Here is a 43650-nt window from a genome sequence, read left to right on the forward strand (position 1 = left end):
TTTTAGATACGACTTCCAAGGATATAGAAAGGGTGGAAACTTTACTAAATAACAGACCTAGAAAGGCTCTCAACTTCGAAACTCCACTAGAAGTGTTTACGAGATTATCTACAAACATGCTATGCTCGGGTGCACAATAGATGTTTTTTCAAGTATTTATATGTTCTTTTTTGTGCACTTCAAGGTTGAAAGGGCCAATAATAAAAAACACTTTTTTTTTATAAAATCCTATCTTTAAAAATCAACATAAGATCCTTCATAAGCAATTTGTTATGCTGGTTCTTGCTTTTATTGCTCTACTTTTGAAAAGATTTTAAACAGGCTCTTAGACAAGAATTCTATTAGTAAGCCCTTAAAGTTCAAATATACTTATTATATAAAATAATTATTAAAAACTTATCTTTTATAGGCATTCTTTTAAGAAGTATTCAACATTTATTGGATACTTCTTTTAAATTTTCAAAGATTTACCTATTTCCATAAATTATTATAGATATAATTTTTTTGAATCCATCATACTATCCAAGTATCCTCCTCAAATAAAAATAAAAAAGTTAAGTAGCTCTTCCAAAGAGGCGGCTAGTGGTTACGGATAAAAGTAGTATCTACTCGTAGGAAGATGAATTGTTTACAAATAAAATATTAGAAACACAGACTTTTTTGTTAAATCAAGAATTTATCTCAAAACATTAATCGAAAATTAGATGTGTAAACGCATTTAAAATTACATAAAAAAACATATAACAAAAGTAAGCTCATGCCAACAAATAATGCCATAAATTTAAGTCAGTTAGGAATTGTTGCCTATAATGGAACAGGAACCTTTTTTGGTCGCACACTTACCTCCACAGGAAACACTGTTACCATTACCAATCCCAATGGCGTTTCAGCTGCACCTAACTTTGAAGTTAACACGGCAAATATCAATATAAATAATTTAGGTGGCGTTCCCTTAGCCGTAGAAAATGGAGGCACGGGCAACACTACTTTAACTGAAAACGGACTTCTTCTTGGGAATGGTACCAATCCAACTACATCTGTACCTGCTGGGACAAATGGCCAGTTGCTAATTGGAGCAACAGGTGAAGCACCTGCTTTTACAACACTTACCTTATTAGGGGGATTGACACAAACCCCAGGAGCCAACTCACTTACCTTAACAGCACCCCCTATTACAATTACAGGAAACGGCGTTACTGTAACCGGCAGCCCTGTTTCTTTGGGGGGAACGGTCACTTTAACAGTTTCTGCAGGGGCAGGGCTTACCTGGGTAAACGTCTCAGAAACAAAAAAGACGATTGCTCCCAATATAGGCTATATTGCAAATAACGTAGCACAGGTTGTCTTTACCTTACCTGATACAGCAAACATAGGGGATATGTTTTACATAACAGGAAATGGACACGCAGGTACAGCAGGTTGGCAGATTAAACAAAATGATTCTCAGCAGATATATTTTGGATCTAAAAGTACAACAGCAGGATTAGTAGGGTCTCTTACTGCAACAAGCCAGCTAGATTCCATTTGTGCGGTTTGTGTAGTAGCCGGAACCAGCACCATATGGAATATCATAACTAGTGTTGGAAACATTATGGTTGTATAACTTGTAATAGACAAGACTTAATTTGACAATTTAGGCAACTGCGGCGTGATGCCGTAGTTGCATAAGCAACTACCAAAGTGGTAATTTATGAATATAGCAATAGAGAGAAAAGTGATAAAAAATAAACTAGGTCTTTTAAAATTAGCAAAAACGCTAGGAAATGTATCTCAAGCATGTAAGCACATGGGATATTCAAGAGAAAGCTTTTATACATACAAAGAGCTTTATGAAAAAGGCGGAGAAGCCGCATTACAAGAAATCTCTAGAAGGAAACCCTGCCCTAAAAATAGAGTGGAAGAAAAAATAGAAACTAGCGTAGTTGCATTTGCTATAGAAAAACCTGCATATGGACAGCTCCGAGTTTCCAATGAGATGAAAAAGAAGGGAATTCTTGTTTCTCCTGGAGGGGTCAGATCGATATGGCTAAGGCATGATCTAGAAACATGTAAGAAGAGACTAAAGGCGTTAGAAGCAAAAGCAGCTCAAGATCACTTGATCTTTGGGTAATCATTAGAAAGTAATCTGCATTCTATTGCAAGCAAGAAAAATTTTTAAAGAGCCTCTTGCGAGCAGAGGGGTTTTCCAAGAAAAATTTATAATAAGTAACATAAACACTCAAATGGGAAAAATAGCAAACGCATTAAATCTACCAGCCTCTTCTAATATACAATCCCTAACCCTTGGAAACAGCAACAATTTCCTAGGCACTAATACCCTAGATTGTAATGGATCAGCCGCTTTTGGAATCTTTGCAGGAATAGCGGCCCCTACAAACGGTGTAACAATTGGCGGCTTTTTAGGATTGGGAACTGCAAATCAAACCTTAAGCAATTCTACTGCTGAATTTGTGATGCCAACTGCAAATACCGAGTGCAATATATACTTCACATCTTACGTAGGATCAGTAGGAAGCAATGGTACCTCACTGATCTTGCGCTCAGCCAGAGGAACAGCTTCAACTCCTACGGCTAACCTAACTAGAAGCACTTTGGGCTTCATTGGAGGAAATGGATACACGGGTAAAGGATTTACAACAACATCTAAAGCTGCAGTCCTTTTTGTCACCACTGAAGACTGGTCAGATACGGACAATGGCGCATCCATATCTTTTCAAGCCACAAGAAGTGGAACCACGAAAACCAGCACGATTGCTCAGGTAATAAATACAGCTGCATCAACTTCAGGCGTCGCTATTTCTAATGAGGGTTCGGGGTTATTGATTAAAGAAGGAACGAACGCTCGGATGGGAAGAGCTACATTAGTTTCTATTTTATTATCCCCATCTGTTGTAACGGTATTCAATAATACCGTTACTGCAAATACCGAGATTTTTCTTTGCAGTAATATACCCAGTGGAGGACCTGGTATTTTGTCTGTAATCGCAAGAACAGCTGGTGTGAGTTTCACTATTTCTTCTTCAGCAATCGGGGATACTTCCGTTGTGTCTTGGTTATTAATCGAACCATCTCCTTAGAGCTTGTTTAAAATCTTTTCAAAAAAACCTAATTATGCAATTCTTAATTTTAAATCAAACTAGTATACCGTATTGACCATTGACGCAACTTATGCAAGCTTATTCATAATGTCTCGTTACCTGTATTGAGAGAAATCTCTTTTTTTTGAAACGTGTTTCGCAAGAAATATCATCAAACCTCTCCAAAAATTTACGAGGAATTGCAATAGCTACTAAGATGTAGGAAGAAGACTCTTCGGTCTTTACCGGAGAGCTTGCATGCAGGGATTGTTGCTAAAAATGATGAATTTGAAGTGCCTGTACTAGAAGTAGATAAATTATCGAGTTTTGAATGATCAATAGACATGCCATAATTGCACACAAAGAAGGGGTTACTCCTTAAACGGAAAAAGAGCAAAAAAAATTAGGAGCAACCCATGAATTGTTATATTGGAACGAGATGTATCAATGAAAAGAACTTTTATCTGTGTGTTAAATGAACAAGGGAAAATGATCCATGAAGGTTTAGAAAAAACAGATCCTGATTTACTAGCAGATGATTTTTCAAAAAGAGATTTTTAAGAAATCATAGTTGGTTTTAAAAGTGGATTCTTGTCTCATTATCTGGTTAAAAGATTTTCGATTGCTGCTCTAAATCAATAGATTAATTTCTTAAAACAATAAAACACACTTTATTGCTTTGTTGTTTTAAATTTTCTATCCCACAGCAGTCATTTGAGAATTTCTCTGAATGAATCCATTTAATTCTTCAATTAAGATGCGATATCTTCCTTTAGGGCTGATTTGCACAGCTTTAATCTTCCCACTTTTAATAGCGCGTCTAATTGTTAAAGGACTCATGCCTAGCATAATAGCAGCTTCAGGTAAAGTAACAACTTTTCTAGATATGTCTAAGTGGTGACTATTCATAAGTATCTATATACTAGTTTCCTATTCGCTCCTTTGTCAAATAAAATATTTATTATTATAAATAGCTCAAAAAAAGAACCGGCATTTAAGGGCCTACATTCCCACCCCCCTAGGGCACTTTTTTGGAATTAGCCCATAGAAATGACTTTTTTCTGCAATATTATCGAGAGCACAGCCTAGCGCATGATCGGTACTGTCTTTGGCCTTAAGGTCAACTCCTGGGAGCCTTATCTATTGGCTTGGATGCAAAAAATTGATGAGCTAAATACAATGTTCTATTCGTAAAGCCCAGACCATTGATGATCATAGCCACCGCTGCTATTCCTGGACTAACTTTCCTTTGAGGGCCTGATGGCAGACGATTGTCAATTTTATACAAAAGACAACATCTTCTTTAAATCTTATTTACTGTAAAAAAAATTTAAGCCCATCAAGTTTTATTGCTATATTGTTTTCTAATAAGAAAAGATCTCTTCTGTTGATATCAACTGGAATTAAGAGAAGTTGGTTTTATTGCCAACCAGCTTGCAATAAAACTTGCCTATTTGTTTTTTCAGGTCAAATTCAGCTAAAGCCATTTCTATGGCTTTTTCGACAATGAGAGTTTTAGAAATTTGTTTGCTTCCAGAAAGGCGTCTAATTTCCATCCATTTATCTTCTAAATCCCGAAGTGTTCTAACCGACAGGTTAAAAGTAGCCTTTTCTTTAGGTTCTTCTAAAATAGCTGTGTCTTTATCTATTCCAGCAAATAACATTTGTTTTAAAACAGCTTTATTGCTAGATGTTTTTATTGCTTTATTTTTTGATGGTTTTTCTTGTTTTATTATTTTATTGCTTTCTTGCTTATTAGGTTCAGACATGAGAGAGCTCATGATATCGGGAGTTTCTAGTCTATCGCCCATAGTTGAGTATCCTTTCTACTGTTTTTTGATAGTCCTTTGCTCCTGAAGAGGAAGGGGCGTATTCGTAAATTGTTTTACCAAAACCAGCTGCCTCTGATATCCGCACTGAATATTTAACCGGCTCGCAGATTTGTTCGGAATAGTATTTTTTCAGTTGCTCTAAAACCTCGGAAGACTTCTTCACACGACGATCCCAGAAAGTAGGCAGTAAGTAAGTATGTTGCAGTTTTTTGTTGAACTTTTGAACGCTTTTTAATCTTTCTGCGAATTCGACCAAACTGTTAAGAGTAAGCACCTCTAAGCTAACAGGGGTAAGGACTTCCAAGCAGTAGAACAAAGCATTGATTGTAAGCGTATCCCAACTTGGAGAGGTGTCAACGATCACAAAGTCAAACCTTCCTTCGATAGAATAAAGGGATTCGGAAAGCGCTTGTTCAGAGCTAAAATCTTTCCGGCCTATCGCACGCTTTACACCGGATAACCCTCTGCCGCCAGATAAAACCCAAAGTCCCTCTCTTGCTTGGAACAGGGCTTGTTCGACACTAACTCGTTCATTAAGTACATCTGCTAAACCGTACTTTGGTTTTACTCCTAGCAAAAATGCATCTTGCCCTTGATCATCTGTGTCAATTAAAAGCACTTTTTTCCCAGATAAAGCAATCCCATGAGAGACAGAAACAGCTGTTGAGCTTTTAGCAACTCCTCCCTTAGAAAGGGCTATGCAGATTTTTCTCATTATTGCCTTATTGCTTTATTTTTCCTAAAAGTAACAATAAGGCAATATAATATGCAAGATGTTATGGGTTTTTCCCAAGTTGTTAGAGAAAAAAACGATCTAGCCGAATAAATTCCTACCTGAGTCTGAATTCCATATTGATGCCCAGAGACTCTCTGTAGATGGTTTTTTTTTCCAGCGGACGCGGAGGAGGAGAGCAAGTTGATTATGGCTACAAAGGTAAAGGCGTGACATCGCATTTACTGGTAGAAAAATCAGGAAAGCCTCTTGCAATCACTTTTACATCAGCATCCGGGGATGAGAAAAAACAAGTGATCCCTCTGCTTAGGAAAGTCATTCCCTTCATTAAAAAAGCATGGAATCAGGGAAAAGTACCCATACTTGAAGCAGATAAAGGTTATGACTCAGAGCAAACACGTATCGATGTTCTTTCCCATGAGGTTTTTCCTCTGATAGCTCGGAAAAGAAACACTAAGGGATATAAGATAAAAGGCATTTGCTACCTTGAAAAGCAACGTTGGGTCGTTGAGAGAACGATTTCTTGGTTAAAGACATGCTTCCGTCGTCTTACAGTGCGCTGGGAAAGAAAGGCAATATATTGGAACGGACTATTAATGTTTGGACTACTGGGATATTGGATGAATTTCTTAAGTCGGCAAGTATCTTTAAAACAGTAAATTTAATTCAAGATAGGTTCATTTAAAGAGGCCTTTTCAAACTCTTGCATAATTAACCTTTGTTTTTAAGTATTACTATTACTTATTAAGTGAGGTGTTTTTATATTATTTATTTTAACATAATTGTGTTTAAATAATAAACTAATTGATATTCTATTGAATTTATATTAATTTTTTTATAATTTAAATTATTTTATAGAGCAAAAGAAAGATATGCAGAATTTGAAAACTGCAAATTGTATAATTACCTGAAATAGGCTACATGTTTAGTCCCAAAGTATAATGGTGTATACTATAAACATTTAGCATCAAAGGAAACATTATGGGACAAATATGATCTTGCTACAATAAATTGGACATGAAGAACCCGAATAAATTAAAACAAATTTATTGCTGCAGTTCTTCCCGATATTTAGGAATATTTTCAAAAAAGGCATAAATTGCCGTCTTGAAATCTAAGAATTTTTCATAATATCGATTATTGCGAACTTTTTTATTCATGAATCGCCAAAGGCGTTCAATTAGATTGAGATCGGGAGAATAAGGAGGCAAGAATTTGATTTCTACTCTGGATGTGTTTAGGTAATTTGCGACGATTTTTGACCTATATTAGGCAGCATTATCGCATATAACCACGACTCTTTGTGCAAAAGGATACTTTAGATCCTTTTTCATACCATCCATAAGAGGGTTTCGAATTGTGTTGAGGATGAACCCCATCTAGATAAAGCAGTTGATCTATTTGAGCGAGTTCTTTTTCTAGTTTTTGTAATTCTTGCGAAAAAAGCTTTTTTGCTTCCTCATTCACTTTTCCAGGAATCAGCAAAACAAAGGTTTACAAAAAAAACCGAAGACATAATCATTTCTGAAAATGTCTCTGGTGATGTGGAGCGTAGCGGAATCGAACCGCTGACCTCAACAATGCCATTGTTGCGCTCTACCAATTGAGCTAACGCCCCTTAAAAGTCCTTTAAGATACTACGATTTCTGACTATTTTCAAGCTAAATTAAATCTCTAAAGTTTTAGCTGCTTCTTTCCAACATTGCATAAATAGATTAGATCTCTTGTGATCCTGCTAAAATAAATGGGACATGAAGAACCCGAATAAATTAAAACAAATTTATTAAAGAGGTTCTTATGAGAAAGCAAAAAAAATATGATCGAGAATTTTAAGTTAAATATAGTAAAGCAATATAAAGAAAGCGGGAAATCCATGACATCGATATTCCGTGATTTTGAAGTTCCTATGGAAACTTTAGCCGGGTGAATTCAAGAATTTAAAGAACAAGGAGAAAAGAGTTTTCCTGGATCAGGCGAGATCAAACCCTGCAATGAAGAGATGTATCGCCTTCGCAAAGAATTAGCAGATAGGAAACAGGAAAGAGATATCTTAAAAAAGGCTATGGCTATCTTCTCACGACCAAGAAAAGCAAATTAGAGTTCATGAAAAAGCAGCATTACAAGTGTAGAGTGAAGAAGATGGCAAAACTTTTAGAGGTGTCTAGAAGCAATTTTTATTGCTTTGTTCGTAGAAAGCCCAGTAAAAAAGCATGCATGAGCGTAGTCGATCTATCTCAAGAATTCACGCCGAACTAAAAAAAGAGGGTGTGATTTATTCTCGTAGAAGAATAGCAAAAATCATGAGAGCATAGGGGATACAAGCTAAAACATATAAGGTATGGAAAAAGACAGCTGTAGCTAAAATGCATAAAGAAATAGTTCCTAACTTATGTAAATCAAAACTTTACAGTAGGTGCTCCGAATCAACCTTGGGTGTCAGATATCAGTTACATAGCGACTCGTGAAGGATGGCTATATTTAGCAGTTGTGCTAGATCTGTTTTCAAGAAAAATTGTTGGATTCTCTATGGTAGCAGGATCCGAACGGATCTTGTTAAACGTGCATTACAGCAAGCTATTCTGATCGTGGTTCTCAATATGCAAGTGAAGATTTCAAGAGAAAAACCGATCAACATGAAATTATTTTAAGTATGAGTAGCAAAGGAAACTGTTACGATTGTAGAGAGCTTTTTTCACAGCTTAAAAACAGCGCATGCTAACTTTTGTAAATTTAAAACAAAAGAAGAAGCTATGGATAGTTTATTTGAATATATAGAAGTGTTTTACAACAAAAAGAGGCCTCATTCTACTTTAGGGTATGTCTTTTCAAGAATTTGAAACAAGATGGATGAATCAGCAAAGTATTTGTGTTCTTGCTGTCTAAAAAAAGGTGACAAGATCGGACTTTTATAGAAAGAAATAAAAGTTTTATTTTAATAGTTAATTTTGATCAAATTAAAATAGGAATGTTTTAGATAAGAACTTTGTTTTTTATTGTATTTTCAAAAAAGCCCCTGTGCATACAATGCAAAAAAAGGAGCAGAATTATGGGGGTATTTGACCAAGTAACACTATTACTACCCGACTCTATTTTTCAGTTAAATACTAGCTATCAAGCAGATATACGTAAAAATAAAGTAGACTTAGGAGTAGGGGTTTATAAAAATGAAAATTTGCTTGCAGAGATTTTGCCAAGTGTTGAAAAAGCACAAAAATATTTATTGAAGAATGAAAAAACAAAGACCTATCTTCCGATTGAAGGAGATCCTCTTTTTCTTAAGGCAGTTGGACAATTGGTATTTGGCGCTAATTTTTTTTCTGCTCATCAAGAGAGATTAGTTGCTGTGCAAGCAATTGGAGGAACAGGAGCTCTAAAGTTAGCAGGTATTTTCTTAAAACAAGAACTCTCTTCTAAGGTTTATGTTTCTAATCCTACTTGGCCCAATCATCAAGGGATCTTTAGGAATTGTGGTTTACAGGTCTATTCATATCCTTATTATGACAAATCTAACCGTTGCATAGAGTTTGAAAAACTCATGCAATTTCTCTCTCTTATTGAAGAAAAAAGTATCTTGGTGCTACACGCGTGCTGTCATAATCCAACAGGGATGGATCTAACCCCCGCCCAATCCAAGATCTTGCTTAAGGTATGTCAAGATAAGAAAATCATCCCTTTGTTCGACTGTGCCTATCTAGGATTAGGAGAATCTATACAAAAAGATCGTGCAATGATTAGACTGTTTGCAGAAGAAGGAATGGAAATGCTTGTTGCTTTTTCCTGTTCTAAAAATTTTGGTCTCTATGCAGAAAGAGTAGGAGCTCTATGGATTCTTGTTGAAAGTTGTTCTGTAAAAGAAAACGTCATCAGTCAGTTAAAAAAGATTATACGCACAAACTACTCTAATCCTCCTAAGTATGGAGCGCAAATTGTAACACATATCTTAAGTAGCAATTTAAAAAAAGAGTGGGAATTAGAGCTTTTTTCTATGCGTAAAAGAATGAATCAAATGCGCCATTCTCTATGTGCTTATTTAAAAAAACATCTATTTTTAAAACAAGGGTTAGGAATGTTTGGATTAAGCGGACTGAATCACTCCCAAGTTAAACAATTACAAGAAGAATATGCGATCTATATGACAGCAAATGGTAGAATGAATTTCTGTGGTTTAAATGCAGGTAATGTAAAATATGTAGCACAATCTTTATTAGATGTTATATGCGAAGAATAAATTATCGTTCTTATATATTTCTCACTGGAATTTTTTTTGTACTGTTTTCTTTCTCTCCAGGTAGATCTCTTGTGTTGCGTCAGATGACAATCTGTGCTTTCTCCTGTTTGTGGGAGCGCATCTATTTATTAACCCACCCTCTTCATCTTTCCATGTCATCTGTTGCGAAACAAGAATTAGAAACGCTCAGACAAGAGAATTACTTACTTCATTTGCAAGTTGATCATATTCGGGAATGGCTTTTATCAGAAGATCGCATAAACGAACAAATAGATTTGCTCAAATCTATGAACAGCGCAAGTTCTGAAGAAAAGGAAAAATTGTTTTTGCGTCGTCGCCGCGAAGAAATTATGAAGATTTTACAGCTAAAATCTAAAGCAATTCCTGCTAAGGTCATCTTTCGTGAACCTGGAAGTTGGAGCAACTATGTTTGGATAAATGTAGGAGAAGCCGATAATAAAAATTTACAGGAGGGGGTGATTGCTAAAAACAGCCCTGTTATAATCGGTAATTCTGTGGTAGGAGTGGTTGATCTCATCCATAAAACACAAAGCCGCGTACGCTTAATTACCGATAATCGTCTTACCATTGCAGTAAGAGCTGTTAGAGGAAAACAACAGGACCATTTTTTACTCGAACAACTCAATGCATTGCTATTTTCCTTGGAAAAAAATCAAAATAGCTCTTGCTCTCAAGAGGTACAGGAAGCAATTTCAGCTCTTGCTCGGCTCAAAGCTCAATTCATTCCTGTGAATCAAAATATCTATTTGGCCAAAGGTGAATTACAGGGAACAGGGCGCCCTTTGTGGCGCTCCTGTGGATCTTTCCTAAAAGGAACAGGTTTTAACTATGACTTTTCAGATCAAGAAGGATTTGCTCGAGATTTACGCTCTGGTCTTACCTATGAAAAAGGTTCTAGGCTGCCCTCTATTGCTTTATTAAATGTGGGAGATCTTTTAATCACAACAGGATTAGACGGTGTTTTTCCTGCAGGACTGTATGCTGGAATTGTTTCCAGAGTAGATATTCTACAAGAGGGTCAATGTTTTTATCATTTAGAAGCTATAGCAACCGCTGGAAGTTTTGATGAGCTCAATTTTGTATGCGTTCTTCCTGCCTTGAAATAGCTACAACCGTTCTTTATTTCAATAAAAAACATTGCAAAAAAAGTAAAAATTATTAAAAATCTAGACAATGAGAATTAAGGCATTATGTCTTGCATTGCTTGAAAAAAACTTAAAACATAAGGAGCTTATATTATGAGAAAGAGCATTTGGTTTTTACTAGCGGCTGTGGTTTCTTTATATGGCGTAGCATTTGCAGAAGAGGATAGTAATGAGCCGTCTGGCACAGAGATTGTTTCACAAGAAGATAAACAAGAGCAAGCTCCTGTCTCAGAATGTAGATAGCTAAAGTAGAAGACCATCGGTTACATCTGATGGTCTTTAATCCCATCTAATGCATAGAAAATGGTTTTTTTTAGCTGTTTAAGGCATGAGCAAGAGGCAAAAGCATATTGATACACTTCTTCTCTAATGGGTGTAAGCTCTTGCTGCTCATGATCTATCAAAGAATAAATGTTAGGGTAGTGCTGAGGCAAAATGGTTTGACCACAGCGAAAAAGATATGTGCTTAGAGGTTCTTTTAGATCGTTCTGATTTAAAAAAAACATAGGTCTGTTCACATATAAAAAATCATACCCAATAGAAGAGCGATCGCCAATGTATAAATCGCAATGCTTTAATAAAGGATAAATGGGTATTGGATCTGAAATAAAATACACACCGGTGATGGTTTTGCATTTTTCCTCTAGCTCTTCTACAAGAAAAAGATGTTGTAATTTTAAATTGGGATGAGGTTTAATGAGTAGTGTGTATTTGTCTGGTTTTTGTTCAATTAAAAGATCAATCGCTGAAAAAAACGAGCTAGATTTTTCATAGTCTTGCCAAGTAGGGGCATATAGAATGGTTTTTTTCTGTTCCAGGAGAATTTTTTTTGTCACATAGGTATCATACCAGTCTTTATGTTGCATATAGAATTGATAACGGAAATTACCTGTGGTCACATAGGGTTTAATTAGGTTGTAACGGTTAAAAAAATCAATCATTTGCTGCCCGTATACTAAAAGCAAGTTTTCTTGGCACAGCGCTTCTACATAAGGCTTTATATTTCCTTTATCAGAGTTTCCATGAGGGCACCAAATGGTATGGATCTTTTTTTTAGAAAGCAGTTCTGCAAGGAAGAGAAGTTCCTTGAGCATAATACGCGAAAAGCAAGAAAACACAAATCGATAATTTTTTGTTAGAAAAAAAGGAAGTTCTAAACAATCAAGGTAGAGCGTATCCGTAAATGGGTAGATCTCTTGCGCTTGTTTTAAGATTAGCTTTTCTGTAACAATTAAAGGAATTCCTAAAATAGCGCATAGAGGAGCTAAATGATCCAGATGATGGGTCTCTGGCCCATAAATGAGGCCGGCGGAAGAAGGATGCATGTTTTTGTCCTTAAGATAGCACATTATTGACAGAGATCCATAGGTTCATTTTATTTCTTTATCCGGCTCTATGATCTGAAAAATCTCTTCCCAAATAGGACAGCAAGAATCATATATAGTAGTGCCAATTCAAACAGCTAGCTTAATGGGATTCAAGTCAACGACTTGAAACTTGTCGTTAATCCTATATTTTTCTATGCGATTGAATCGGAACCACTATATTATCACCCGGTTTGGACGCTTTGATTTTTTCCACTACATAAATAAGTTCTTCAGTTGTTAACTCGCCGTATTTTGCTTCATCGAGTAAATCACCTAAATTCTGCATAGGTCTTTGCTTTGTTGGGGGAGTCTTTATTTTGTCTTTTTTCTTCTTCTTTTTCATTTGTTTCCTTTCGTTTCCCAATAATGCTTTCTAGTTTTTCTATGATAAGAAATACATTATGGAACAACTACGATTAAAAAGATGCTATACGATAACAAGAAAGTATTTTAACAGAAAGTTAAAAAAATCTATGAGATTTCTTTATGAGAGTTGCGGTTTCTAATTAAAGTTTGAGTTTGATCCTCAATAAGGAAAAAAGGAGCCTACAAAGAATGCTCTTGATGGAAAGATAGTTGCTCCTTTTCCTGTTTGAGTGGAGAAAAACTCATAAAATCTCCGGTGTTTCTTGGGATTAAAGTTATTTCAGGTTTTTAATGATTTGTTTTACTTCTGTTAATATGCTATCTACAAATTCAGCATCCGACAAGGTTGCTTGTTCAGGGAGGTTCAAACAGCTGATCCCATTTACCAACAGATCGAATTAATTGTGTAAAAGCTACTTCTAAAATTTAGCTCGTCTACTTTCATCAGTTAGCTAAAGAAGACTTCTTTCCAGGAGATCTACTTAGAAACGTCTTGCGTGTGGAAGCAAATTTCTGGATGTAATTTCCAATCGTCCAAAAAGTTTTATCGATGGGACAAAAGAAAACGCTTTAGTCCAATTTTTTTCTCAAAACTTTCCCTAATAGAAAATGTTCTCTTAGCAGAGAATCGATCAGATGTTTTGTACAAGCAGGGGTTATAAAAGTTCTTTTTGTTTAAGTACTATTGCGGTGTATTTTTCTCTTCAGTTGCAATAGCTGTTTTCTTTCTAGGGGGTTTCGGCTTTAAACGACGCTCTTCTTTAAGGCTGCTTTGATTGTCAATGTTCTGTTGATTCATTTTTTTTGTCAATGCTCCTAGCTGATCGTTTAAACTTAAAACCTCTGTTGTCTGTTCATCGTCAAGGGGCATAATCTGCTCTAATTTCAGGTCTTTATTGCTTGGGCCTATGAGGGTTTCCAGTTTTTGGGTAGCAACCAACCTAAGCTCACGCGCTTGATTTAAGCGTTCTAGGAGGGATTGGCGCTGTTGCATAATTTGTGTAGAATGCTCTTTATCTAGTGCTTCTTGATGTAGATTTGCCAGCAGCTCTCGCATTAAGTATACCTCTTTTCGCAGATTGACCTTAATCTCGTCGTGTAGCTGATTCCAATTTTTTTGCGACGCCATATGTTATAAGCTCCTTTATTCTACTAAATAATGGAAATGCTAAAAATATACTAGATCAACTAATTGCTTAATTTATAGAATGATTATCTTTTAAGGGTTTAGATGTTTAAAAATTTGTAATTATTTGTGTCATTGTGGATATAGAAGCTTTAAAAAAGTGGTTTTTGGAACAAAAGAGGGATTTTGCCTGGAGGGTAAGCCCAACGTCTTATGCTGTTTGGATCTCAGAGGTTATGCTGCAGCAAACAAGGGCCAAAGTTGTGGAAGGGTATTTTGAGCGCTGGATGATTTTATTCCCCAATGTGAAAGCGTTGGCCTTAGCTCCTCAAGAGGAGGTGATTAAAGCCTGGGAAGGATTAGGTTATTACAATCGGGCAAGAAATTTACATTTAGCTGCAAAATATATACTCAAAAAATATAAGGGGGTCATTCCGGATAAGAGAGAGGAATTAGAAAAAATTAAAGGCTTGGGCCCTTATACCGTAGGAGCTCTTTTAAGCTTTGCCTTTCACCAAAAAGCCGCTGCTGTTGATGCTAATGTAACACGTGTGCTTGCACGTTATTATCATGTAGAAGAGGATGTTACGAAGGCAGAGACCAAGCAGCTTATACAACTCAAGACGGAAAACCTTTTACCAGAAATTGAGCCTTGGGTGTGTATGGAGGCTCTGATCGAATTGGGCTCTCTGGTTTGTGGCAAAGTAGCTAAGTGTATAAAATGCCCTATAAAAGAGGGTTGCAAAACAAGAGAATTAAAGAGTCAACATCTCTTGCCTAAGAAACCTCCTAAAAAAAAGGTCGAGCTTCTACATCGCAATGTAATTGTACTCATGTATCAGGATAGTGTTTTATTAAGAAAGACAGGATCTGGTTTGATGGCTGATTTATATGAGTTTCCCTATTTTGAAAAAGAAAAACCGCAGGAAGAGATCTTGCTTACATTTCTTGCTAGAGAAGCCATTTACCAACAACACTTAAACGTTGTAAATCATACTTTTACCCATTTCAAAGCAACTTTGTTTCCTTCTATTTGGAGGGCTTTGAGAAAAGAGATGTTTAGCAACTACATATGGGTTTTAACAAAAGATCTGACAAAGTTTCCTTTTTCAGCAGGACATAGAAAAATTATCCAACAGATAGAAGGAATGAGATGAAAATCGTTCATACAGAAAGTTCCATGGGCTGGGGTGGACAGGAGATGAGAATTCTAGCAGAAGCAGAAGGAATGAGACAAAAAGGTCATACAGTATTCTTTGCACTCTCTTCTGGTAGTGAATTAGCAAAGCGCGCTAGGCAGAAAGGGTTTGTGGTTCATACATTTTGTTTTAAATGGAAAGCTCTCTTTTTTACCGTGGGAAAGTTGTTGTTGTTTTTTAAAAAAGAGAGGGTTGATTTGATCAATACGCATTCCTCTTTGGATGCTTGGATAGCGGGGATTGCTGCAAAACTGTCCAAAAAGCCCGTTATTCGAACACGCCATCTATCCACTCCTATCCGAGGGGGGGTAAATGGGTTTATTCTTTATAATAAGCTTGCTGATTTTGTGGTTTCTACTTCTTCTGCGGTGTTGCTTTTGCTGCAAGAAAAAGCTGATTTAAGTCCTTCTCGTATGCAGTGCATTGCAACAGGAGTGAATCCAAAAATTGCTGATGCTGTGCAAGATACTCTTATTTTTCGTAAGGAACTAGGTTTAAGTCCTACAGATATTTTAGTGGGGACAGCTTGTGTGTTGCGTTCTTGGAAAGGGATTCCCGATTTATTAAAAGCAGCTGATTTATTAAAGAATCATCAACAGATCAAATGGATTTTAATCGGAGGTGGGTATTTAGAGAGGTATCTGGTGATGATTCGTGAGATGAAATTAGAAAATGTGATTTGCGTAGGCCATTTAGAATCGCCTTATACAGCCATTAGCGCTTTAGATATTTTCATGCTTTTAAGCGTGGCTCACGAGGGGATCTCTCAAGCCACATTGCAAGCAGCTTTTTTTAAACGGCCCCTGATTACAACTAGTGTAGGTGGCTTGCCAGAGGTATGTATTCACGGAAGTACCGGTCTTAGAGTTCCTTCTTCTGATCCAGAAGCAGTAGCTCAAGCTGTGCTAAAAATGGCAGAAGATCGTCTTTTAAGAGAGCGCTTAGGGGAAAATGCAAAGATGTTAGTAGAACAAAAATATACGATTACCCATACTTTAGATCAAATGGAAGCTGTTTATCAAAAGCTTCTTTGAAAGTTAAGGTTGACTCAAATTATGAAAAAACTTAAATTAGAAGATCCTTTGCCATTTGGCAGGTTAGCTCTTGCAAAAATCTTTTTCTTAGATCGCTCGATAAACCGATCTAAAATCGCTATTTATGCCTGTTCTGGCATTTTTGTCGCTATGTTGGTTATGTACCAGTTTGGAAGGTTCGAAAGCAGATCGTCCGCTTATAAAGAAGCAAATGCTATGTATGCTAAATGGCGAGATCCCCAGGCCTTTAATAAACTAGAAAAAATAGTCAGCTCACACCCAGAGCTACAGACTAAGTTTGGAGGTTTAATTGCACAGCGTCTTTTAAGTATAGGGGAGACGAAAAGAGCAACAGCTTATATGACAAAAGCTCTAGAGAGAGCTCAAGGCTTAATTTCTCCTTATTATACCCGTTTTTCTAAAACAACTCTATTAATCGCCGATGATAAGCTAATGGTTGCTTTAGAAGAAGCAAAACAGTTAAAGAGCGATTTAGAAAAGGACGCTTTTCTATGGGAACAAATGGATTCGCAAAAACGGTCTGGCGGATTGTTATATGCTTATAACTTGATAAGAATTGCTGCCTTAGAAAGAGAATTAGGTTCAAAAGAGGGAGAAAAAGCAGCATGGGAAGAAATTTTGTGCAATGCTGGTTGGTCTAAGGTAGAAGAACCTGCTAAAACCTATGATCCAAAAGCTTATGCTACTCTTGCGCGTAATTTTCAATCGGGGTCCTTTTCCCTGCTTGACTATATCAAGCAGAGAAAAAAAGAATTGGAATAAAGATCTTATTTAGGATGCTGAGCTTGTATCTCTCTTGCTAAATGATAGAGATCTTTACCTCCATGAAGACCTAATAGTAAAAAAATCAGAGGTGGTAAAAAGATAGCTAGGACCAGAACCACAATTGCCAGTACGAATTGAGTGGTTTTTTCTTGTCTAAAGAGAAAATTAAGAACGGCTTTGGAAAAGTAGGCAACTTTTCTAAAGAAAAGAACGCCTAAGATCCCTCCTAAAGCAGAAGCTCCTATAGACCAGGCACAAGAATACATAATTAGCGCAAATAAAAAGGCTAGTGCAAAAGCTAAACAGAAAAAAAACTCAAAACGATGTTGTTTAGCGAATGTTTCAATTTCTTTTACAGAAACTCCTTCTTTTGATTTATTTTCATCCATACGACCTCATTAGTTAATAGTAACCTTATTAATTGCATTAAAATAGTAAATCGAATTTTTTAGCAACCTATTGCCGGTTTCTGAGCTCCTTTATTTGATCTTTTTTTTATTTTCTCAATCTCCTACACTTTTGATCATTCCTAAGAATGAGAGGGTAATGCACTGTGATTGTTCTTCTTTCTGCTAAATACAGTATCCGCTGTCTTTTTAATTACTGTATTATGGGAGTATGTGCTTGTATAATTGCCTTATCAAGCGGTTTACTCTTTTTTTCTTATCCTCTACCTGATGTAAAAACGCGGTTGATGCAAGAGGTAAGTCAAGTTCGTATACCCCTGCATCCCTATGAATTGATTGGCTCTTTTGCTTTAGCCTTAAATGAGTACCACACCTCTAGTTGGGCTAGACGTATTGCTAATGAACTTTTGGTATTAGGTTATAATACTAGGCCAGACCAGCAATCATCTGTTTCCATGGCTTTTTCTTTGAATAAGGAAAAAAATCCTTTCACTGTACAAAATGAGGAACTGGTTTTTCTAGAAGAGAGTAAAGAGGGATTGGTTCGCTCAGAAAAAAAGACTGCGCTCTGGATTCAGCCTATTCTATTAAATAATGGGGCTATTTTAATAAAGGTATCTCGACAATTTCACTCTACAGAGCAAAATGCAGAATTTATTTCTTCTTCTTCAGGATTGTTGCAAATGCAAAACGACGACTTTATGCAACAATTGCAAAATAGCAGCTATTTGAGTTTTGATTTATTGATCCAGCATTATGGGGGCCCGAGGTTTGCCGGATGGGAGAAGAAAGGCACATTAAAGTGTGTGAATCAAATGCAAAACTATGCGTGTTTTGTTTCGGAAGCAGACCTTCTTGTATTTAAAAACCAACAGTGGCAAGTTGCTTCTCTAACCACCAAAACTCAAGGGCTCCCTCTAGCACGAGTGAAAAAACTTCTTCCAGAGCAAATGCAATTAGAGGTTTGGGATGAAAAAGGCTTTTGCTCCAGCTTGATCGAAGTACCTCTGCGGAAAAAAAAGTTTAAAAAAATGAAGCTAGAAATCCCCTTTACCAAGATTCGTATGAGAAGTGCCACACAGGTGAGTTGTAGCTTAGGAAAGAAAAGACTGTTTTTAAAACAAGGGGACTGGTTATTCAAAACTTCTTCTGGATGGTGTCGGTTGGACAAACCAAGAGACATCGAGGATTATGTCTATCATCGTCTCCTAGCGGAAGTATTTATTTTCGATGCAATTGTAAAAGAGCAAGGTTGCTCTTTTATGAAAGGAACTCTTTTTGATGAAACAAGAATGCACATGCAACAAATTCAACTACCTATTCAAACGGAAAAAAAAGAAGCTAAAACGAGAAAAAAAACCTTTCTCTTGTTACCTTTTACTCTTAAGGGGTGTCTATGAAGAACGTTCTTCTCTATTTCTGTCTAGCGACCATTACCCTTTCAGGACAGACCTTATCCGATAAGTTATTACAAAAAGAGAATTCATCCTCTGCTAAAACAGATGTTTTATTAAAAGAGATCAATGAGCGGATTTATCTCTTAAGGTCTCAATTACAAGAGGGATACCACCAGGTGCAAACTCTATATGATACTAAGGCTAATGAAGAACGGTTTCAGGCTCTTTTAGCTGAAGTGAATACGATGAAACAAAAAATCCAGGCACAAGAAAAACAATGGCGAGAAATCGTCATTAAAGAATCTAAGCAAGAGGAAGAAGGATACGCTCTTTGGGATCAAGAAGAAACCACTCTTGCGCATTTAATTATGGAGTATGGTGCATTGGATTACCTCTATATCGTGCCTCCAGAAATGGCAAATATGAAGTTAAATATGCACTCTAATGTCCCTATTCCAAGAGAATCTTGGAATGATGTGTTAGAGATTATTCTCTCTCATAACGGGATTGGAATTAAGAATATAAATCCCTATGCTAGGCAGCTCTATTTACTCAAGCAAGAACCAGCTTGCATTGAAAGGATTGCCTCCTCTTTAGAACAACTGCTCTTAACACCAGAGCACAGCCGCGTTTTTTATGTCTTTTCCCCCCCCATTGAACACATAAAAAGCATTAAGCAGTTTTTTGAAAAGTTCTCTGATCCTAAACAAACCTTTATTTATCAAATCGGTCCCAAGATCGGCATTGTGTCTAACCGAGAAGAGGTACAAAAGATCCTACACTTATATCAGAGCGTATGGGGACAGATGCAAGGGAGGGTTTCTCGTGTGATTCCTGTGCTTAAAATGTCGGTTAAAGAAATGGAAAAGATTCTGCAATCTTTTTTTAGCGAGTCTATCGAGAAAACCCGGACTCCTTTGAATAAGAATGAACAAGAAGGGCTTACCATTTTCTCTCTTTTGCAAGGCAATTCTCTGGTGGCTATTGGTAGGAAAGAGGCAGTGGATAAAGCAGAGCGTGTTGTGCGCGAAACAGAAGATCAGTTACAAAACCCTGCTGAAATGACTGTTTATTTATATCCCTGTCGTCATAGCAGTCCCAATGATTTAGCTCAGGTGTTAGAAAAGGTTTATACCTCTCTTCTAGCTGCTTCGTCTGATACTAAAAAAGAAGCAGAGTTAAATTACTCAGCTCCTGGATCTCCTTTTAAAAGGCCTCCCGATGGATACCCTCCTGTCCCTCCTCTTGTAGTGGCGCCAAAACCGATTCATTCCAACACATTATCGACGGTTGGGATCGATTATGGTAGTGATCATTTTATTCCAGATCCTAAAACAGGAACTCTGTTGATGGTTGTTCGCCGTGATGCCTTAGGAAAAATCAAAAATCTCATACGCAATTTGGATATTCCCAAAAAAATGGTGCAAATTGAAGTGCTATTGTTCGAGAAACAACTCAATTGTGAAAATAGTCTAGGGATAAACCTGTTGAAGTTAGGGACAAAAAATGTCTTGAAATGGAGCTCTAATGTAGCACCAAGCGGATCAGGAGTATTGGAGTTTCTTCTGCACAATAACTCCTCTAAACATTTTCCAGCCTATGATTTAGCATATAGTTTCTTAATGTCACAAGACGATATTCAACTCAATGCAGCGCCTTCTATTATCACTGTAAATCAAACCCCCGCTACCATTTCCATTGTAGAGGAGATTTCGATTAATAATGGAGCAGCTCCTTTAGATACTAATAAGGGGACTGCGTTTGAAAAATCTTTTTCCAGGGCTCAATATGGAATTGTCATTACTCTTGTTCCCACCATCCATCTACCTTCTATAGATGAAGTAAACATGGAGGAAACCGGATTTGTTACTTTAAAGACCAATGTTACCTTTGATACAACAAGGCATGATGAACATAAAGATCGTCCTTTGGTGAATAGACGGCATATTGAAAACGAGGTATGTATTGCAGATGGGCAAACAATTATCTTAGGGGGACTGCGACGAAAAGCTTCTCAAGATAAAGAAGAAAAGATTCCTTTTCTAGGAGATATACCCGGTTTAGGGAAATTATTTGGAGCGACTAAGCTTAGAAGCAACGATACAGAGATGTTTATTTTCATCACGCCAAAAATTATTTTAGATGCTAAGGAGCAATTGCAACAAATTTTATATGAAGAGCTTCAAAAAAGACCGGGAGATCAACCTGAGTTTTTGGACTGTTTAGTAGAAGCACAGGAAAAAGCTCGATATAAAAAGATCAAAAATGGGCTTAGTTGCCTTATAGAGAAATAACTATGGCAATGCTAACGGGGTTTTTAGCAAAATTATCAGGTTTGTTTACGCAAAGAGAGCCTCCTGTTTCTTTAGTAAAAGCGCGTTCCTATATGGGGAATGTGGAAGAAAAAGCTAAAGAATTAGAAATTGCTTTCTATGCAGATCTTTTAGATTTTTTTTGTATAAAAAATAAAATTTCTCCCCTTTCCTACTCCTTTATTCGTAAAAATCAGCTGGTAATATTAGAAGAGCAGAGGGGAAAGTGGCTTATTGCCATGCTCAATCCTTTTGATTTAGAAGCTTTAGAACAGGTCCGATTTATTACGCAAAAAGATACGCAGGTGGTTTTTACAACTCAAGTGGCTTTTGAAAAAGCAATCGAGCAGCTCTTTCATCAAAAGGAGAATGAAGCGTCGGAATATATTGCAAGCCTACAACAAAATCAAGAGAGTTGTTTAGAAGATCAGCAAGAAGGCTATGATTTATTAGAGAGCGTGAGTGAAGTTCCTGTGATTCATCTTTTAAATGTCATTTTAGCAGAAGCTGTACAACAGGACTCCTCGGATATCCATTTTGAGCCGACAGAACAAGGGTTAGAGGTGCGCTATAGATTAGATGGTGTATTGCATATGCGTCATACTCCTCCTTTAGAGCTACAAACCCAACTCATTACGCGAATTAAAGTATTAGCTCGGCTAGATATTGCAGAACACAGACTGCCTCAAGATGGAAGAATTAAGCTGCATATGGGACAAAGACAGATCGATTTTCGGGTAAGCACCGTGCCCGTTGCTTTTGGAGAGAGGATTGTACTGCGTATTTTAGATAAAAATAATGTATCTCTTGGGTTAGATAAGATTGGTATGGATCCTGTTCTGCTGAGTGCATTTAATAAATTGATTCGTTTAAGCGAAGGGATTGTGCTAGTCACGGGACCAACTGGTAGTGGAAAGACAACCACTTTATACAGTGCTCTATCAGAAATTAATTCTTCTGAAATGAATATCATGACTATTGAAGACCCTGTTGAGTACAAACTTCCCGGTATGGCCCAAATTGGAGTCAATCCTAGGATTCATCTCAACTTTGCCACAGGATTAAGGCACATTCTCAGACAAGACCCCGATGTCATTATGATTGGTGAGATCCGTGATAAAGAAACCGCAGAGATCGCTATTCAATCCGCATTAACCGGGCATTTGGTTTTTAGCACGTTGCATACCAATGATGCGCCTTCAGCATTAACTCGTTTAGTGGATATGGGAATTGAACCTTATCTGCTTTCTTCTTCTGTATTAGGGGTATTAGCTCAGCGTCTTGTACGAAGAGTTTGTCCTCACTGTAGTGTTCTGTATCAACCCTTTGATCAAGAGCTCAAAGAGATAGGCCTTAGCAAAAGCGAAGTAAAGGAGGGTCTTTATCGAGGAGCTGGCTGTGAGGTATGTTATGGTTCTGGTTTTAAAGGAAGACATGCTATTTATGAGTTGATGTATGTAGATCACTTGGTTAGACAACAATTACTTCTCTCTGCAGATGCAACTACGTTACAAAAGGTGGCTTTGGCTCAAGGAATGAGTAGTTTACGACAGCAAGGAGCTGTTTTGGTCCAAAAAGGGATTACCACTACTTCTGAAGTATTGAGGGTAACTAAGATTTTGGAGTTAGGTTAGATGCCTTTATTTCGTTATCGTGCAATTACCACTAAGGGTAAAGAGATTAAAGGCGCTATCGATGCGGATTGTTTGGAAACGGCTAAAGAAAAACTGCGCAAGCAACAACTTTTGATTACCTCTTTAACGCATCTACAAAACAAACAAAAAGAGCTGGTTTTACCTCCAACTCTTCTACTTATCTTTACAAAAGAGCTTTCTCAATTACTTAAGGCAGGTCTTCCCTTGTATGAGAGCTTGTTGACCATGGAAGAAAAATACGCACGTCACAAGGCGCATTCTCTATTTTTAGACCTTTGCCATCGTTTGAAAGAAGGCTATCCTCTTTCAGAGTCTTTAAAAAAGTATCCTCATACTTTTGATACCATCTATATTTCCATGGTGCATATTGCAGAGCAAAGTGGGAATTTGGTTTCTACTTTTGAGCAGCTTGTCCAAATTATTGCCCATCAACAGATGGTAAGAAAACAATTAAAATCTGCACTAACTTATCCAGGTGTTCTTTTTTGTTTTTCTTTTCTCATTGTTCTAGGATTACTGCTATTTGTGATTCCTTCCATGAAAGAGCTATTTCAAGATCGAACTTTGCATCCTGTTACTGCCTTTGTGCTTGGTTTGAGTAATCAACTCAATCAACATATTTGGACCTTTTTTTTATCCATGATCATCCTTTGCACAGCAACTTTACTCGCTCTAAAGAAATTTTTTAAAGAGCTTATTTATCCTATTTTGATCCAGTTGCCCTATGTAAGCACGCTTCTTTTTCATAATACCCTTTTGCGCTTATCGCGTACTATGGCTATGTTGCTCAGTGCTGGGGTGCCATTGATTGAATCGATTGCTTTGGTCAAAAAAATAGTTAGACATCCTTCGCTTGAAAAAGTGTTAATCGATGCGCAGCAAAAGCTTGCGCAAGGCAAAAAACTTTCGTGGATCTGTAATGAACATCCTATTATGCCCGCTTTAATGACAAGAATGCTCTCTATTGCAGAAGAGACGGGAAAAATGGAGGAGGCTTTTTTTCATCTTTCTAAAATTTATGAAGAAGAATTAGAGAAACACCTTGCACAGATCTCAGCTTTTTTGCAACCTATCATGTTGATTGCTTTAGGAGCAATCATCGGTCTTGTGGTCTTATCTATTCTTATTCCACTAACCGATGTGGGCTCTTTTAATTAGGAGGAATTTTATGAAAAAAAAACAAGCACTCACTTTATTAGAGATTATGATTGTCATCGTCTTAATCGGTCTCATTGGCAGTGTTCTTGGATTTAGCATGAAAGGAAGTCTTGATAAAGGAAAGGTATTTAAAACCGAGCGGGCTATACAGCTTATTGAAGATACCCTCATGTTAGAAGTGGCCAAAGGAGCTTCTATTACAGATGTAGTTGAAAATGCAGAAACCTATCTGAAAGATTCAGGTATGGTAAAAAATGCAGCGAATATCTTAAAAGATGGATGGGGGATGCCCTTTGTCATTGAAAAAAAAGATGATCAAATTGTCGTGACTTCAAAGCGCTTAACAGAGCTGCAGGCGCCCAATGATTCCATTCAAGCGTCCCAAGAATAGCAGGCCATTCACCCTTTTAGAGGTAATGGTTGCAATCTGTATTTTTAGCATGATGGCCTCTATCAGTGGATGGCAGATCTTTCGTATGATCTCTGATTATAGATTTAACAATCAAGTAGCCAATTGTTTTTCCTCTTTGCAAAATGTACAATCTCTTGCGTTGATTTATCAAACAGACCTATCTTTTGAGATCTTTTTAGAAAATGACACCTATTATTATAGGATTCATTCCGATGAGCCTTTTCCGCCTTCTATTCTAAATCAAAAAAAAAAGCATGCTCTTTCTGCTGTAAAGGTGTGTAAATACAACAAAGAGCTCATCAAAAATAAAAAATGGGAAATCTCCTCCAAGGGGCTCATTTATCCAAGAGGACTGATTTATTTTGCTAAACGAGAAAAAAGGGAGTTGTGGATTGATTTACAAAAAGGCTTTCTTATAAACTGCACTAAAGAACAACCCCTAAAAAATTGGTAGTTATGCAATTACTCTCTCCCGCCTTTAATCATATGGAATCGATTCCTCTAGAATATAGCTGCAATGGCAACGACATAAATCCAGAGTTGATCATAAAAGAGGTCCCTTCTCAGGCAAAAAGTCTTGTATTAATCATGGATGATCCAGATGTTCCCCCATCTATTCGCAAAGATTGTATGTGGGACCACTGGGTTGTATTTAATATTCCTCCAACCACTACGCATATTCCCAAAGATGGTGTGCCTCAAGGGATTATCGGTAAAAATACAGGTGGAACGCTTTGCTATCAGGGACCTTGCCCTCCTGATCGAGAGCATCGCTATTTTTTTAAGCTGTATGCCCTTGATTGTGAGCTAGATCTAGCTGAAGGAGCCAGTAAAAGCCAAGTAGAGCAGGCTATGCAAGGACATATTATTGCGCAAGCAGAATTAGTTGGTAAATATAAGCAATATATTGACAACTAATTTATTTAATCCTTAAGTTGAAGTTTATTAGCTACACTTAAATTTAAGGAGGTAAGGGTGGATATATCAATAGAGTTGGCCAGGGTTTTTGGTCCCTTTTTATTAATTTTAGGATTATGGATGTTGTTTTATCATCACAACGCTCATAAAATTATGACATCGATGAAAAGTACACCTGCTATTTTTTATTGTCATGGATCTATCAATCTACTAATTGGTCTTTTTATCCTTAATGAATACAACTATTGGGATATGAGCTTATTTGTATTGATTTCCATATTGGGTTGGCTGTTTTTAATTCGTGGTCTCATGATTCTGTTTTTCCCACAGCTTTTGGTCAAATGCACAATGAGTTCAAACTCTTCTATTAGGCTAAATGGAATTTTCCCTCTGATATATGGAATTCTTCTTTGCTGGATAGGGTTTTAATAGCTAAAAATCCCTTTTTTAAATGAGGCTATTTAAGCTAGTTTATCTCTTTTTTGCGACATTAATTGTGCTAGGGTTTTCCTATTCGGATCCTGGCACAGTTAATGATTTCTCTATCCTATTTTTTGTTTCAAGGTATGATTTTGCTAATGAAACCATGCTTTTTTCTATAAGAAGCTTCTGAAAATCCACTATCTGATCGGCTAACTTGTGTTCTATTAGAGTAAAGTTCCTCTTTCAGAGAAAGAATGGTTTGTTTTAATGAGTTGATTTGATCTTCTTTAGCATCTACCATAGATTTTAGATTGTGAACAAAATTGTTTAGATAGTTAATTCGTCTTATACTTATACAAATGTAATGATGTAGCTCTTGGCAGCGTTGTTGTAACTGAGCATTCTCCCCATTCACTCTTTTTTCTAGTAGTTCTAATCGATTGGACCCTCCAGAAAATAGGTTAGATATTCTCTCGTAAAGAGTTAACTTTTTTACCGGTCGATTGTTTTGAGGAACATCATAAATAGGTTCTATCTCTTTTAGTGCTCTCATTTGGCTTGGCTTTCTAGAAAAGAGATTAGATATTTTCTCATATAAACGAGAAAATATTTTAGATATTCTCTTGTAAAGAGTTAACTTTATTGATTGATTGTTTTGGATGTTTTGATAAGTAAGTTTTGAGGGAATAGAAGGATTTGTAGAAATAGCCATAAATAAAACCATTATTAATTATAGATCATGATTCATACTATTTAATTACATTATTATATTTTTATTAAATAGTAAATAAAATAATATTTTTATTTATTGAGATGGAATAAATTTTTAAATTTCTATATAAACTTAGAATTTTACAAAAATTAAGAAGTGCTTGCTGATGTTCTCTTAAAGAAGATCAACAAGCACTAAAATAGCAGTCTGGTTTTTTAGAAAAATTTTAAGAAGGCTTATGATTTTTAGTGAATTCAAGACATTCTTTAATTATTTTATCCAAATCAGCCCATTCATCAGATGAATTAGTTTTAGTCGCATCTTTTAGGTTAGTAACTTGCATATCTTCTCGAAAAGTAACTCTTTTTTTAGAGAGCGAAGTTTCAACAGGCTCGAATTTAGGTTTATTTTCCTGAGGTGGGGGTAGAGGAGGGTTCTTTTTTTTAAGGGTTTTAAGATTTTGTTTAGCAATAACAATAGCGGATAAATTAGGTCTAATCGCTGCTTGCGATGCTTGCGATGTTGCAGAGATAACATGCTTCTTTTGTATTTCTTTTTCAGAGAAAGGAAGATCAGCGGTAACTGAGGGCTTTTCATTTTGGGTTTCATTGTAACATATAGGACTGCTTCCTCCTAATGCCTGGTTTTCAATAGTGGATATCTTTTTATCTGTAATAGTAGAGTTAGATTGCGGTTTTTTTTCATTTTTAGAGTACTCTGGCATTGGGGTTAAGCGTATTGTACTAGATCTAGATAGTGGCACGGGTTTTAGTTTCGGTGCTTGCAATGTTGCAGAATTTTCTTTTGTATTATTACTAAAGGGGATATTGAAGGGTGTGTTTGGGATTCCTGATGAATTAGCTTTAATCGCATCTTTTAGATTAGTAACTTGCGTATCTTCTCGAAAAGTAACTCTTTTTTTAGAGAGCGAAGTTTCAACAGGCTCGAATTTAGGTTTATTTTCCTGAGGTGGGGGTAAAGGAGGGGTTTTTTTTTTAAGGGTTTTAAGATTTTGTTTAGCAATAACAACAGCGGATAAATTAGGTCTAAACACTGCTTGCGATGTTGCAGAGATAACATGCTTCTTTTGTATTTCTTTTTCAGAGAAAGGAAGATCAGCGGTAACTGAGGGCTTTTCATTTTGGGTTTCATTGTAACATATAGGACTGCTTCCTCCTAATGCCTGGTTTGCAATAGTGGATATCTTTTTATCTGTAATAGTAGAGTTAGATTGCGGTTTTTTTTCATTTTTATTCAACAAATGGTATGGAAAAAAAGTCTTTTGAGTTGATGTTATAGAGGTCATAACGCATTAATCCTATTTTTGAAATGCTAAAATATTACTGATTTAATAAAAAACAATCAATATTCTGTACCATAAAATAAGTAAATAATAATGAACAAGGAGATTCTCAATTTATATTAATTAATAGACTTATTGCATAATTCTCTATTTTTAAGCTCTCATTTATAGATTCCTATCCTAACAAAAACATTAGATCTCTTGCATAACTTGTAGATAATCTATAAAATAATTAAAATTTTAAAAGGTTTTGTAATGAAATACGATTGTTTAAAGGATTTTAAGAACGAAGAGTTTCGTCGATTAACAGGAGTAAAAAGAGCCACATTTGAGAAGATGGTAGATATCTTAAAAGAAGCAGAATCTTCTAAAAAAAGGTTTGGAGGAAGACCCCATAGATTATCTATAGAGGATTAGCTTCTTATGACCCTTGAATATATGAGAGAATATAGAACCTATTTTCCTTTTGCAGCATCCTATCATATTTCAGAAAGTGCTTGCTAGCGGCCAAAAAAAACCAAAGATATTTTTATTCAGGAAAAAAGAAAAGGCATACGTTAAAAAGTCAGGTGATAGTAGACAAAAAGAGCCAGAAGGTTATTTGCACTGCATTTAGTAATGGTAAGCGTCATGACTTTCGATTATTTAAAGAATCTAAAACGAAAATCTATCCAAAGACCAAGGTAATTACGGATACAGGATATCAAGGGCTGCAAAAGATTCATTCCCATACAAATATGCCTAAAAGAAAAAACAAGAAAAACCCTTTAACAAAACAAGATAAAAAAAATAATCAATCCCCTGCCAAAGCACGTGTAATTAATGAAAATGTAATCGGAATGCTTAAGCGTTTTAAAATCATAGCAGATCGATATAGAAATCGACGGAAACAGCTTTTGCCTAAGATTTAATCTTATAGCAGGAATCTATAATTGGGAGCTTTAAAATTCAGGTTATGCAAGAGATCTATTTCGAGCTATTATACTAGTTTGATTTCAAATTAAGAATTGCATAAATGGGTTTTTTTGAAAAAGCTGCGCTATCTTGTAAGAAGATGTATAGTAGATTAGGTGGTAATTAAAATTTAGGTTTCAGAAGAACTCTAATACATTTAACTAGCTTCTTTTCAAGATGCACAAAGTCTCAACATGGTTACTCCCAGGAAAAAACAAGTATCCAAAAACTTTTTCCACGCGCCAACCGCTTTTTAGCAACCTACCACAATCGCGTATAAACGAGCTTGTAGAGCAACTCAAGTAAATAAGTTGCTCCGCTTGGGATTGATCAATTGCATCAAGCACAAAGGCTTCTAAGCCCTTTCTTGGAGGATCAACAACAATTACCTCAGATGTTTTAAGTAGCCCTAAACTTTTCTCCATCGATGTTGGATGGAAAAACATTTTGTTTTTTATTTCCTGAGAAAGGAAAGAGCAGGTTCGATCAAAGCACTGTTTAGCAAAGGGATTAATTTCAATACATTGAACCTCTTTGCTAAACGAAGCAAGATTTAGCCCAATAACCCCCATTCCAGAATAACACTCACAAACCCTTTTTGATGGAAGAGCTTCTTGGCAAATGATGGATAAAGCATGCTCAAATAAGCTTAAATGAGATTGAACAAAGCAAGCGGGATGAATAGAGCAAATAATCTTTCCCAATTTTTTCCGAAGATACATTTCACCCGCACACAATAACCAATTGTCACCAAAAATGCGGTTGGTTTTTTCTGTATTAAAGTTCAACCAGGTCGAATGAAATCCTCCTAAAGAATAAAGATGACGGATCCACGCATGAAGTTTATTTGTAGACTCAGAAATATTTACAACAATAGACAACTGAACCATCTGACTCTTTTCTTCCACCAAAAATTGTAGATAGCGCACTACGCCCTTACATTCATCATACGGTGTAATTTGGAAATCAATCATGGTTTGTCTTACCTGTTGATAACTCTTGAGAATGGCTCTGTGGTGCAAGGGACAATTAGGAATGGAAACCACATTGTGAGTTCCTCTTTGAAATAAACCAATAAGAGGAAAGTTGGCATCTCCTCTTACCGCAAGCTTAGCTCGAAAGCGCCAGCCTTGTGGTTCTTGATAGATGAGCGGAATTTCTAAGTAAGGGACCAGCTCAGCAAAAAATTCTTGTAAGGAAGAAAAAACAGGGGGAACAAGTTCTTGCCCTTGAAAGTCACAACCCGAACAAATAGGAAAATAATCGCAATGAAGCGGTGTTGAAAATGTGTTCATAACCATGTCCATAACCTTGTTAACAAGGTGTTGATTGTTCAAAAACGCTACTTTATCATCAACCCATCTTCAATTCATGAACAATTTATTTCCTCTATAAAAAAAAGCCTACTTATGAACACTTTCACACACCCATAAGAAGAAGACATATATATATAAGAGTAGTTAATAGAATTTAAGGCATTAGGTTCAAAGAAAAATACCTAGCTAATTAACGTAACTAAATACTATAAGTATTTTTTTTAACCCTTTGGAGCCATGTTAACTTTAAGCCAATTTGAAATCATTCGTCCTGCTTACGAAAGCTCCCAAGAAGAAACATTGAGTTGGCTCATTCAAGCGCATACGCAATCAGAAGCTTACACACAAGGAAAAAAGGCAGAACAAATTCAACCTTTTACACTTAATCTCAAACAAAAACTGGATCACGTTGCCTGTAAACCGAATCGAATTGCAAAAAGAGGGCATATTTTAAGCGATTTTTTACATACAGAGTGGGAAAAAATGAAGGTTTATCGTTTGGAAGAATCTTCCTTTGGAGTGGATTTAACAACCCGTTCTAAAATTTTTTCCGATCAGGTGGAAGCTGCATTTGAACAGTTTTATCCCAAATCTGCCATTTCTCCAAATCACTTAATCCATGTAACTTGCACTGGGTACGTTTCTCCTAGCGGTGGACAAAAAATGGTTTCCCAAAGAGATTGGGGAGAGAAAACCATTGTTTCGCATGTTTATCACATGGGGTGTTCTGCTTCTATCCCAGCCTTAAGATTAGCTCAAGGAGCTTTGCAAGCAGAAAGTTGTATCGATATCGTTCATACAGAGATTTGTTCTTTGCACACAAATCCTTCTTTGCATGAATTAAATCAATTGGTTTCTCAATCGTTGTTTGCAGATGGATTTATAAAATATCGAGTTCAAGCCAGTTGTTCCTCTGAGCATTTTCAACTCTATATTCTTCATGAAGAACTGGTTTCTAATTCCTTTAATGCTATGCACTGGAAAATGGAAAACTGGGGATTTGCTCTTTCTCTATCTCAAGAAATACCCGCTTTAATTGCTCAGTCTATTTATCCTTACTTGGTTCGTATGAGTCAAAAATCGGGATTTACTATCGAATATATCTTAGAAAATGCGCTTTTTGCTATTCACCCAGGAGGGCCTAAAATCGTTCAATCTATTCAAGCTGTGTTAGGTTTAAGTTTTGCTCAAGTATCTCATAGTAAATTCATCTTGCAACAGTTTGGCAATATGTCTTCTGCTACTTTGCCACATGTGTGGAAAGAAATTTTAAAAGATCCAAAAGTTATATCAGGATCTCTTATTGTAAGTTTGGCTTTTGGCCCAGGTCTTACGATTTGTGGATCTATAATGGAAAAGAGGTCACCATGTGGGTAGTACCTGTTATCCCGTTTGTTTTACAAGCCATCGCTATGGTTTTTGATGAGGGGTATTTTCATATAAAAAGAACGTTGCCTCTTTGGGAGAGAATTGGGCACCCCATTGACACCTTGAGTGTTTTGATTTGTTTTTTCTTTGCTCTTTTTGTCCCTTTTTCTTTTTCGACCTTAAAAATTTATTTGCTTTTTGCTGCTATCTCTTGTGTTTTGGTAACTAAAGATGAATTTGTACATAAGCACCATTGCTGCGCAAGGGAAAATTGGTTACACGCTCTGTTATTTACTCTCCAACCGATAACCTTAGGACTGGCTGGGTTTATTTGGCCTATTAGTCAGGAAAAGCCTGTTGCCAGCTGGATGCAACATTGGTTGAGCAAACCACAAATCTTGCATAATTTTTTACTATTTCAGGTAGTTGTGCTTATTCTTTTCCTTGTCTATCAATTAATATTTTGGAACTTAGTTTGGAAAGAAAAATGCGTAGAAAAAGAATAATTAATAACTCCTTTTATAAGGATCATCCCGTTGCTTTGTTAAGGGCGGAAAACGTACTTCGAAAGAATTGGATAGCTTCTCAAATAGCTTCTCACCAAAGTATTTTAGACATTGGTTGCGGTACAGGTTTTCTTGCAAATTTTTTGGCTGAAAAAGGACATACAGTAACAGGAATAGATCTTTCAGAAACAAGTTTAGAAGTGGCGCGTTTACACGATCAAACCAATTCAGTAGAATATATTAAAGCCAGCGCCTATCATCTTCCTTTTGAAAAAACAAAATTTGATGTTGTATGCGCAACAGATATTTTAGAGCATCTAGAATATCCAGAGCGGTTGATTCAAGAGGCTTCTAGAGTGCTTCGTCCCAAGGGACGCTTCTTTTTTCATACCTTTAATCGCACCCTAGCTAGTTACATTATTGTGATTAAAGGAGTAGATTGGTTTGTTCGAAATGCTCCCCAAAATATGCATATCTACTCTTTGTTTATTAAGCCAAAGGAATTGCAGAAAATGTGTTATTCAAATGGTTTTAATGTAGAAAACTTAAAAGGATTTCGCCCTAAAATTTTGACCAAAAGTTTTTTTCGCCTTTTATTGACTAAAAAAATTTCTAGCGATTTCTCTTTCTGTTTTTCTTCTTCTCTCAAAACAGGTTACTGTGGGGTTGCGCAAAAAGTTCACTCTCGTGCTTGTTATGAAAAAATTTAATAATTAAGACAGAAAAAATCTCTCTGCACATTAACTCGGTTATCCTTTAAAATGAAAGATTCACAACTTTAAAGGATAGTATGGAAAGTCTTTCTCTATTTTGTCTAGATGCCTATGAACATAGAAGTTTGTTTGACGGCCTGGAATATCCCTGGGAAGCACTAGAGCGGCTCTCGACCTATCTTTTAGAGCAAAAGTTAGGAAAAATTGAAATACACATCTCTTCTGGTGTGTTGCTTACAGATCCTGATAAAATTTCTATTGGCTCTGGAACAATCGTTGAACCAGGTGCTTACATTCAAGGTCCTTGTGTCATTGGCCGGGATTGTCAGATCCGCCAAGGGGCTTATATTCGAGGAAATGTGTTAATTACAGATCAATGTGTAATTGGTCATGGCTCTGAAATAAAGCATTCTGTTTTTTTTAATAAAGCAGCAGCCCCTCATTTTAATTATGTAGGAGACTCTATTTTAGGTAACGGCGTCAATCTTGGCGCAGGGGTGAAATGCGCAAATTATCGATTAGATCATCAATGCATTTCTGTTTATTGGGGTCAGCAAAAAATAAAAACTAGACTAAAAAAACTGGGTGCATGCATAGGAGATAATTCTCAAATTGGATGCAATACCGTAATCAATCCCGGCACCTGTATCGGCAAAGATGTGATCTGCCACCCAAATATGACCTTGCAGAGGTATGTTCCACAAAGAAGCCTTGTAAAATTCTCCTCACATGTGATAGTAGAATCTCTATGACAACCTTAAAGAACCAACTTTCTTTTTCTTCGTATTTAGAAAAAGTGGATCAAAAAATTACCCAAAGCCTTCTTGGTTTTGGAGAAAAAACCAAATTGCGCGATGCTTGCGAATACGCTTTGATGAGCGGTGGCAAGCGTTTTCGCCCTTTAATCGTTATATTGGTTGCAGAAGCGCTAAACAACCAGCTAGACGTTTCAGATGCAGCCCTAGCCGTAGAATTTTTTCATACAGCTTCTTTAATTGTCGATGATCTTCCTTGCATGGATGATGATGATCAAAGACGCGATAAACCCTCTACTCATAAAATCTATGGAGAATCAACGGCTCTTTTAGCTAGTTATTCTTTAATGACAGCTGGATTTGGCAAGATTCATCAAAACGCGGAAATTCTAAAAAAATCCCCCTCTCCTTTTTCTGCCTCGAGCGATGTCATTTGTGCGTTAGCCCTTTCCATAGCAACCCAATGCTCTGGGATTTTAGGTGCTACAGGAGGACAGTTTTTTGATCTTTTTCCCCCAGACCATTCTTTAGAAACCGCACAAAGAATTATCTCTCAAAAAACAGGAACCCTTTTTGAAATCGCTTTTGCTTTCGGTTGGCTTTTTGGAGGGGGGAATAGAAAACAACTTGAGTTAGTTAAAAAATTAGCACATCACTTTGGTTTTGCTTTTCAAATTGCAGACGATCTTCATGATATCAAACAAGATGAGCAAGAAAACCTTAAACTCAGCATAGCCCATATGCTAGGTCCTGAAAAAGCACTAGAATATTTCCAAAATGAGTTATCTAGCTGCTGTGAACACTTAAAGAAGCTGGGTCTTTTTACCCCTTATTTTAAAAAAATTATCGATATGCTTTCTCATTACGCAAGATTTGAGAAATAATTTTCCCAATATACAAGACTCTTATTTGCACAGAGGAAGAAATCGTTTGGGAGAACCGAGGAAAAGGGTATATACTAGTGCCGATTCAAACGGCTAGCTTAATGGGATTTAAGTCAACGACTTGAAACTTGTCGTTTATCCTACATTTCAAAATATCTGTTATTTTCGGTATCTCTTCTAAGAAGAATCCTCTAATTGCCTGAAAAAAAGTCACCGACGTTTCGTAATATCGATTGTATACCTTCTTTTCCTTTAAGATCTTCCACAAGCGTTCAATAGGATTCAAATTCGGCGAATAAGGAGGGAGATAGTGCACTTTAATCCTAGAAGACATCAGAAACTCTTCTAGTTTCTTATTTTTGTTTGATCTTGCATTATCCAAAATTACATGAATAATTCGAGCCTCTGTCTGTTTTTCTAGCTTCTTGAAAAAATCGAGCATTGCATCGGCATCAACTGTCTTATATTCCTCTGTAAAAATCTTCATTCCTGTCAGGCAAAGAGCTCCAGCAAAATGCAATCGCAATTGTTTCCCGGATGTCTGCAAAGTCTTTTGAACGCCTTTTTTGATCCATCCACATACGGCTTGGGACTGATGTTCAGGATGCACAGCATCTATGAAATAGATCTCTTCATCAGGGTTTAAGGTCTCCTTTAAAGCCCTATATTGTTCTATGAAAATTCGTTGTTTTTCAGGATCTAATTTCCCAGGAATCTTTTTAGGACGTTTATAAACAAATCCGTGCTGTATGAGCCAATCTGTCATGCCACTTCGGGAATATTTTATCCCATATTGCTCATGCACATAAGCTATGATCCCTTTGACTTTAAGATAGGTCTTTTCCTGTAGGTGTTTTAGTAGAGACTCTTTTTGGTCTTGTGAAAGTTTTGATTTGCTACCGCCTCGAGGGCTACTTCCAGTTTTATTTTCGGAATCATATTCTCTGAGGTATTTCTGAACAGTGATAGGGCTTATCCGGAGTGTTTTAGCAAGATTTTTTGTTGAGATACCCTCATCATAGCCCAAAATTACACAAAGCCTATTCCGTTCAGAATAGTCTTTTGGATGCTTTAACTTGTGTTCTAAGTCAGCTCTCTGGCTAGGGATCAGTTTTTTCATACTCAATAGCTTAACACAAAACAAAATATTTTTCTATACGATTGAATCGGAACCACTATATACAGCAATGGTGTCCAGCTACTTGGATTATTGATCCTCTAGATAGCACTGTAAATTTTACAAATGAACTCCCACTTTTTTCGATTAGTATTGCTGTAACTGTTGATAAAGAAATAGTCTGTGGTATTGTATATCAACTATGACAAAAGAATTATTTTTTGCTCAAAAACAACAAGGAGCTTTTCTTAACGGTCAATCTCTAAATATTTCTTCGGTATCGCAAATAAATCAAGCCCTTCTAGCAATGGGATTTCCTTATGATGTACATAAGGATCCTCTGCATTGTATAGAGCATTTTTCTAAAATCTTAAGAACAGGAACCCCTTAAACATCTACATCCAATTATGATTGACCATTTAAACAAAGGTATACATGAAACTCATTGATGGCATATCCATTGCAAAAACGATTCAAGAGAGAATCAAATCCTCTATCGCCAAACTACAAAAGCGCCCTCCTGGATTAGCTTTTATACGCGTAGGAGATAATCCTGCTTCTCATAGCTATATCCGTATGAAAAAAAAGCGCTGTCAAGAAGTAGGAATTGTCTCTTTTGATGTTGAATTCCCCTCTCATGTTTCTGAAGCCCAAGTCGTTTTAGAAATTAAACGTTTAAACCTAGATTCTGCGGTAAATGGCATTTTGGTACAACTACCTTTACCAGAGCACATAAATCCTTTTCTAATTATGCAAATGATTGATCCTGAAAAAGATGTAGATGGGTTTAATCCCTTTAACATGGGTAAGCTATTACTTGGAGAAAGGGATGGGTTTATTCCTTGCACACCTCAAGGCATTCATGTATTATTAACGCAATCTCAGATTCCTTTATTAGGTAAGCACGTTGTTATCGTAGGAAGAAGCAATATCGTTGGAAAGCCTTTAGCAGCGCTTTTAATGCAAAAAGCCCCTCACTGCAATGCAACAGTTACTTTAGTACATAGTTTTTCTGAGAAATTAGAAGAGATTTGCAAACAAGCGGATGTTTTAATCGCAGCTATTGGCAAACCAGCTTTCATTAAAAAAAATATGGTTAAACCTCACGCGGCTGTAATTGATGTAGGGATTAACCACATTATAAATGATCAAGGAGAAAAGCGGATTGTAGGAGATGTTGCTTTTGATGAAGTAGCTCCTAATTGTTCTTATATTACTCCTGTTCCAGGAGGTGTAGGACCTATGACAATTTCTATGCTCCTTGCTAATACTCTCTTAAGCTACCAAAAAAAGATAAAATGATTATTTCTTTAATTGGTATATGTCTTGGATACACTTTTATCACATGAAATATACAGTTTTTTTTGATTTAGGTAATGTGCTTTTATTCTTCGATCATCATAAAATGAAGCAACAAGTTGCTACTTGTTGTAATTTGAGCTTAGAAGAAATCTCTTTTTTGTTTCAAAAGTACCTTGATGATTATGAAAGAGGTTTTATAACCACACAAACCCTTTATTCCGATTTACTAGAATTAGGAGGAAAACCTATCTCTTTTACCGATTTTACTCATGCATTAAGCAATATTTTCCAGCCTAACCTTCCCGTAATTGCTTTTTTAGAAAAAATGAAAGCTCGAGGAGTAAAACTTTTTCTTCTATCTAACACGTGCGATGCTCACTTTAGCTTTGCTCAAAAGCATTTTGCTTTCCTACAACTATTTGATGGATTTGTTCTATCTTATGAAGTTGGGGCTCGCAAACCGGAGAAAGAAATCTACCAAAAAGCTCTGGAAATAGGAAACTGTTCTTATAAAGAGTGTTTTTATATCGATGATGTCCCGGATTTTGTACAAGCAGCACGTTCTTTAAACATTGATTCAGAGATCTATTTAAAACCAGAAATACTCCACCATCATTTAATACAAAGAGGAATCCTGTAATGGTAAAAAGAAAAAAGGGTCTTTCCTCTCAAAAATGTGCAAATCTCATTCTAGAATGTATTCAGAAACATTCTTATCAACCCCTAACCGCAGAAGAATTATTTATAAAAATCCACCTATCTCCTTCTTCATCCATTACATTTCAGTTAGCCATTGATGATTTAATAAAAGGTAATCAGATCTGTTTAAGAAGAAAGAAGTTGTATCCCAAAAAACAAGGTCAGGAACAAACCTTAAATGGGACTCTTAGACTACATCCTAAAGGATTTGGATTTGTGATTCCCGATGAGCGCGTAAAATGGCCTCAAGATATTTTCATTCCTAAAAATTATACAGAATCCGCTATCGATGGGGATCTTGTGAAGGTAGCAGTCAACACAAATTCCTCTTCAGAAAAAGGGCCCGAAGGTAAAATCCTTTCTATTTTAAAAAGAGCTCATAGTCAATTGGCAGGAACTATTTGCGCTGTCCATTCTGCTACAGAACTCGCGGCTCATGTACCTCTATTAGGAAAGAATAAACCTATTGTCATCCGCTCTTCACCTGCTATTTCTTGTAAAATAGGAGACAGGGTTATCCTACGGGTTGACGAATGGGGATCTAAAGAAAAACCCACTGTTTGTACATTATCTCAAATTATTGGCAATATCATAGATCCTTCTTGCGATGTTAAAGCAACAACTCTTGAATTTAACCTACGCTCTGATTTCCCTGAAAATGTCATTACAGAAGCAAAAGGTTTTGGAAACAGAGTACGAGCTTCTGATCTTAAAAATAGGATGGACTTAACAGGGATTACTTGCTTTACCATAGATCCCGATACTGCAAAAGACTTTGATGATGCCCTTTCTTTAACCAAAGGCGAGAAAGGACATTTTCATTTGGGTGTCCATATTGCAGATGTAGCTCATTATGTGAAGCCAAATTCTCTTTTAGACCAAGAAGCCCTCTTAAGGGCTAATTCTACCTACTTCCCAGGGACTTGTGTTCCTATGCTGCCAGAAGAGTTATCCAATCAACTCTGTAGTTTAAAAGCTAATGTAAATCGTTTGACTGTATCCGTATTAATAAAGTTGGATCAAGAGGGAAAAGTTTTACTCTTTGAAATCGTACGCTCTTATATCAAAAGCACAAAACGCTTTAGTTATTTCGAGGCTAAAGAAGTTTTAGACGGTAAGAAAAAAAATATCCACGCTCCTACTCTACAGCTAATGGTAGACTTATGCCTATTGCTAAAAAAACAACGCCGAGAGCGCGGAAGTATTGATTTTTCTCTGCCAGAAGTTTCTTTGGTTATTGATAAAAATGGTTTACCCTTGGGAGTAAAGAAAATTGAATATGATATTACTCACCAATTAGTTGAAGAATTTATGCTTAAAGCTAATGAGCTTGTAGCCTTAGAACTAACCAAGAGAGGTAAACAACTCATTTACCGTGTGCATGAAGAACCTAACCCAGAAAACATAAGGGAATTTTTTGAATTAGCGCGTACATTTGGATTAAATGTAGCTAGTAATAGCACTTTCAAAGATATACCAGAATTATTTCAGCAAGCTCAAGAAAGCCCCTTTTTATCTCAACTTTCTATAGCATTTATTCGCAGCATGAAATTAGCGCAGTATTCCACAGAGAATATGGGCCATTTTGGCCTTTGTTTAGAACACTATTGTCATTTTACAAGCCCTATTCGACGCTACAGCGATTTAATCATTCAAAGACTGCTCTTTAATGAAGAACCAAAAGAGCTTGATCTAAAAGAAATAGCCACGCATTGCTCAGAACAAGAAAGGATTAGCTTCCGAGCAGAAAATAGCGTTGTTACCTTAAAAAAACTTCGTTTATTGGAAAAGGAATTTCTACGAGATCCTCTTCGATACCATGCAGCAATAGTAACCAAAATTAAACCTTTTGGCCTATATTTTGAACTTATAGAATTAATGCTAGAAGGATTTTTACACATCTCTGAGCTTGAAGACGACTATTTTATTTTTGATGAGAAATCCTCTCTCTTAAAAGGACGTTTTACAGGACATATACATAGGCTAGGAGAAGAAATATCCGTACAAATAGCACGCATTGATCTCATTTTTCTAGAAAGCCGCTGGACGCTTAAACAAAAGCAAAACTCCAAAAAATGTAAGAGAAATCGATGAGCTTTGTACTTCCTATTTCTTTTTACCAACGCGAAGATGTAGTACAAATAGCACGCGATCTATTAGGAAAGCTTTTATTAACCCAAATGAACGATCAGATTACCGGCGGTATAATTATAGAAACAGAGGCGTATAAGGGCGCAGAAGACAGGGCCTGTCACGCCTATAATTATCGCAAAACCAAGCGCAATCTTGCAATGTACCAAAACGGAGGAATTACCTATATTTATCTGTGTTACGGAATCCATTACCTTTTAAATGTGGTTACCCATACCGAAGGTGTTCCTCATGCTGTATTAATCCGGGCAATTTTTCCAACTGTTGGAATTGAAACCATGCTAAAAAGACGCAAAAAAACCTCTTTACATCCTAAATTAACCAATGGTCCAGGTAGTGTATGCCAGGCTTTGGGAATTGATCTTACTCACAACGCAATACCTCTTAACTCTCCTTGTATCTGGATTGCAAATAGTAATGTATCCATAGATCAAACGCAAATTTACCAAGGTCCTCGTATTGGAATTGATTACGCTGGTCAAGATGCGCTTTTACCTTGGCGTTTTAAACTTGAAAAACTATATTGTTAGAATTATAAAAAACGAAGAGAAGCGATGAAAAAATATTTTCTTACAGGTCTTGTTATCTTACTCCCTCTTGCTGTAACTATTGCTGTTTTACTATTTTTAATTAATTTCCTGACACAGCCCTTTATCGGAGTGGTTTCTGCTGTTTTATCGAAAATGAACTTGTTAAATCGAAATTTTCTTTTTTTGTCTCCAGAACATCTCGTCCGCTATACCAGTCAAGTAGTTATTCTTATCTTATTATTCATTATCACTGTTTTACTAGGAGCCATTACTCGTTGGTTTGTCATTAATTCCCTATTTAGACTAGGTGATAAAATCATCCATCGAATTCCTATTGTAAACACCGTATATAAAACCACCCAGGATATCATTAAAACACTTTTTTCCAAGGAAAAAAACTCTTTTAAGCAAGTTGTAATGGTCCCCTTTCCAAGAGAAGGGGTCTATGTAATTGGACTCGTTTCTCGAGATGCTCCTGAAATGTGCTCTCATTCTGTAAATAATGATCTAGTTTCTGTCTTGATTCCAACTACGCCTAATCCAACAACAGGGTTTCTTTTAATGTATCCTCGAGAACAACTTCTCTGTGTTGATATGCGTCCAGAAGACGCTATTAAATATATTGTTTCCTGCGGGGTGATTGTTCCTCCTGTGAAACCGAGTACTCCTCTATGAAAAAATATTTTTTTACAGGATTCATTACTCTTTTACCTCTTATATTAACCTGTGTCATTGTGATTTGGTTGGTAGAACTAGTTACCACCCCTCTGATTGGTGTTATTCAAGATATTTTAATGCATCATCCACAAACGCCCTTTTTCTCTTTAGCTAATCACGATGTGCTCATTAAAGTGTTAAGCCACATGTTTGCCTTAGCTTTCTGGATTGTTGTGATTTTTATTCTCGGATTTTGCAGTAGAGAATTTTTCCTGCGCTCTTTTTTACATCTTACCGATCGTCTTTTCTCTCGCCTGCCTTTTATAAAAAAGATTTATAAAATCAGTCACGATTTAACAAAAGTCGTGTTTTCTGGAAAAGAAAAGACATTCAAGCAAACAGTACTCGTGCCTTTTCCACATAAAGATACATTTGCTCTTGGCTTTGTAACTAGTGAAACACTACCAGAAATCTTTACTAAACAAGTCTCTGCTATAGAAATTGCCGTATTTGTTCCTACAGCTCCTCATCCCATGTCTGGTTTTATCCTTTTAACGCCTAAAGTATTAAGCTATCCAGTCGAAATTTCAGTAGAAGATGCTTTTAAATTTTTAATTTCCTGTGGAGTTATTCATCCTATACAAGCCCCTGCAAATGAAACATGATAAAAATTTGATTTTTTCTTTCTATAAACTGAAGACTTGCTATTTTAGTCCAAAATTCATACAATTTCTCATTATAGAAAAGATACTTAGGAGCTTATGTTATGGTCCGTTTAAGCAAACAAGAAAGAATTCGCAATATATCCCCCCGTCGTCCTCGCTGTCCTTCGACTAAAACAGGCCCTAAAAAGGATAATCTCCCTCAAGGGTTTAAAGTGCATGCAAATGCAATCGATACAGAGTTAGCCCAAAGAGCTTTTATTCCTAAAATTAAATAATTTAAAAAGGTAAAAAGGAGTTATGTCTAGACACCCAAGCTATGGAAAATCGAGTAAATCCGCTAAAAAGCGCAATGTCCTTAAAAGATTTGAAAGGGTTGACGTTTTGCGTCGTCTTGGCAAATGGAAAGATGGAGAAAATGTAAAAGTAACCAACTTACCCAAAACACCCAATTCTTTCTAGTTTTGCAAATAAAAATTTTAAATTCACAAAAAGACCTCCATTTTTCTAAGGTTAAAATAAAAAAGGTGGTCTTTTTTTTATTTGAATTGCTACAAATCAAAACGGATGAAATAAGCATTCAGTTTGTCTCTGAAAAAAGAATTTCTCAACTACATGCCCTTTTTTTTCAAAATCCCGCTCCCACAGATTGCATTACTTTCCCCATAGATTCTATTCCCTACAAGCGGAATGGGTACCACCTTTTAGGTGAAATATTTATTTGCCCCAAAATGGCTAAGCAGTATGCTAAAAAATATCAAATAAATCCTTTTGAAGAGTTATGTCGTTATGTAGTTCACGGCATTTTGCATTTAATCGGTTTTGAAGATGAAAAACCTGATTTAAGAGCGCAAATGAAAAGAAAAGAAAATGCTTGTCTAAAATGCCTAAAACAAAAAGGACTACTTGCACTAGATTAAAGGAATGCTATTTTGACTACTTTTTATGGTATAATCACTTTTTTATTCTTAATTGGGTCCAGTGCTTTAACCGCTGTTTCTGTTGCTCTGCAACAAATGGGAAAACTACAAGTAGAAGATTATTTAAAACAAAAGCATCTCCCTTTATTTTTCCGTTATTTTCTTCAGATTTTTTTTGGTAAACAAAAGTGGGAAGGTATTCTTTTTTCTTTGAGTTTTACAAAGCACATTCTACGTATTGGCTTTGTTTTAACGGCTTTTTTTCTTTTGATAAAGCAAAAAATGTTCCAAAGCAATTTATCTGAAGAGCTACTTTATGATCAAAAAGCGATGATTTTTATCATTTGCGCAATCATTCTTACTTCATTGACAACAGATTGTCTCTTTAGTCTATTTGGTCGATTTAAACCAAAAAAGACACTATCCATTTTAGCAGCGCCCTGCTCTCTGATTTTATCTATGTGTATTCCTTTAACAGCTCCCTTTTTTAGATTGATACAATTACTTTCTGTTAAGCTCTCTCAAGATAAAAAAAGCCCTTTTGGTTTTCGACTGAAAGACAAGATCCACGAGCTATTACAAGAAACGGAGTTAGGGGTTTATTTAGATGCAAATGAGCAAAAACTGATTGGCTCTATTGTGTCTTTTAAAGAAAGAATTGTCAGAGAAGTTATGGTTCCTAGAGTCAACCTAGTCAGCTTGCCTTCAACAACCTTTTTAACAGAAGCGGCTAAAGTTTTTCTTATAGAAAACTTTAGCCGTATCCCTGTTTATAAAGACACTGTTGACAATATTGTTGGAGTTCTACTCTATAAAGACATTCTAAAAGTGCATATCGAACATCAAAATGATGCTAAGCTGCTTTCTTCTTCTATAGAAAAAATCATCAAACCTGTTCTCTATACACCAGAAACCAAAAAAATTGCTTATTTATTGCAAGAATTTCGTAATAAACAAATCCACCTTGCCATTGTAGTGGATGAATGGGGAGGAACAGAAGGCATTGTAACGATCGAAGATATTTTAGAAGAGTTAGTAGGAGAAATCGCTGATGAATACGACGTAGGCACAGAAAGCCTATACACAACACTACCCAACGCAGAAGGGTGGATTATCAGCGCTAAGATGTCTATTCTCGATATTGAAGCAGAATTAGGTATACGCATCCCCCAAAGTCCCGAGTACGATACCATTGGAGGATTTGTAGTGCACCGAGCAGGAGCCATCCCTTCTAAAGGCTGGCGCCTACATCAAGATAACTTTGATATAGAAATTTTAAGCTCTACCGAACGCTCTATTGAAAAAATCAAAATCACTCACTGTCCTTGATTGCTTAAAAATGCACTACATGCAAAATAAACCATTATCTTAGAGCCTGTTTAAAATCTTCTCATTAAGGTATAATGATAGTTTTCATAAAACCTTTGGAGGTAGTTATGACCCGCTCTTATCCAAGCGATATTTCTCGTAAACAATTTAGCAAAATCCATCTAATACTTGAGTCT

At 36.3% G+C, this 43650-nt stretch carries 48 protein-coding genes, 1 tRNA gene and 3 pseudogenes; 37 read left to right on the forward strand and 15 right to left on the reverse strand.

All coding sequences use genetic code 11. The features are described 5' to 3' along the window. Positions 1–757: 757 nt before the first annotated feature. The 3 genes and pseudogenes from RHOW815_RS00295 (at position 758) to RHOW815_RS00305 (ending at position 3077) form a co-directional block, all read left to right on the forward strand. Positions 758–1603 (forward strand): hypothetical protein, encoded by an 846-nt coding sequence (locus RHOW815_RS00295; RefSeq protein WP_215216387.1) that lies wholly within the window; start codon positions 758–760, stop codon positions 1601–1603. Positions 1604–1690: 87 nt separating this feature from the next. Beyond that, positions 1691–2101: pseudogene (locus RHOW815_RS00300) on the forward strand (helix-turn-helix domain-containing protein); the annotation flags it as partial. A 121-nt stretch (positions 2102–2222) separates the two neighbouring features. After that, positions 2223–3077: a hypothetical protein gene (locus RHOW815_RS00305; RefSeq protein WP_215216388.1), complete on the forward strand. Its 855-nt coding sequence runs from the start codon at positions 2223–2225 to the stop codon at positions 3075–3077. 696 nt (positions 3078–3773) lie between these two features. Here RHOW815_RS00305 and RHOW815_RS00310 read toward each other — a convergent pair. The 4 genes from RHOW815_RS00310 to RHOW815_RS00325 all read right to left on the reverse strand — a co-directional run bounded on the left by RHOW815_RS00310 (position 3774) and on the right by RHOW815_RS00325 (position 5624). After that, complete coding sequence (locus RHOW815_RS00310; RefSeq protein WP_256439885.1) at positions 3774–3986, reverse strand: helix-turn-helix domain-containing protein; 213 nt, start codon at positions 3984–3986, stop codon at positions 3774–3776. Between the two features lie 211 nt (positions 3987–4197). Next, complete coding sequence (locus tag RHOW815_RS00315; RefSeq protein ID WP_215216390.1) at positions 4198–4365, reverse strand: DUF4277 domain-containing protein; 168 nt, start codon at positions 4363–4365, stop codon at positions 4198–4200. 115 nt (positions 4366–4480) lie between these two features. Next, positions 4481–4888, reverse strand: coding sequence for a hypothetical protein (locus RHOW815_RS00320; protein ID WP_215216391.1), 408 nt, complete (start codon positions 4886–4888; stop codon positions 4481–4483). After that, a complete protein-coding gene (locus RHOW815_RS00325) occupies positions 4878–5624 on the reverse strand; it encodes a ParA family protein (RefSeq protein ID WP_215216392.1) in 747 nt (248 codons plus the stop codon). Before RHOW815_RS00325 ends, RHOW815_RS00320 begins: the two co-directional genes overlap by 11 nt. A 161-nt stretch (positions 5625–5785) precedes the next feature. On the opposite strand from RHOW815_RS00325, the gene RHOW815_RS00330 reads away from it, so the two are divergent. Beyond that, positions 5786–6301 (forward strand): transposase, encoded by a 516-nt coding sequence (locus RHOW815_RS00330; RefSeq protein ID WP_215216393.1) that lies wholly within the window; start codon positions 5786–5788, stop codon positions 6299–6301. Positions 6302–6688: 387 nt separating this feature from the next. Here RHOW815_RS00330 and RHOW815_RS00335 read toward each other — a convergent pair whose 3' ends face one another. From RHOW815_RS00335 to RHOW815_RS00345, 3 genes are all read right to left on the reverse strand, one after another. Next, positions 6689–6898, reverse strand: a complete 210-nt coding sequence (locus RHOW815_RS00335) for a transposase (RefSeq protein ID WP_215216434.1) — start codon at positions 6896–6898, stop codon at positions 6689–6691. A gap of 22 nt (positions 6899–6920) precedes the next feature. Then, a complete protein-coding gene (locus RHOW815_RS00340; RefSeq protein ID WP_215216394.1) occupies positions 6921–7109 on the reverse strand; it encodes a hypothetical protein in 189 nt (62 codons plus the stop codon). 78 nt (positions 7110–7187) lie between these two features. Next, positions 7188–7260 (reverse strand) — tRNA-Ala (locus RHOW815_RS00345). A gap of 179 nt (positions 7261–7439) precedes the next feature. On the opposite strand from RHOW815_RS00345, the pseudogene RHOW815_RS09250 reads away from it, so the two are divergent. From RHOW815_RS09250 to RHOW815_RS00370, 4 genes and pseudogenes are all read left to right on the forward strand, one after another. Then, positions 7440–8479, forward strand: a pseudogene (locus RHOW815_RS09250) (IS3 family transposase). A 209-nt stretch (positions 8480–8688) separates the two neighbouring features. After that, positions 8689–9870, forward strand: coding sequence for an amino acid aminotransferase (locus tag RHOW815_RS00360; RefSeq protein WP_215216396.1), 1182 nt, complete (start codon positions 8689–8691; stop codon positions 9868–9870). Then, complete coding sequence (locus tag RHOW815_RS00365) at positions 9858–10997, forward strand: rod shape-determining protein MreC (RefSeq protein ID WP_215216397.1); 1140 nt, start codon at positions 9858–9860, stop codon at positions 10995–10997. Before RHOW815_RS00360 ends, RHOW815_RS00365 begins: the two co-directional genes overlap by 13 nt. A gap of 132 nt (positions 10998–11129) precedes the next feature. After that, a complete protein-coding gene (locus tag RHOW815_RS00370) occupies positions 11130–11279 on the forward strand; it encodes a hypothetical protein (protein WP_215216398.1) in 150 nt (49 codons plus the stop codon). A 20-nt stretch (positions 11280–11299) separates the two neighbouring features. Here RHOW815_RS00370 and RHOW815_RS00375 read toward each other — a convergent pair whose 3' ends face one another. From RHOW815_RS00375 to RHOW815_RS00385, 3 genes are all read right to left on the reverse strand, one after another. After that, the gene (locus RHOW815_RS00375; protein WP_215216399.1) at positions 11300–12361 is read right to left on the reverse strand and encodes a CDP-glycerol glycerophosphotransferase family protein; all 1062 of its coding nucleotides are present in this window, start codon (positions 12359–12361) and stop codon (positions 11300–11302) included. A 184-nt stretch (positions 12362–12545) separates the two neighbouring features. Then, positions 12546–12746, reverse strand: coding sequence for a hypothetical protein (locus RHOW815_RS00380; protein WP_215216400.1), 201 nt, complete (start codon positions 12744–12746; stop codon positions 12546–12548). A 705-nt stretch (positions 12747–13451) separates the two neighbouring features. Beyond that, a complete protein-coding gene (locus tag RHOW815_RS00385) occupies positions 13452–13898 on the reverse strand; it encodes a hypothetical protein (protein WP_215216401.1) in 447 nt (148 codons plus the stop codon). 164 nt (positions 13899–14062) lie between these two features. On the opposite strand from RHOW815_RS00385, the gene RHOW815_RS00390 reads away from it, so the two are divergent. From RHOW815_RS00390 to RHOW815_RS00400, 3 genes are read left to right on the forward strand one after another with little or no spacing between them, the layout of a single operon-like run. Further along, positions 14063–15052, forward strand: a complete 990-nt coding sequence (locus RHOW815_RS00390; RefSeq protein ID WP_215216402.1) for an A/G-specific adenine glycosylase — start codon at positions 14063–14065, stop codon at positions 15050–15052. After that, positions 15049–16128 carry a glycosyltransferase family 4 protein gene (locus RHOW815_RS00395; protein ID WP_215216403.1) on the forward strand — a complete coding sequence of 360 codons (1080 nt, stop codon included), beginning with the start codon at positions 15049–15051 and terminating at the stop codon, positions 16126–16128. Before RHOW815_RS00390 ends, RHOW815_RS00395 begins: the two co-directional genes overlap by 4 nt. A 21-nt stretch (positions 16129–16149) precedes the next feature. After that, on the forward strand, positions 16150–16911 hold the full coding sequence (locus tag RHOW815_RS00400; RefSeq protein ID WP_215216404.1) for a hypothetical protein: 762 nt from the start codon (positions 16150–16152) through the stop codon (positions 16909–16911). Between the two features lie 5 nt (positions 16912–16916). Here RHOW815_RS00400 and RHOW815_RS00405 read toward each other — a convergent pair whose 3' ends face one another. Then, positions 16917–17303 (reverse strand): hypothetical protein, encoded by a 387-nt coding sequence (locus RHOW815_RS00405; RefSeq protein ID WP_215216405.1) that lies wholly within the window; start codon positions 17301–17303, stop codon positions 16917–16919. 164 nt (positions 17304–17467) lie between these two features. Between RHOW815_RS00405 and RHOW815_RS00410 the strand changes: the two genes are divergently transcribed. From RHOW815_RS00410 to RHOW815_RS00445, 8 genes are read left to right on the forward strand one after another with little or no spacing between them, the layout of a single operon-like run. Next, entirely contained in the window at positions 17468–18721 is a 1254-nt protein-coding gene (locus RHOW815_RS00410; RefSeq protein ID WP_215216406.1) for a hypothetical protein, read from the forward strand. Beyond that, a complete protein-coding gene (locus RHOW815_RS00415; protein ID WP_215216407.1) occupies positions 18718–21012 on the forward strand; it encodes a type II secretion system protein GspD in 2295 nt (764 codons plus the stop codon). Before RHOW815_RS00410 ends, RHOW815_RS00415 begins: the two co-directional genes overlap by 4 nt. A gap of 2 nt (positions 21013–21014) precedes the next feature. Then, positions 21015–22664 carry a type II secretion system ATPase GspE gene (gspE, locus tag RHOW815_RS00420; protein ID WP_245397529.1) on the forward strand — a complete coding sequence of 550 codons (1650 nt, stop codon included), beginning with the start codon at positions 21015–21017 and terminating at the stop codon, positions 22662–22664. After that, positions 22665–23843 carry a type II secretion system F family protein gene (locus RHOW815_RS00425; RefSeq protein WP_215216408.1) on the forward strand — a complete coding sequence of 393 codons (1179 nt, stop codon included), beginning with the start codon at positions 22665–22667 and terminating at the stop codon, positions 23841–23843. 10 nt (positions 23844–23853) lie between these two features. After that, complete coding sequence (locus RHOW815_RS00430) at positions 23854–24234, forward strand: type II secretion system protein (protein WP_215216409.1); 381 nt, start codon at positions 23854–23856, stop codon at positions 24232–24234. A 25-nt stretch (positions 24235–24259) separates the two neighbouring features. Then, positions 24260–24709, forward strand: coding sequence for a hypothetical protein (locus tag RHOW815_RS00435; RefSeq protein ID WP_215216410.1), 450 nt, complete (start codon positions 24260–24262; stop codon positions 24707–24709). Between the two features lie 2 nt (positions 24710–24711). Next, positions 24712–25173: a YbhB/YbcL family Raf kinase inhibitor-like protein gene (locus RHOW815_RS00440; protein WP_215216411.1), complete on the forward strand. Its 462-nt coding sequence runs from the start codon at positions 24712–24714 to the stop codon at positions 25171–25173. Positions 25174–25230: 57 nt separating this feature from the next. Then, positions 25231–25602, forward strand: coding sequence for a hypothetical protein (locus tag RHOW815_RS00445; protein WP_215216412.1), 372 nt, complete (start codon positions 25231–25233; stop codon positions 25600–25602). 130 nt (positions 25603–25732) lie between these two features. Here RHOW815_RS00445 and RHOW815_RS00450 read toward each other — a convergent pair whose 3' ends face one another. After that, a complete protein-coding gene (locus tag RHOW815_RS00450; protein WP_215216413.1) occupies positions 25733–26308 on the reverse strand; it encodes a hypothetical protein in 576 nt (191 codons plus the stop codon). Positions 26309–26534: 226 nt separating this feature from the next. Further along, complete coding sequence (locus tag RHOW815_RS00455; protein WP_215216414.1) at positions 26535–27569, reverse strand: hypothetical protein; 1035 nt, start codon at positions 27567–27569, stop codon at positions 26535–26537. A gap of 297 nt (positions 27570–27866) precedes the next feature. Between RHOW815_RS00455 and RHOW815_RS00460 the strand changes: the two are divergent. Next, positions 27867–28556, forward strand: a pseudogene (locus RHOW815_RS00460) (transposase family protein). 170 nt (positions 28557–28726) lie between these two features. Here the strand turns inward: RHOW815_RS00460 and RHOW815_RS00465 are convergent. Next, the gene (locus RHOW815_RS00465; protein ID WP_215216415.1) at positions 28727–29860 is read right to left on the reverse strand and encodes a class I SAM-dependent RNA methyltransferase; all 1134 of its coding nucleotides are present in this window, start codon (positions 29858–29860) and stop codon (positions 28727–28729) included. Positions 29861–30118: 258 nt separating this feature from the next. Between RHOW815_RS00465 and RHOW815_RS00470 the strand changes: the two genes are divergently transcribed. From RHOW815_RS00470 to RHOW815_RS00490, 5 genes are all read left to right on the forward strand, one after another. Then, entirely contained in the window at positions 30119–31258 is a 1140-nt protein-coding gene (locus tag RHOW815_RS00470; protein WP_215216416.1) for a 3-oxoacyl-[acyl-carrier-protein] synthase III C-terminal domain-containing protein, read from the forward strand. Further along, positions 31249–31755, forward strand: coding sequence for a hypothetical protein (locus tag RHOW815_RS00475; protein ID WP_215216417.1), 507 nt, complete (start codon positions 31249–31251; stop codon positions 31753–31755). Before RHOW815_RS00470 ends, RHOW815_RS00475 begins: the two co-directional genes overlap by 10 nt. Further along, positions 31737–32465 carry a bifunctional 2-polyprenyl-6-hydroxyphenol methylase/3-demethylubiquinol 3-O-methyltransferase UbiG gene (gene ubiG / locus RHOW815_RS00480; protein ID WP_215216418.1) on the forward strand — a complete coding sequence of 243 codons (729 nt, stop codon included), beginning with the start codon at positions 31737–31739 and terminating at the stop codon, positions 32463–32465. Before RHOW815_RS00475 ends, ubiG begins: the two co-directional genes overlap by 19 nt. Positions 32466–32545: 80 nt before the next feature. Further along, positions 32546–33220 carry an LbetaH domain-containing protein gene (locus RHOW815_RS00485; protein WP_215216419.1) on the forward strand — a complete coding sequence of 225 codons (675 nt, stop codon included), beginning with the start codon at positions 32546–32548 and terminating at the stop codon, positions 33218–33220. Further along, complete coding sequence (locus RHOW815_RS00490; RefSeq protein WP_215216420.1) at positions 33217–34107, forward strand: polyprenyl synthetase family protein; 891 nt, start codon at positions 33217–33219, stop codon at positions 34105–34107. The genes RHOW815_RS00485 and RHOW815_RS00490 overlap by 4 nt, the downstream gene beginning before the upstream one ends. A gap of 85 nt (positions 34108–34192) precedes the next feature. Here the strand turns inward: RHOW815_RS00490 and RHOW815_RS00495 are convergent, their stop codons facing one another. Then, on the reverse strand, positions 34193–35227 hold the full coding sequence (locus RHOW815_RS00495; protein ID WP_215216421.1) for an IS630 family transposase: 1035 nt from the start codon (positions 35225–35227) through the stop codon (positions 34193–34195). A 41-nt stretch (positions 35228–35268) separates the two neighbouring features. Here RHOW815_RS00495 and RHOW815_RS08945 point away from each other — a divergent pair, with 41 nt between their 5' ends. The 12 genes from RHOW815_RS08945 to RHOW815_RS00555 all read left to right on the forward strand — a co-directional run bounded on the left by RHOW815_RS08945 (position 35269) and on the right by RHOW815_RS00555 (position 43474). Beyond that, a complete protein-coding gene (locus RHOW815_RS08945) occupies positions 35269–35430 on the forward strand; it encodes an inositol monophosphatase family protein (RefSeq protein ID WP_215216422.1) in 162 nt (53 codons plus the stop codon). After that, positions 35427–35615, forward strand: coding sequence for an FIG domain-containing protein (locus RHOW815_RS00505; protein WP_215216423.1), 189 nt, complete (start codon positions 35427–35429; stop codon positions 35613–35615). Before RHOW815_RS08945 ends, RHOW815_RS00505 begins: the two co-directional genes overlap by 4 nt. Before the next feature lie 44 nt (positions 35616–35659). After that, entirely contained in the window at positions 35660–36526 is an 867-nt protein-coding gene (folD, locus tag RHOW815_RS00510) for a bifunctional methylenetetrahydrofolate dehydrogenase/methenyltetrahydrofolate cyclohydrolase FolD (RefSeq protein ID WP_215216424.1), read from the forward strand. A gap of 19 nt (positions 36527–36545) precedes the next feature. Beyond that, complete coding sequence (locus RHOW815_RS00515; RefSeq protein WP_215216425.1) at positions 36546–37166, forward strand: HAD family hydrolase; 621 nt, start codon at positions 36546–36548, stop codon at positions 37164–37166. Continuing rightward, on the forward strand, positions 37166–39319 hold the full coding sequence (locus RHOW815_RS00520; protein WP_215216426.1) for a ribonuclease R family protein: 2154 nt from the start codon (positions 37166–37168) through the stop codon (positions 39317–39319). The genes RHOW815_RS00515 and RHOW815_RS00520 overlap by 1 nt, the downstream gene beginning before the upstream one ends. Further along, positions 39316–39906, forward strand: coding sequence for a DNA-3-methyladenine glycosylase (locus tag RHOW815_RS00525; protein ID WP_215216427.1), 591 nt, complete (start codon positions 39316–39318; stop codon positions 39904–39906). Before RHOW815_RS00520 ends, RHOW815_RS00525 begins: the two co-directional genes overlap by 4 nt. Before the next feature lie 24 nt (positions 39907–39930). After that, the gene (locus RHOW815_RS00530; protein WP_215216428.1) at positions 39931–40581 is read left to right on the forward strand and encodes a DUF502 domain-containing protein; all 651 of its coding nucleotides are present in this window, start codon (positions 39931–39933) and stop codon (positions 40579–40581) included. Continuing rightward, a complete protein-coding gene (locus RHOW815_RS00535) occupies positions 40578–41228 on the forward strand; it encodes a DUF502 domain-containing protein (protein ID WP_215216429.1) in 651 nt (216 codons plus the stop codon). The genes RHOW815_RS00530 and RHOW815_RS00535 overlap by 4 nt, the downstream gene beginning before the upstream one ends. A gap of 101 nt (positions 41229–41329) precedes the next feature. Next, positions 41330–41503 carry a hypothetical protein gene (locus RHOW815_RS00540; protein ID WP_215216430.1) on the forward strand — a complete coding sequence of 58 codons (174 nt, stop codon included), beginning with the start codon at positions 41330–41332 and terminating at the stop codon, positions 41501–41503. Between the two features lie 22 nt (positions 41504–41525). Then, on the forward strand, positions 41526–41687 hold the full coding sequence (locus RHOW815_RS00545) for a small basic protein (protein ID WP_215216431.1): 162 nt from the start codon (positions 41526–41528) through the stop codon (positions 41685–41687). Continuing rightward, positions 41627–42145, forward strand: a complete 519-nt coding sequence (ybeY, locus tag RHOW815_RS00550) for an rRNA maturation RNase YbeY (protein ID WP_256439888.1) — start codon at positions 41627–41629, stop codon at positions 42143–42145. The genes RHOW815_RS00545 and ybeY overlap by 61 nt, the downstream gene beginning before the upstream one ends. Positions 42146–42157: 12 nt before the next feature. Next, on the forward strand, positions 42158–43474 hold the full coding sequence (locus tag RHOW815_RS00555; RefSeq protein WP_215216433.1) for a hemolysin family protein: 1317 nt from the start codon (positions 42158–42160) through the stop codon (positions 43472–43474). Positions 43475–43650: the final 176 nt, after the last annotated feature.

The organism is Candidatus Rhabdochlamydia sp. W815 (assembly GCF_018642185.1).
GTDB classification, from domain to species: Bacteria; Chlamydiota; Chlamydiia; order Chlamydiales; family Rhabdochlamydiaceae; genus Rhabdochlamydia; species Rhabdochlamydia oedothoracis.

What these genes read in the sequence shown, in the direction of transcription:
- RHOW815_RS00430 (WP_215216409.1), top strand. Translation starts at nt 23,854, where the DNA reads ATGAAAAAAAAACAAGCACTCACTTTATTAGAGATTATGATTGTCATC.
- RHOW815_RS00365 (WP_215216397.1), top strand. Translation starts at nt 9,858, where the DNA reads ATGCGAAGAATAAATTATCGTTCTTATATATTTCTCACTGGAATTTTT.
- RHOW815_RS00520 (WP_215216426.1), top strand. Translation starts at nt 37,166, where the DNA reads ATGGTAAAAAGAAAAAAGGGTCTTTCCTCTCAAAAATGTGCAAATCTC.
- RHOW815_RS00360 (WP_215216396.1), top strand. Translation starts at nt 8,689, where the DNA reads ATGGGGGTATTTGACCAAGTAACACTATTACTACCCGACTCTATTTTT.
- RHOW815_RS00435 (WP_215216410.1), top strand. Translation starts at nt 24,260, where the DNA reads ATGGTTGCAATCTGTATTTTTAGCATGATGGCCTCTATCAGTGGATGG.
- RHOW815_RS00325 (WP_215216392.1), bottom strand. Translation starts at nt 5,624, where the DNA reads ATGAGAAAAATCTGCATAGCCCTTTCTAAGGGAGGAGTTGCTAAAAGC.
- RHOW815_RS00535 (WP_215216429.1), top strand. Translation starts at nt 40,578, where the DNA reads ATGAAAAAATATTTTTTTACAGGATTCATTACTCTTTTACCTCTTATA.
- RHOW815_RS00450 (WP_215216413.1), bottom strand. Translation starts at nt 26,308, where the DNA reads ATGGCTATTTCTACAAATCCTTCTATTCCCTCAAAACTTACTTATCAA.
- RHOW815_RS00515 (WP_215216425.1), top strand. Translation starts at nt 36,546, where the DNA reads ATGTCTTGGATACACTTTTATCACATGAAATATACAGTTTTTTTTGAT.
- RHOW815_RS00530 (WP_215216428.1), top strand. Translation starts at nt 39,931, where the DNA reads ATGAAAAAATATTTTCTTACAGGTCTTGTTATCTTACTCCCTCTTGCT.
- RHOW815_RS00525 (WP_215216427.1), top strand. Translation starts at nt 39,316, where the DNA reads ATGAGCTTTGTACTTCCTATTTCTTTTTACCAACGCGAAGATGTAGTA.
- RHOW815_RS00485 (WP_215216419.1), top strand. Translation starts at nt 32,546, where the DNA reads ATGGAAAGTCTTTCTCTATTTTGTCTAGATGCCTATGAACATAGAAGT.
- folD (WP_215216424.1), top strand. Translation starts at nt 35,660, where the DNA reads ATGAAACTCATTGATGGCATATCCATTGCAAAAACGATTCAAGAGAGA.
- RHOW815_RS00385 (WP_215216401.1), bottom strand. Translation starts at nt 13,898, where the DNA reads ATGGCGTCGCAAAAAAATTGGAATCAGCTACACGACGAGATTAAGGTC.
- RHOW815_RS00545 (WP_215216431.1), top strand. Translation starts at nt 41,526, where the DNA reads ATGTCTAGACACCCAAGCTATGGAAAATCGAGTAAATCCGCTAAAAAG.
- RHOW815_RS00475 (WP_215216417.1), top strand. Translation starts at nt 31,249, where the DNA reads ATGTGGGTAGTACCTGTTATCCCGTTTGTTTTACAAGCCATCGCTATG.
- RHOW815_RS00330 (WP_215216393.1), top strand. Translation starts at nt 5,786, where the DNA reads ATGGTTTTTTTTTCCAGCGGACGCGGAGGAGGAGAGCAAGTTGATTAT.
- RHOW815_RS00495 (WP_215216421.1), bottom strand. Translation starts at nt 35,227, where the DNA reads ATGAAAAAACTGATCCCTAGCCAGAGAGCTGACTTAGAACACAAGTTA.
- RHOW815_RS00375 (WP_215216399.1), bottom strand. Translation starts at nt 12,361, where the DNA reads ATGCATCCTTCTTCCGCCGGCCTCATTTATGGGCCAGAGACCCATCAT.
- RHOW815_RS00540 (WP_215216430.1), top strand. Translation starts at nt 41,330, where the DNA reads ATGGTCCGTTTAAGCAAACAAGAAAGAATTCGCAATATATCCCCCCGT.
- RHOW815_RS00395 (WP_215216403.1), top strand. Translation starts at nt 15,049, where the DNA reads ATGAAAATCGTTCATACAGAAAGTTCCATGGGCTGGGGTGGACAGGAG.
- RHOW815_RS00305 (WP_215216388.1), top strand. Translation starts at nt 2,223, where the DNA reads ATGGGAAAAATAGCAAACGCATTAAATCTACCAGCCTCTTCTAATATA.
- RHOW815_RS00310 (WP_256439885.1), bottom strand. Translation starts at nt 3,986, where the DNA reads ATGAATAGTCACCACTTAGACATATCTAGAAAAGTTGTTACTTTACCT.
- ubiG (WP_215216418.1), top strand. Translation starts at nt 31,737, where the DNA reads ATGCGTAGAAAAAGAATAATTAATAACTCCTTTTATAAGGATCATCCC.
- RHOW815_RS00405 (WP_215216405.1), bottom strand. Translation starts at nt 17,303, where the DNA reads ATGGATGAAAATAAATCAAAAGAAGGAGTTTCTGTAAAAGAAATTGAA.
- ybeY (WP_256439888.1), top strand. Translation starts at nt 41,627, where the DNA reads ATGGAAAGATGGAGAAAATGTAAAAGTAACCAACTTACCCAAAACACC.
- RHOW815_RS00470 (WP_215216416.1), top strand. Translation starts at nt 30,119, where the DNA reads ATGTTAACTTTAAGCCAATTTGAAATCATTCGTCCTGCTTACGAAAGC.
- RHOW815_RS00370 (WP_215216398.1), top strand. Translation starts at nt 11,130, where the DNA reads ATGAGAAAGAGCATTTGGTTTTTACTAGCGGCTGTGGTTTCTTTATAT.
- RHOW815_RS00320 (WP_215216391.1), bottom strand. Translation starts at nt 4,888, where the DNA reads ATGGGCGATAGACTAGAAACTCCCGATATCATGAGCTCTCTCATGTCT.
- RHOW815_RS00465 (WP_215216415.1), bottom strand. Translation starts at nt 29,860, where the DNA reads ATGAACACATTTTCAACACCGCTTCATTGCGATTATTTTCCTATTTGT.
- RHOW815_RS00440 (WP_215216411.1), top strand. Translation starts at nt 24,712, where the DNA reads ATGCAATTACTCTCTCCCGCCTTTAATCATATGGAATCGATTCCTCTA.
- RHOW815_RS00425 (WP_215216408.1), top strand. Translation starts at nt 22,665, where the DNA reads ATGCCTTTATTTCGTTATCGTGCAATTACCACTAAGGGTAAAGAGATT.
- RHOW815_RS00380 (WP_215216400.1), bottom strand. Translation starts at nt 12,746, where the DNA reads ATGAAAAAGAAGAAGAAAAAAGACAAAATAAAGACTCCCCCAACAAAG.
- RHOW815_RS00490 (WP_215216420.1), top strand. Translation starts at nt 33,217, where the DNA reads ATGACAACCTTAAAGAACCAACTTTCTTTTTCTTCGTATTTAGAAAAA.
- RHOW815_RS00415 (WP_215216407.1), top strand. Translation starts at nt 18,718, where the DNA reads ATGAAGAACGTTCTTCTCTATTTCTGTCTAGCGACCATTACCCTTTCA.
- gspE (WP_245397529.1), top strand. Translation starts at nt 21,015, where the DNA reads ATGGCAATGCTAACGGGGTTTTTAGCAAAATTATCAGGTTTGTTTACG.
- RHOW815_RS00400 (WP_215216404.1), top strand. Translation starts at nt 16,150, where the DNA reads ATGAAAAAACTTAAATTAGAAGATCCTTTGCCATTTGGCAGGTTAGCT.
- RHOW815_RS00295 (WP_215216387.1), top strand. Translation starts at nt 758, where the DNA reads ATGCCAACAAATAATGCCATAAATTTAAGTCAGTTAGGAATTGTTGCC.
- RHOW815_RS00505 (WP_215216423.1), top strand. Translation starts at nt 35,427, where the DNA reads ATGACAAAAGAATTATTTTTTGCTCAAAAACAACAAGGAGCTTTTCTT.